Source organism: Microtetraspora malaysiensis, assembly GCF_050947145.1.
Taxonomy (GTDB): domain Bacteria; phylum Actinomycetota; class Actinomycetes; order Streptosporangiales; family Streptosporangiaceae; genus Microtetraspora_A; species Microtetraspora_A malaysiensis.
This window is the reverse complement of sequence record NZ_CP191998.1, coordinates 2,875,105-2,930,711: the sequence shown is the minus strand read 5'-3', so window position 1 is coordinate 2,930,711 and position 55,607 is coordinate 2,875,105. Positions and strand designations below refer to the sequence as shown.

Sequence of the window (55,607 nt, the reverse complement as noted above, 5' to 3'; positions counted from 1 at the left end):
CGGCCGCAGCGCCTATCTCAACTGCAAGAAGTGAGACTGACGAAAGGGCGCCGGGAGTCCGCTCCCGGCGCCCTTTCGGCTTCGCGTACAGCGCCCCGAACCACTCGCGGTCGGGGCCGGCCGGGCAGTCGGCGGCGCTCTCACGCCCTTCCCGGGGTGGCTCGTGCGGCCACCTCGTCCTGGAGCAGCCGCAGGAACGTCACCGCGGCGGGGAGCGGCGCCGCGGACGGCAGCGCCGCGTACACCGACCGGCGCGGCGCGAACTCCCCGAGCGGGCGGAGCACCAGGTCGGTGCGGGCACGGACGCCGTCCGCCGCCATGGCCGGGACGAGGGTGACGCCGAGACCGGCGGCCACGTACCCGAACTTGCCGGTCCACTCGGCCACGCGGAAGCCGGCCCGCGGCGTGAAGCCGGCCCGTGCGCACGCGGTCAGGAGCATCGTCGTGTGCCCGCGCGGCGGCGCCTCGATCCAGTTCTCGTCCCGCAGGTCGCGTAGGTCGACCACCGCGCGCCCGGCCAGCGGATGGCCGCTCGCCAGCGCGACCAGGAACTCGTCCTCCAGGAGCGGGGTGAGCGTGCTCTCGGGTCCGGCGGCGAGCCCCGAGAGGTAGTCGCTGACCACGGCGACGTCGATGTCGCCGTCGGCGAGACGCTCCATGAGCCGGCCGCTCGGCCCCTCGACGATCTGGGTCTCCACGTCGGGACCGCGCCGCAGGAACGCACGCAGCGCGCCGGGGACGAGCGCGGCGTTGGCGGTGGCGAAGACGCCGACGCGCAGCCTCCCGGCCACGCCCCGGTGGATGGCCGACAGCTCCTCAGCCGCCGAGCGCAGCCGGTCGAGCACGTCCACGGCGTGGCGGTGCAGGGCGTGCCCGGCTGGCGTGAGCCGTACGCCCCTGGGCAGCCGCTCGAACAGCGGGCCGCCCGCCCGCGCCTCCAGCGACGCGATCCCCCGCGACACGGCCGACTGCGTGTAGTTCAGCTCGGCGGCGGCCGCCGTGAAGGAGCCGGTGCGGGCCACGGCGTCGAGCAGCCTGAGCGCGTCGGTGCCGAACATGATCCCTCCATCGATCCATGAGTCAGAGGCATGGATATCATGCGATTTAGTCGCTGGTGGAATGGGTCGGGTGCGACCTAAAGTCCCCAGACATGATCGCTTTTCTCGGACTGGGGCGCATGGGCTCCCTCATGGCCCGGCGGCTCGTGGACGCCGGGCACCAGGTGACCGTATGGAACCGCACGCGTAAGGAGATCTCGGGGGCGGCGGTGGCGGCGACCCCCGCGGAAGCCGTCGCGGGCGCCGAGCTCGTCATCACGATGCTGGCCGACCCGGACGCGGTGGACGCCGTTGCGCGCGCCGCGCTGCCCGGCCTGCGCCCGGACGCCGTGGTCGTGGAGATGTCGACGATCGGCCCGGACGCCGTCGCGCGGCTCCGGGAGACGCTGCCCCCGGGAGCGGGACTGGTGGACGCGCCGGTGCTCGGCAGCGTGGAGCCCGCGAAGGCCGGGAAACTGGCCGTCCTGGCCGGTGGCTCGCCCGAGGACCTGGCGCGCTGCCGCGATGTGCTCGCCGTCTTCGGGACGGTGCGCGAGGTGGGCGGCCCGGGATCGGGCGCCGCGCTGAAGCTGGCCGTCATGAGCGCGCTCGTCTCCGCCCAGGTGATGCTGGCCGAGAACCTCGCGTACGCGGAGCGGATGGGCATCGCCCCCGCGACCTTCCTCGACGTCCTCGCGGGCACCCCGCTCGGCGCGCTCGCCGACCGGCTCGCGGCCGCCGCGACGGAGCGGGGCCCCATCGAGACCCGGTACGCGCTCGGCTTGGCGGCGAAGGACCTGCGACTCGCGACCGGCGGCGCGGGGGCGGCTCAGACGGTGACGGCGGCCGCGCGGGACCTGCTCGCGGCGGCCGAGGCGGCGGGCCTGGGGGCCCAGGACCTCACCGCCGTCGTCCGCTGGGCCGCCGCCGCGGACGCCCCCGGCGACGCCGCGATCGGCGAGCGCGCCCGGGGCGGGAAAGCCGCCGTGCGGATCAACCCCTCGACGGTCGCGCCGACCAACGGTCGGTACTCCCACGCGGTGCGTTTCGGAGACCTGCTGTTCGTCTCCGGACAGGTCGCGGCGGACGAGCACGGCCACGTCCTCGGCGAGGACGACATGGCCCGGCAGACGGAACACATCTTCGAGAACCTGCGCCTGATCCTGGCGGACCAGGGAAGCTCGTTCGACGACGTGATCCATGTCAAGTCGTTCGTCACCGACATGGAGCGGCTGGCCGACTACGGGAACGTCCGCGCGCGCTACCTCACCGGGAAACCGCCGTCGAGCACCACCGTCGAGGTCTCCCGCCTCTTCCTGCCCGGTGCGCTGCTGGAGGTCGAGGTGATCGCGGCGATCCGCTGACCCGCCGCTCCGCGTACGGCCGTGCCGGTCAGCCCAGCCGTGCCGGTCAGCCCAGCGGACCCGTCACCGACTCCGCGGCGGCGACGACGGCTCCCTCGGCGACGAGCCGTACGACCGCTTCGATCTCCGGCGCGAGGAAGCGGTCCGCCCCGGGGCCCTCGACCGACTCCCTGATCAGCGCGGTCACCGCCCCCGTCGCGGGGGCCGGGGCATGCGGCGCGCGCAGGTCGATGGCGCGGGCGGCGGTGAGCAGTTCGACGGCGAGCACCCGGGTCAGGCCGTCGACCGCGCGGCGCAGCTTGCGCCCGGCCGACCAGCCCATCGAGACGTGGTCCTCCTGCATCGCCGAGCTCGGGATCGAGTCGACGCTGGCGGGGTTGGCCAGGCGCTTCAGCTCCGACACGATGGCGGCCTGCGTGTACTGGGCGATCATGTGTCCGGAGTCGACGCCCGGATCGTCCGCCAGGAAGGCGGGCAGCCCGTGGCTGCGGGCCACGTCGAGCATCCGGTCGGTACGCCGCTCGGCGATCGACGCGACATCGGCCACCGCGATCGCCAGGAAGTCCAGCACGTACGCCACGGGAGCGCCGTGGAAGTTGCCGTTGGACTCGACCCGGCCGTCGGCCAGCACCACCGGGTTGTCGATCGCGCTGGCCAGCTCGCGCCCGGCGACCGTGGTGGCGTGCGCGACGGTGTCCCGGGCGGCGCCGGCGACCTGGGGCGCGCAGCGCAGCGAGTAGGCGTCCTGCACCCGGGTGCAGGAGCCGTCCCGGTGCGAGGCCATGATCCCCGACCCGTCCAGCAGAGCGCGCATGTTGGCCGCCGCGGCCGCCTGGCCCGGGTGGGGGCGCAGCGCCTGGAGCGCGGCGTCGAAGACCCGGTCGGTGCCGAGCAGCGCCTCGACGCTCATCGCCGCGCTGATGTCGGCCGTTCTGAGCAGCCGCTCCAGGTCGCGGATGGCGAGCACGAGCATGCCGAGCATCCCGTCGGTGCCGTTGATGAGCGCGAGGCCCTCCTTGGCCGCCAGCTCGACCGGCTCGATGCCGTACTCCTTGAGCGCCTCGTCGGCGGGGCGGACCCGGCCCTCGCGGTCGCGGACGACGCCCTCCCCCATGATGGTCAGCGCGACGTGGGAGAGCGGCGCGAGGTCGCCGGAGCAGCCGAGGCTGCCGTACTCGTGGACCACGGGCGTGATCCCGGCGTTGAGGAGGCTCTCCAGGACCCGCGCGGTCGTGGGCCGCACGCCGGTGTGACCGGTGGCGAGGGTGTGCAGGCGCAGGAACATCATGGCCCGGGTGACCTCGGTCTCCACCTCGGGTCCCGAGCCGGCGGCGTGCGAGCGGACCAGGCTCCGCTGGAGCTGGGCGCGCAGCGACGGGTCGATGTGCCGGGTGGCGAGGGCGCCGAACCCGGTGGAGACACCGTAGGCGGGGGTCTCGCTCTCCGCCAGCTCCTCGATCCGGCCTCGTGACGCGGCCATCTCCGCAATCGTGTCGTCCGTGAGCCGTACGGGCGCGCCGTACCTGGCCACGTTGATCACGTCATCGAAGGCCGGCGGCTCCGGCCTGATCTCCACGACCTCTTTGTCGCGCATGGTCCCACTCTTCCCGCACGTCGTAACTAGCGTCTGCAATGTTAGCTGCTTACATCCCCCGGGTCTCCCGCTTGATTTGGGGAGTCGGCGCGGATTCGCTAGAGTTCTCTGCGTGAGGCCGCCTCCAAGGAGGCGGGAAATCACGCGGAAGTGGCTCAGTGGTAGAGCATCACCTTGCCAAGGTGAGGGTCGCGGGTTCGAATCCCGTCTTCCGCTCGGAGCTTTACGTGGTGGAGTGGCCGAGAGGCGAGGCAGCGGCCTGCAAAGCCGCGTACACGGGTTCAAATCCCGTCTCCACCTCTGGCCCCAAGCCAAGGACGATTAGCTCAGCGGGAGAGCGCTTCCCTGACACGGAAGAGGTCACTGGTTCAATCCCAGTATCGTCCACTCGTGAGAACCCCAGGCCCCACGGCCTGGGGTTCTCTGTTTCCGGACCCGCTGTCCCGTCGGAATCTGGATTGCGGTGTTCGCCGCCCATGGACCATCATGGCGCCATGATCTATGGGAAGGGCGGCCACCGCCCCAGCCGATGAACCCCGGCATCTGGAAGCTGGGTGACGATCCCGTCGACGATCGCCCCACCTTCCTCGCTCACGCGCTCGCGATGTCCCTGCGCCACGGACCCGGCCCGTGGCCCGACGAAGCCCGTACGCTCCCCGACGTTCCGCCTCCCGCGGCCGAGGGCGACCTTTTCGTCCCCGGCGTCGTCATGGACGGGCTCAGGAGCCACCACTTCGACATCGCGCCTGACGCGCTCGCCGTCACTGAGATCGCCGACCTGCTCGACAGGCTCGCCCTCGGCGTACCCACGCGGGACGACCTCCTGCGGTTGCATGAGCGGGCGAGCGAGGTGCCGACGCTCGACGTCGCCGACGACCTCGTCGAACAGATCCGGCTCCGGCGGCCGTCCCGGAAACGGATCCGCGACCTGGGACGCCACCTGGCGGAGCACGGCACCCGCCGTAACGCCGTGAAGATCGGCCTGGTGCTGATCGGAGCCTGCGGCGACGAACGCGACCGCGACCTGCTGCTCCTGCTCGGCAGCCTGGAGGAGCTCACCCTGTACGCGGCGGTCGCCCTGGCCAACACTCAGCCCGACCGGCAGCGCGCCATGTACGAGCTGGCCCGGCGCGTCCGCGGCTGGGGCCGCATCCACGCGGTGGAGCGGCTCAGGGGATGCGATGATCCGGAGATCAAGGCCTGGCTGCTGCGGGACGGCTTCCGCAACGAGGTCATGAACGAGTACCTGGCCCACGTCGCCGCCACGTCCGGCGACCTCTACTCGGCACTCCTCGAACCGGACGTCGACGACGCCCTGCTCGACGGCGCCGCGGACATCCTGACCGCCCTGGCACAGGGCGGCCCGGCCGAGGACATGAGCGACTACGAGGACGCCCTCCCGGTCGTGGGCCGCTTCGCCGAGCTTCTCGCCGGCCGCCGTCCCACCCTCCAGAGGTTGCGCGGCCTGCTGAACGTGCGGGACTTCGTCCTGCGCGAGTCCGCCAACGGCGGCCCCTGGCCGGCCGACGACATCGCGCGGCTGCGCCGGAGCTACGAGGAACGCCTCACCGAGCCCCGGTGGAGCGACCTGGTGCTGGCACACCTGTCGGATCCGCGCGACGCCGACTTTCACGAGGCGACGTGGGCAGCCGGCTCGCTCCGGTTGCCGGTCATCCCGCGGCTCGTCGCCCGCCTGGAGATCGACCCGCTGGACGGGTTCGCCTGGTGGACGGCCATCCGCCAGGCCACGCCCGTCGAAGCCGAGCTGCTCTGCGACCTCGCCGCACGGCTCCTCCCGCTACCCGATCTCGCCAACGGCCCCGGCGATATCTATGACATCGGCGAGGAGTACGCCCCCGACCGGGCGCTGGAGTCCGTCGTCGGCGGGCTGGACGCGTTTCCGGGGGTCGGGCTGCCGCTGATCCGCGTGGCGCTGGGCAACCGGATCAACCGGCTCCGCCGGGCGGCGGTGAACGCGCTGGCCGCCTGGCCGGCGGACGCCGTACCGGATGAGGCCCGAGACTGGGTCCGGCGGGCGGCGGCGATCGAACCGGTCGAGGGGGCACGAGCCGAGATGCTCGCCTTCCTGGTGTCCGGGTGACGGGGAGCGGGTGGCGGCCGGGAGCCGCCACCCGCCTCCGCGCGTCCTGAGTCAGGAGCGGGCGACGGTGAGCATGTGGCCGGCCACGCCGAGCAGGGTGGGTTCGCCCTCAGAGCGCCGGGCCACGTCGAGGAGCATGCCGCGGCGCTCCGGGTCGTCCAGCCACTCGTTGATGTCGGCGTACAGGCTGAACACGCCTTCGAGGGCGTATCGCCGGGCCTCCGGGAGGCCCGCGTCGGCGAACTCGCCGAGGATCTCGTCCGGGTCGTGGAAGTAGGCGGTGGTGAAGCCGATCCGCTCGTTCCCCCGGAGCAGCCCGTGGCGAGCGGAGTCGTCCACCACGGGCCGGACGCTCTCCTCGGCGTAACGGCCCGACCTGATCATGTCGTGCACGGCGGCCCACCTGCTGATCGTGGCCGCCGCGACCACGCCGCCGGGCCGGACGACCCGGCGGGCCTCGGCCAGGGCGCGTACCCGGTCGGCCCGGTCGGACAGGTGGTACAGCGGGCCGAGCAGCAGGACCGCGCCGGCCGAGCCGCCGGCGTCCTCCAGGGCCCGCGCGTCCCCCACCCGGGCGACGACGCCGGGCAGCCGGGCCGCCTGATCCACGTGCGCGGGCACCGGGTCGACCACCTCGACCTGGTAGCCGTCGGCGGCGAGCCACTCCGCGTGCACGCCGCTGGCCCCGCCCACGTCCAGGACGCGGGCCGGGGCGGGCGGCAGCACACGGCGCAGCACGTCCCGCGTGCGCCAGAGCTCCAGCCGCCCCCGGCCGGAGCGCAGCCGCTCGTTCTCTCTTCCCCGCAGGTAGTAGTCCATGATCTCGGGCGCGAACTCCGGCGACTCGGTCATGCCGTGAGGATGCCGCCCGCCCGGACCGGGATCAACCCGGTTTTCCCGGTACGGAGCGACTCGCCGCACCCGTGAAAACGCTGAGGTAGCGTCCGGACATGTCCCTCGATCCACATCCCACCCTGTACGGCACGGCGGTGACCTTACGCCCCGCCACGGAGGCCGACATCCCGGCGCTCGCCGCCATCCGGGCCACTCCCGAGGTGTACCGATGGTGGCGGGGCGAGGAGGACCTGGCGGCGGAGGTGGCCCGCGACCTGAGCGCTCCCGACACCGCCGTCCTCGCGATCGTGTACGACGGCCGCGTGGTCGGCCAGATCCAGTGGGGGGCGGAGGAGGAGCCCGACTACCGCCACGCGAGCATCGACGTCTTCCTCGATCCGGCGGTGCACGGCCGGGGCATCGGCGCCGACGCGATACGCACGCTGGCCCGGCATCTGATCGCCGACCGGGGCCACCATCGGCTGACGATCGACCCGGCCGCGGACAACTCGGCCGCCATCCGGTGTTACGAGAAGGTGGGCTTCCGCCCGGTCGGCGTCATGCGGCGGTACGAGCGCGGCCCGGACGGCACCTGGCACGACGGCCTCCTCATGGACCTGCTGGCCGAGGAGCTGACCGGCTGACGGGTCCGCCCGGAGCGCCGGCAGGCGGATCTCCGCCTGCCGGGACGGTGGTTCAACCGGCGCTGTTGAGCCCGGTCGGTTCGGCCACGTCGCGCGCGGGAGTGCCCTCGTCCCTGCCGGTCGTCCGCTCGGCGAGGGCCTCGAGTTCGGCGACCGCTCGGTCGGTGGCCGTCTCGGCGGCGATCTCGGCCGCCAGTCGCTGCGCTTCGCGGCGGTAGGACGGGTCGTGCAGGACGCGGTCGACCGCGCGGGCGATCGTGCGGGGTGAGCTGCTCTTGCTCACCGTGATCCCGGCGCCCGCGAATTCGACGTGCCGTGCCACCTCGCGCTGGTCTCGCCCGAGCGGCACGCAGACCAGGGGGACCCCAGCGGCCAGGGACTTGACGGCCGTCCCGTGGCCGGCGTGCGTGATGGTCACCGCGGCGTGGCGCAGCGCCAGGCTGTGCGGCGCCGCCGCGGTGACGAGGACATTGCCGGGCGCCCGGATCGTCGCCGGGTCCACGGCCGGGCCGGTGGTCAGCAGCCCGCGCACCGGCAGCGTGCCGAGGGCTTCGGCGATGCGCTCGAGCACCACGCGCTGGTTCATGAACGTCGAGCTGAGGCTGACCAGCGCCAGCGGTGCGTCACCCGTTGGCAGCTCCAGCTCCCCGACCCAGGCGGGGTCGTCGAGCCGTGGGCCGACGTGGCGCACGTAGTCGGGGAAGCGCCGGCTGGGGTAGTCGAGCGCACGGGGAGACAGCACGAGACACCGATCGACGCGGCAGAACGCGTCGACGACCGAGTCCAGCGGCGCCAGGTCGTTGGCGACGCGGGCGGCGTTGAGCGCCGGCAGCCCCTTCGCCCACGGCTTCATGATCAGCCCCATCAGGATCCGGTCGCGGAGGTGCCCCAGCATGCCAGTGGCGGGCGCGAATCCCGGACCGAACGGCGGTGCTCCCGGGGTGGGCATCGGATAGATGGTCGTCGCGAGCGAGGCCACGGGGATCCCGGCGGCTTCGCCGGCGGTGAGCGTGCCGAGGAGCGAGGAGTCGGCGACCAGCACGTCGGCCGGATGAGCACGCAACTCGGCCAGGGTGTCCCGGGCGTAGTCGGCCGCGGGTCCGCACACGATGCGGTCCCGCAGCCGCGCGAACGCACCCAACGGCGTACGGGCCTCGAAGTCCTTGAGGACCTCCTTGGCCGGGTCGGCGGTGTCGCCCTGGGGCGCCGTCGTCCAGGCGACCGGCTCCGCGCCGGCGGCGGCGACCTCGTCGTGCAGCGACCTGTCGGCCAGCACTCGGACGCTGTGGCCGCGTTCGCGCAGCGCGCGGGCGACCGAAAGCGTGGGCGGCACGGCTCCGCCGCCGGACCAGGTGGCGAACAGGAAGTTCCTACTCATAGTTCCTCTTTCGCGGATCGATCGAGGTCAGCAAGTCGCACATGGCACGTTCGGCGTCCTCGCGCGACAGCCCGAGGTCGCGCCGCCACAATTTCCAGAGGTAGACGTCCGTGGCGGCGTAGTGCAGGGTCAGCGCGTGCTCGCGTGCGGGGCCCCGGGCCGGGAGGCGGTCGGCGAAGACCCGCTCCAGCCACGCCCGATGCTGGCCGCGCGCGTGGGCGGCCGCGCGGGCGATCGCCGGGACGCGATCGACCTGCGCGATCCAGAGCACGTTGGCGTCGCCGTGGCCTTCGTAGTCCTCGAAGAGCACGGCCACGATCGCCGGTACATCACCGGTCGGCGCCTGACGGGCGACCTCCGTTTGGGATGCCACCTGGTCGGCGATGGCATCGGCGAGCCCGTCCTTGCTGTCGAAGTGGTTGACGATGGTCTGCACCGACACGCCCGCCTCGTCGGCGATGTGCTGCAGCGTGACGTCGTCGTACCACCGCCGCGTCCACAGCGCGACCGCGGCTTCGAGGATGCGCGCGCGCGTGGCCTCCACGGCCGCTGCACGGGCACCCATACGGTACGGGCGCCTGCCCTCACTTTCCATGGAGTCATATCTACATTCAATTGATCGGTCAGTCAATCGAAATCTCTGGCGCAGGCCGAAGCGATCGAAGGCATGCGGCAGCGGTAGGCGAGCTCGTCGCGTTGTGATCAAGAGAGGGGTGACGAGCCCGCTGACCGCGCCTTCACCGCAGGTACGCCAACGGCCCGGGAGGCGAGGCCATCCCGGGCCGTTGGTGGAGACGTCAGGCGTCAGGCGTCGAGCAGCTTGCGCACCCGGCCGGCGCCGACCGCGAGAAGCAGGGTCGGCAGCCGCGGGCCGGTGTCGCGCCCGACCAGCAGCCGGTACAGCAGGGCGAAGAACTCGCGCTGCGCGACCTTCAGCTCCGGTGTCGGCTTGGCGTCGGCCGGCAGGCCCGCCTGGAGCTTCGGCACGCTGTAGACGAGGGTGGTCAGCGCCTCGAGCGACCAGTGCTCGTCGAGCCCGTCCAGCAGCAGCCGCAGCGACCCCCGCTCGGCGTCGCCGAGGGACGCCAGCAGCTCAGCGTCGGGCTCGTCGCGCACGCGGGTGCGCTGCTCGACCGGCACCTGGGTGGTGACCCAGTGAGTGGCCCGATCGAGGCGGGGCCGGGTCTCGTCCAGGGACTCGATCGGGTTGGCCGGGTCGAGGTCCCGCAGGATGCGCAGGGTCTGCTCGGGGTCGCCCGCCGTGATGTCCACCACCGAGGCGAGCGTCCGGTACGACACCGGCCGCGGCGTCGTCGGCAGCGGGCCGGCGGCGGTGCCGATCGCCCGGGCGTGCGCCGCGAGATCGGCGGGCAGCGCCGTGCCGTCCGCGACCTTGCGCGCCAGTGCGTCCCACTCGTCGTAGAGGCGCTGGATCTCCTGGTCGAACGCGATCTTGAAGGACTGGTTGGGCCTGCGCCGCGCGTACAGCCAGCGCAGCAGCGGCGCCTCCATGATCTCCAGGGCGTCGGCGGGAGTGGGCACGCCCCCCTTGGAGCTGCTCATCTTGGCCATGCCGCTGATGCCGACGAAGGCGTACATGGGGCCGATCGGCTGGTCGCCGCCGAACACGTCCCTGACGATCTGCCCGCCGACGACGAACGAGGAGCCCGGCGAGGAGTGGTCGACCCCCGACGGCTCGAAGACGACCCCCTCGTACTGCCAGCGCATCGGCCAGTCGACCTTCCACACCAGCTTGCCCCGGTTGTGCTCGGACAGCCGCACGACCTCGGAGAAGCCGCAGACGCAGGTGTAGGCGAGCTCGGTCGTCTCCGGGTCGTAGGAGGTGACCGTGGTCAGGTCACGCTCACAGGCCGAGCAGTAGGGCTTGTACGGGAAGTAGCCGGCGGCGGCGCTGCCGTCGTCCTCGGTCGCCGCGCCCGACCCCTCGGCGGCGGCGGCCTCCGCCTCGTCCACCGGCGTCTGCCGCGGCGCCTGGGAGGCACCCTTGTCCTTCGTCCGGTACTGGGCGAGGATCGCGTCGATCCACTCCCGTTCGCGCATCGCGAACAGGATCTGCTCACGGTAGGCGCCCGAGGTGTACCGCTCGGTCTGGCTGATGCCGTGGAACTCGATGCCCATCTCGGCGAGCGCCGCGATCATCGGCGCCTTGAAGTGCTCGGCCCAGCTCGCGTACGGGCTGCCGTGGGGCGCGGGCACGGAGGTCAGCGGCTTGCCGATGTGCTCGGCCCACGCCGGGTCGATGCCGGCCGGGACCTTGCGGAACCGGTCGTAGTCGTCCCAGGAGATGATGTGCACGCATTCGTATCCGCGGCGGCGGATCTCGTCGGCGACGAGATGCGGCGTCATGACCTCACGCAGGTTGCCCAGGTGGATGGGCCCGGACGGACTGAGGCCAGATGCGCAGACGATGGTTTTTCCGGGCGCGCGACGCTCCGCCTCGGCGATGACCTCGTCCGCGAAACGGGAGACCCAGTCGGTCTCGGAGCTTACAGCCACGATCGACGCACCCTTTCTGTGTAATCCCGGTCATCCATTCTCGCGGATGCCCGGGGCTCCCCGGTCCGTCCGAGACCTCCACACCCGGATTCGCCGTGGGAAATCCGGCCCCCGGCGCCGCCGGGGGCCGGGGGCCACGAGGCTGTCCGCGCTGGTCAACCCGCCGGTCGCGTTCCCGGGCCGAGTCCGTGGGATAAGACTGGGAGCATGCGCACAGCAGATATCGGGGTGACGGGGCTGGCCACGATGGGCCGCAACCTCGCGCGGAACTTCGCCCGCCACGGTCACGTGGTCGCCGTCCACAACAGGACCGAGAGCCGCACCAAGCAGCTCATGGAGGAGCACGGCGACGAGGGCGCCTTCGTCCCGTCCTCCACAGTGGAGGAGTTCGTCTCCTCGCTCCGGCGGCCGCGCAAGGCGATCATCATGGTCAAGGCGGGCCCGTCCACGGACGCCGTGATCGAGGAACTCGCCGCGTGCATGGAGCCGGGCGACATGATCATTGACGGCGGCAACGCGCACTTCCAGGACACCCGCCGCAGGGAGGCCGCCCTCCGGGAGCGCGGCCTGCACTTCGTCGGCACGGGCATCTCCGGGGGTGAGGAGGGCGCGTTGAACGGGCCCAGCATCATGCCGGGCGGCGCCTCTGAGGCGTACGAGACGCTCGGGCCACTGCTGGAGGACATCGCCGCCAAGGTGGACGGCACCCCGTGCTGCGTCCACGTCGGGCCGGACGGCGCCGGGCATTTCGTGAAGATGGTCCACAACGGCATCGAGTACGCCGACATGCAGCTCATCGCCGAGTCCTACGACCTGCTGCGGCAGGCGCTCGGGCTGTCGCCGAGCGAGCTGGCGGACGTCTTCCGCGAGTGGAACCGGGGCGAGCTGGAGTCCTACCTCATCGAGATCACCGCCGAGGTGCTCGGACACACCGACCTCGCCACCGGCCGGCCGTTCGTGGACGTGGTGCTCGACCAGGCGGAGCAGAAGGGCACCGGCCGCTGGACCGTGCAGAGCGCTCTCGAACTCGGCGTCCCGGTCACCGGCATCGCCGAGGCGGTGTTCGCCCGCGCGTTGTCCGGCCATCCCGGCCAGCGCGCCGCCGCGCGCTCCCTCACCGGGCCGAACGGCGCCGCGCCCGGGGCGGAGCTCGTCGACGACGTGCGGCGCGCGCTCTACGCCTCCAAGATCGTCGCGTACGCGCAGGGGTTCGACCAGATCACCGCCGCGGGCGAGGAGTACGGCTGGAACGTGGACCGGGGAGCCATGGCCACGATCTGGCGGGGCGGCTGCATCATCCGGGCCAAGTTCCTCGACCGCATCCGCGCGGCCTACGAGGCCGATCCCGCCCTGCCGACGCTGCTCGCGGCCCCGGCGTTCACCGCCGCGCTGGCCGACGCGCAGGACTCCTGGCGCCGGGTCGTCGCCACGGCGGCGACGATCGGCGTTCCGACGCCCGGCTTCTCGTCCGCGCTCGCGTACTACGACGGGCTGCGCCGCGACCGGTTGCCGGCCGCGCTCGTCCAGGGCCTGCGTGACTTCTTCGGCGCGCACACCTACCGCCGGGTGGACCGGGAGGGCGCGTTCCACACCGACTGGTCCGGCGACCGGCGGGAACGGCCCGCCTGACCGGGGCTCGCGCGCGACCTCCGGAAAACGTGGTACGGCCCGCACCCCGGGCGCGGGGTGCGGGCCGTACCACGTGAACCGCGGGCCTCCGGTCTATTCGAAGACCGGGACGGCCTCGGCCTTGTCCTCCGCCTTTCCGGGTGCGGAGGCACCGCTGCGGAGGGGGACCTCCTTCACGAAGATCGCGATTACCGGGACGAGCACGGCGAACAGGACGGACCACGCGAAGACACCGCTGATGGAGTCGGCGAGCGCGCCCAGGATGCCGTCCTTCATCTGCGGAGGAAGCTGGGCGAGCTGGGCGGGGTTCATCCGGCCGCCGCTGGACGCCACCTTGCCGGCCATCTCCGGCCCGAGCTTGGCGGTGAGCTCGTCGGTCAGCTTGTTGTTGAAGATGGCGCCGAACAGCGAGATGCCGAACGAGCCGCCGATCGAGCGGAAGAACGTGGAGGCGCTGCTCGCGACGCCCAGGTCCTTCTGCTCGACGCTGTTCTGCGCGATGAGCATGGTGGTCTGCATCAGGAAGCCCATGCCCAGGCCGAGGACCGCGATGTACACACCTGTCGTCAGCGTGCTGGTCTTCGCGTCCTGCAGGGAGAGCAGCAAGGTGCCGATGGCCATGACCACGCCGCCGACGACCGGGTAGATCTTGTACTTGCCGGTCTTGGTGATCGCGCGGCCGACGAACAGCGACACGACCATCGACGCGGCCATCATCGGCAGCAGGAGCAGGCCGGAGTTGGTGGCGCTCGCGCCCTGCACGGTCTGCTGGAACAGCGGCAGGAAGCTGATCGCGCCGAACATCGCGAATCCGAGCAGGAAGCCGAGCGCCGAGATCAGGCTGAAGTTGCGGTTGGCGAACACATGCAGCGGCAGGATCGGCTCCGCCGCGCGCTTCTCGATCGGCAGGAAGATCGCCAGCGAGACGACGGCGAGGGCGGCCAGGCCGAGGATCTGCCAGGAGCCCCACGGGTAGCCGTGCTCCTGCCCGCCCCAGGACGTGACCAGCACGATGGCGGTGATGCCGACGGTGAGGACGGCCGCGCCCAGCCAGTCGATGCGGTGCTCGGTGCGGTGCTTGGGCAGGTGCAGCTTGAGGATCAGCCAGGCCAGCGCGATGCCGCCGATGGGCAGGTTCACGTAGAAGGCCCAGCGCCAGTCTCCGTGGTCGGTGATGAAGCCGCCCACCAGCGGTCCCGCGATCATGGCCAGCGACATGATCGCGGCCATGATGCCCTGGTACTGCCCGCGCTCGCGGGGCGGCACGAGGTCGCCGACGATCGCCATCGCGTTCACCAGGAGGCCGCCGGCGCCGAGGCCCTGGATCGCACGGAAGGCGATGAGCTCGATCATGCCGTTTTCGGTCCCGCCGAAGAGCGACGAACCCGCCATGCCGCAGAGCGCGGATCCCACCAGGAAGATGACGATCGAGGCCAGGAAGATACCCTTACGTCCGTAAAGGTCACCCAGCTTGCCCCAGATCGGCGTCGAGACCGTGGTCCCGAGCACATAGGCGGTGGTCACCCACGTGAAGTACTCCAGGCCGTTCAGCTCGCCGATGATGCGCGGCATGGCCGTACCGACGATCATGTTGTCGAGCATCGCCAGCATGATCGCGAGCATGAGGCCCGGCAGCACCATCATGACCTCTTTGGACCTGCCTGGTGGTGCGGCGGATTCCGTCATTTGCGTCCCCCTTGAAGCGCTACTTACTTGCCGACCGGCAAGTGGCAGAGGGTTACGGTAGGCTCCCTGCTTACCGGCCGTCAAGTTAAATAAAGGGGTTAAGCAAGGCAATGGGTGCTCAGACCGACACGCGGAGCCGGATCCAAGATGTCGCGCTTCGGCTCTTCACAGAGAAGGGCTACGAGGCGACCTCTCTGCGCGAGATCGCCGAAGCTCTCAACGTCACCAAAGCCGCCCTTTACTACCACTTCAAAACCAAAGACGACATCATCGCGAGCCTCACCGAGGACCGGATCAAATCCCTGGACGCGCTGGTCGCCTGGGCCCAGGAGCAGCCGCGCACGGTGGAGACCCGCCGGGAGCTGGCCCGCCGCTACTCAGAGGACATGACGCGCGGGCGCGACCACGAGGTCATGCGCTTCCTGGAACGCAACCAGACCGCGCTGCAGCAGCACAGCAAGGTCATGATGATGCGTGAGCGGATGACGGCCCTCATCTCCGTCCTCTGCGACGCCGACGACCCGATCACCGTCAAGCTCCGACGCTCCATGGCGATCTTCACCATGCACGCGGTCTGGTTCGTACTGCGCGACGAGAAGGTGGGCGACGAGGAGCGGACCGAGGCCGCGCTCCAGCTCGCGCTGGAACTGATCGACTCCGCGGAAGAGTGCCCCACGCCAGCGGAAAACTGATCAAATTCTGCCCGGCGCCCACGCGAAGGCACCGGCCGGACAGTGTGGATCGTGGCACGCTTCGGAAGGATCCGGCCGTCGCGGACGGCCCCGTGTCCTCCAGGGCATAGAGCAGATCGGCAACCGACCACAGCAGGAGGGTGACATGTTGTTCGGCGCGGAACACGTGAAGAGGTATGTCGAAACCGACGGCACCGAGGGCCACGACTGGCAGGGAACGACGGTCGCGATCCTCACGACCACCGGCCGCCGGTCCGGGCTCAGTCGCAGCACCCCGCTCATCTACCAGAAGTACGGCGACGCCTACCTGGTGGTGGCGTCCAAGGGCGGCGCCGACGAGCCACCGCTCTGGTTCCGGAACCTCCAGGCCGACCCACATGTGGAGTTCCAGGTCAAGGGTGACCGGTTCGCGGCCGTGGCCCGCGCGGCCACCCCGGAAGAGAAGCCGGACATGTGGCGCACCATGGCCGCCACCTGGCCGGCGTACGACGACTACCAGCGCAAGACCGAACGCGAGATCCCGGTGGTCGTCATCGAACGCGCGTGACCGAGGCTCGGGCCGGGCGGCCTCCCGCCGCCCGGCCCGGCTCGCCGCGCGGCAGTTGCGGCCGGGCGCGGAATGCCCGCCGGTGGCGGCCGTGCCCACCCAGGGATATGTTTCGGCTGGAGTATCCGGCGTACGGGAGGGTTCGTTGAGCGACGGCCGCACCGCCGAGATCATGATCGCCGAGGCCCGGAAGGCGTTCTGGGTCATGGTCGGCTTTCTCGGCCTCATCTGGATCGTCCAGATCGTCAACTGGGCCGCCGGCTACGGGCTCAGCTACAGCTATGGGATCAGGTCGTGGCAACTGGACGGCCTGCCCGGCATCGTCTCCGCTCCGTTCCTGCACTGGAGCTGGGAGCACATCGAGGGCAACTCGGGCCCTCTTTTCATCTTCGGGTTCCTCGCCGCGTACCGGGGAGTGAAGAAGTTCTTCGGGGTGACCGCCCTGATCGCCGTCACGAGCGGACTCGGCGCGTGGTTCACCGCCGCCCCCTCGACCGTCGGAGCGGGCGCGAGCGGCCTGGTGTTCGGATACTTCGGATACATCCTGGTACGCGGGGCGTTCGACCGGCACCTGATCGACATCGTGATCGGCGTGGTGATGGGCCTCTGCTTCGCGTACCAGTTCACGGGGCTCCTGCCCGCCGAGGGGATCGGCTGGCAGGCGCACCTGTTCGGGTTCGTGGGCGGCATCGCGGGCGGCTACCTGTTCCGTGACCGCCGGGCCGTCGCGTCCTCCGGCCCGCCCGCCGCGTCCCGCGGCCGGGACAGCGCCTCGCCCGGGTCCACGGGCGACTCACGGTCGGCGCTGCTGAAGGAGATCGAGGACCTCGGTCTCTGACGCCCGGGAGGAAGACCGTCCACCCGCCCGCCCGGCGGCGCGGGCCGGGACCGCCTTTACCGGGAGCCGGTCCATCCGACATCCCGGGGTACGGGCCCCGGGATGCCGTCGAACCGTGGTCGCACGGTCGGCCGAATGCCCGGCTGAGGATCTCGGCCGGGCGGTGAGCCTACGCCGCGGAGGGAAGCCTCTGGAGGATCTCCCGCAGCATCTCACCGTGGGACTTGAGGATCACCTCGACGCCGTCGAGGCGTTGCTCGACCCTGGTCAGGCGGTTCTCCACGTTCGTGAGGCGGCTCTCCACTTTGGTGAGGCGCTCGTCGAACCGGTCCATCCGCTCCTCGAACCGGTCCATGCGCTGTTCGAACCGGTCCATGCGCTGTTCGAGCTTGCCGACGCGCTCACCGAGAGCGTCGAACCGCTCGTTCATCTCGGTGCGCAGCACCTTGATCTCCACCTGTACGAGGGCGACGCACTGCGCGGTGGCCTCGTAGCGCCGCTGCGCCAGTCCTGCGAAGTGACTCACGGTCTTCACCTGCCCTTCGAGCGCGGTCACCCGCCTGTCCAAGCTCTCTATGGTCACGGTCAACGTACCGATTCCTCTCGTGATCTGCGATCGGACAGTCGCAGACAGTAATCGAGCCTGTACCGGGTGGCCGCGAGCCGAATATCGTTCAGGTTGGAGTTCCTTCCACCAGGGGAGATAACCTTCGTCCACGACGAAGGCTCCTGTAGGCCCGTCCGCGCCGAGCAGCGCCAGATGTACGGCTGCCGCGGTTCCCGGGGTGCGCGGGCGCCGACGGTCGAAGCAGCCCCGAAGCTTCGGCAGGATAAAGAGCATGAACCTCATCGGGCGCCTTCCGGCCGACAGCGAACCCGACTCCCTCTACGAGGCGTTCACCGCCTGGAACACCGAGCGGGGGCTGACGCTGTACCCGGCGCAGGAGGAGGCGCTGATCGAGGTCGTCTCCGGCAACAACGTCATCCTGGCCACCCCCACGGGGTCCGGTAAGAGTCTGGTCGCCGCGGGCGCCCACTTCGCGGCGCTCGGCCGGGACGAGGTCAGTTTCTACACCGCGCCCATCAAGGCGCTGGTGTCGGAGAAGTTCTTCGACCTGTGCGCGATCTTCGGCACCGAGAACGTCGGCATGATGACCGGCGACGCCTCGGTCAACTCCGACGCCCCGATCATCTGCTGCACCGCGGAGATCCTCGCCCAGATGGCCCTCAGGGACGGCCCGCGCGCCGACGTGGGCACGGTGATCATGGACGAGTTCCACTTCTACGCCGAGCCCGACCGCGGCTGGGCCTGGCAGGTGCCGCTGCTGGAGCTGCCCCAGGCGCAGTTCGTGCTGATGTCGGCCACGCTGGGGGACGTCGAGAGGTTCGAGAAGGACCTCACCCGTCGCACGGGACGCCCCACCGCCGTGGTGAAGAGCGCCGAACGGCCGGTGCCGCTGCTCTACTCCTACCGGGTGACGCCGCTGCACGAGACCCTGGAGGAGCTGCTGTCCACGCAGCAGGCCCCGGTCTACGTCGTCCACTTCACGCAGGCGGCCGCCATGGAGCGGGCGCAGTCGCTGATGAGCATCAACATGTGCTCGAAGGCCGAGAAAGAGGCCATCGCCTCCCTCATCGGCGGTTTCCGGTTCACCACGCGCTTCGGCCGGGCCCTGTCCCGGCTCGTCCGGCACGGCATCGGCGTCCACCACGCCGGAATGCTCCCGAAGTACCGCCGCCTGGTGGAGCGCCTCGCCCAGGCGGGCCTGCTCAAGGTCATCTGCGGCACCGACACGCTGGGCGTGGGGGTCAACGTCCCGATCCGCACGGTGCTGTTCACCGCGCTGTCGAAGTACGACGGCAACCGGGTGCGGCGGCTGCGCGCCCGCGAGTTCCACCAGATCGCCGGGCGGGCCGGCCGCGCCGGTTTCGACACCGTCGGGTACGTGGTGTGCCAGGCGCCCGACCACGTCATCGAGAACGAGCGGGCGCTCGCCAAGATCGGCGACGATCCGAAGCGGCGGCGCGGCTACGCCCGCAAGAAGCCGCCGGAGGGCTTCGTCGGCTGGAGCGAGGAGACCTTCGAGAAGCTGCAGACGGCCGAGCCCGAGCCGCTGACCTCGCGGTTCAAGGTCAGCAACGCGATGCTGCTCTCGGTGATCAACCGGCCGGGCGACTGCTTCCAGGCGATGAAACAGCTGCTCACCGACAACCACGAGGACCGCAAGGCGCAGCGGCGGCACATCAGCCACGCGATCGCGATCTACCGGTCGCTGCTCGCCGGCGGCATCGTGGAGGCGCTCAAGGAGCCCGACGAGCACGGCCGCAGGGCCCGCCTCACCGTGGATCTGCAGGAGGACTTCGCGCTCAACCAGGCGCTGTCCACGTTCGCGCTCGCGTCGTTCGAGCTGCTCTCCTCCGAGTCCCCGACGTACGCGCTGGACATCGTCTCGATCGTCGAGTCGACGCTGGACGATCCGCGCCAGATCCTGCACGCGCAGCTCAACAAGGCACGCGGCGAGGCGGTCGCCGAGATGAAGGCCGACGGCGTCGAGTACGAGGAGCGCATGGAGCGCCTCGCCGAGATCACCTACCCGATGCCGCTCGCCGACCTGCTCTTCGGCGCGTACGAGACGTACCGGCACGGCCACCCCTGGGTCGGCGACCACACGGTGAGCCCCAAGTCGATCGTGCGCGACATGTACGAGCGGGCGATGACCTTCACCGAGTACATCCAGTTCTACGAGCTGGCCCGCTCGGAGGGCACGGTCCTGCGATATCTCGCGGACGCGTACCGCACGCTGTCGAAGACCGTGCCCGAGCACCTCAAGACCGACGACCTGATCGACCTGATCGAGTGGCTCGGCGAGCTGGTCCGGCAGGTGGACTCCAGCCTGATCGACGAGTGGGAAAAGCTGGCCAACCCCTCGGAGGCGCTGGAGTCCGAGGCCGAGCTGGAGACCAGGATCCGGCCGGTCACCGCCAACGCCCGCGCGTTCCGGGTGCTGGTCCGCAACGCGATGTTCCGCATGGTCGAGCTGGCCGCGCTGGACCGCGAGGAGGAGCTGGTCGAGTTGGCGCCCGATGTGGACTGGGGCGCGGCGCTCGACGCGTACTACGAGGAGCACGACGAGATCGGCACCGGCCCGTCCGCGCGCGGCCCCGCGCTGCTCCAGATCGAGGAGGAGAAGGAGCTGTGGCGGGTCCGCCAGGTCATCGAGGACCCGGCCGGGCACCTCGACTGGGGCATCGCCGCGCAGGTCGATCTCGCCGCCTCCGACGAGGAGGGCCACGCCGTGCTCCACGTCACCGGCATGACCCGCATGTGACCGTTCCCGGCCGGCCGCGAGCGCGCGGACGGGTCTGAGGCGTCGCGTTCCGGCGGGTCAGCCGCCGGAGGTGGCGTCCTCGGCGTCCGCCCCCGGAACGGTCATGTCGTCGGGGTCGTCCAGCCAGCCGTGCGGCAGCATCACCTTGGTCCGCTCGCCGCTCTTGCCGCGTGGGCCGTCGGCCTCGGCCGGCCAGGGCTGCGCCCCGTCCAGCTCCGCGGCGCGCTCGCGCAGCTCGGCCAGGCTCGACACGGTGGTCAGCCCGCGGCGCGTCTCGGCGCCGATCACGAAACCCTTGAGATACCACCCCACGTGCTTGCGGAAGTCGGCCAGCCCGTGCGGCTCGCTGCCGATGACCTCGCACAGCAGCTCGGCGTGGCGCACCATCGTGGCCGCGACCTCGCCGAGGGAGGGGCGGGTGCGCTCCGCGGACCCCTGGAAGGCGAGGTCGAGGTCGCGGAACAGCCAGGGTCGGCCCAGGCAGCCGCGGCCGACCACGACGCCGTCGCAGCCGGTCTCGGCCACCATGCGCAGCGCGTCGTCGGCCGTCCAGATGTCACCGTTGCCCAGCACGGGGATCTCCGGCACGGCGTCCTTCAGCCGTTTGACGGCATCCCAGTCGGCGGTGCCGCCGTAGTGCTGCTTGGCCGTGCGCGCGTGGAGGGCCACCGCCGCGACGCCCTCCTCGGCGGCGATCCGGCCCGCCTCCAGGTAGGTCAGGTGGTCGTCGTCGATGCCCTTGCGCATCTTGATCGTCACCGGCAGCGGGCCGGCGTTCTCCACCGCCTCCCTGAGGATCGCCCGCAGCAGGTTCCGCTTGTACGGCAGCGCCGACCCGCCGCCCCGCCGGGTCACCTTGGGGACGGGACAGCCGAAGTTCAGGTCGATGTGGTCGGCCAGGTCCTCTTCGGCGACCATCCGGGCGGCCTTGCCGACGATGGCCGGGTCGACGCCGTAGAGCTGGATGCTGCGCGGGCGCTCGTCCGCGCCGAAGCGGATCATCTGGAACGTCAGCGGCACCCGTTCGACCAGCGCCCGCGATGTGATCATCTCGGAGACGAACAGGCCCCCGCCTTGCTCCCGGCAGAGCGAGCGGAAGCCGATGTTGGTGATCCCCGCCATCGGCGCGAGCACCACCGGGGGCCACACCTCGAACGTCCCGATTTTCATGCGTTCATTCTCGCCGCCGGCGAGGTGTGAGACGTACAAGATCATGTGCTTCGCTGCGGAGAGTGAACGCGGACGCACGCGCCGGTGAACGGCGCGAGTCGTATAAGTACGCATCGAAGCCGGAAACCCGGTACAGTTGCGGCAACGCCGTCAGGCGGTCGCGGAAGTGGCTCAGTGGTAGAGCATCACCTTGCCAAGGTGAGGGTCGCGGGTTCGAATCCCGTCTTCCGCTCTGAGAGGTCTCCGACATGGGCCTCCCTCGGTGGAGTGGCCGAGAGGCGAGGCAGCGGCCTGCAAAGCCGTCCACACGGGTTCAAATCCCGTCTCCACCTCTGCATTCGGATCCAATCGCGGTTTCGCTGTTCTTCGGATACGCCGCGCCCGATCCTGTCATGACTCTTCGACCGGCCGTACCACGAGGCCCCCTTCGCTCGCTCCCGATCCGACGACGCCACAGTTCGGCTCGGATCAAGAACGCGCGGGTGGCGGTAGGGTGAGCGTCTACCGCGCCGGTCCCGAAACCGTGCGCCTGCACGCCTCAGGAGGTCCGCATGGCCGCCGCCGAACCGGAGCGCGACGACGCCCCCGAAGACGAGATGAAGCAGAAGTTCCGCGAGGCGCTGGAGCGCAAGAAGCGCGCGCAGGCCGAGCGGAACGCCACGGGCGCCGGCAAGGACCCGTCGAAGGTGCACGCCGCGCACGGCCCCGCGGGCGGCAAGCGCACCTTCCGCCGCAAGAGCGGCGGCTGACCACACCGAACCGCCCTCCGAAAAGGGCCGTCGCCCCGCGGGTTTTCCCGCGAGGCGACGGCGCGGCCGGCCCGGGGCGCCGGGCCGTTCTCAGCGGCAGGCCGTCCTAGCGGCCGGTGCCGGTCCGGTCAGCGGCGGCCACGCTCCTCGTGGCTCCAGTGCTCGCCGCCGCGGTGCTCGTAGCGCTCCCGCTGCTCGTAGCGTCCCGGGTGACGCCCGTGCTCGTAGCGCTCCCGCTGCTCGTAGCGTCCCGGGTGACGCCCGTGCTCGTAGCGCTCCCGCTGCTCGTAACGTCCCGGGTGACGCCCGTGCTCGTAGTAGCGCTCCCGGTGCTCGTAACGACCGCGCTCGTGGCCTCGGCGGTGCTCGCAGGTGACGCGGCGCGTCTTTCCGTGGCTCCTGCAGTACTTGCAGCCGTTGCTCCACCAGCAGTCGGCGGCCTTCTTCGTCGTGGTCGAGGTCGAGCCGCTGCCCTCCCCCTGGGACGCGGTGGTCGCGTTCGCGGGAAGCGCTGAGAAGGTGACGGGGAGGACGAGGGCGGAAGCCACCAGCGCGCCGGTGGCGAGTGCGTTTTTGAGCATGAGAATCACTCCGTTGGTGTCCTTGTGCTGGTGATCGCGCCCCCTCATGGCGAGGGCCGGATCTCCGTACCCGCCGGGGCTCGCCGGCGATGCGGCCTGCCAGGGCGCTTGGTGACTGACGGAGCGTCGAATCGGTCTCCCGGGATGACGCCGAAACGGCGTGTCGACCTACCCCAACGGTAGGGACGCCTGCGGCTGGTGGTCACCCGTAAGTGGCAAAGGGCTCGGACGGGGAAGATTACCGTCTGTTCGGATAGACCGCGGGTTTGTTCAGCGGCAGAGCCGAATAACTGCGTGCCCCGCCCTGGGCCGTATCCCTACGCTTTGCGGCATGCGGGATATCGCTCGGCTGCCCAAGGCCCATCTGCACGTCCACCTGGAGAGCACCGTACGGTGGCGGACCGCCCAGGAGATCGCCGACGCGAACGGCCTGACGGTCCCGGACCTTCCGGGGTCGTTCGACGGCTTCCGCAGCTTCGCCGACTACAACTCGCGCGTGCGGGAGAGCCTGTGCCGGCCCGAGGACTTCCGCCGGATCGCGCTGGAGTTCTGCGAGGACGAGGCCGCCCAGGGCACGCGCTACGCCGAGGTCACCTTCACCGCGGCCTCGCACGGGGACCGGCTCGGCAGCCCCGAGATGCCGCTTGAGGCCGTGCTCGACGGGCTGGCCGAGGGTCGCGCCGCGTACGGCGTCGAGTGCCGGGTGATCCTGGACCACTCCCGCCGCCGATCGGTCGACCGGGCCTGGCGCACGCTCAAGCTCGCCACGCGGTACGCCCCGGAGGGCGTCGTCGGCATCGGCCTGGCGGGCGAGGAGTCCTATCCCCTCGCGCCGTTCGCCGAGGTGTTCGACGCGGCGCGGGACGAGGGCGTCCGCCTCGTGCATCACGCGGGCGAGGAGGGCGGCCCCGAGAGCGTCCGCGAGGCTCTCTCGCTCGGCCACGCGGAGCGCATCGGGCACGGCATCACCGTCCTCGACGACGACAGGCTGGTGGCCGAGCTGCGCGAGCGGGCGATCCCGCTGGAGGTGTGCCCGACGTCGAACGTCGCCCTCGGGCTCGCGCCGTCGCTCGACGACCACCCGCTGCACCGACTGCGCGCGGCCGGGCTGACGGTCACGCTGAACACCGACATCCCGTCCATCGTCGGGACGTCGCTGGTCGAGGAGTACGCCCGGGTCCGCGACGCCTTCGGGTACGACGACGACGCGCTGGCCGAGCTGGCCCGCGCGGGGATCGACGCGTCGTTCGCGCCCGACGCCACGAAGGAGCGGCTGTGTCGCGGCGTCGACGCGTGGCTGGCGTCGTGACCTCCGCATCGCTCCGGTGAACAGGTCTGCTGTGTGCTCAGACCGTCGCGTTTCGAACGGCGCGCGCCCCCGTGACGGGCTCTCTGCGCAGGAAACAGACCGGAAACAAGAGACGTCGCCCCGTGAGCGCTCACGGGGCGACGCCGGATCAGCGGGCGGAGCCCGCTATGCGCGGCAGCGCTTTACCCCTGCTGCTGCTGTTGCTGCTGTTGCTGCTGCTGCTGTTGCTGCTGCTGTTGTTGCTGCTGTTGCTGCTGCTGTCTGTGGTGCCTGTGGTGCCCGTGATGTCTGTGCCGGTGACAGTGGCCGTGCGGGCAGGGCTTGAGCTGCCCGGTTTCGCCGATCGAGGTGACGACCGTGGCCGGCGTTGCGGCGGCCGCGGGCTGCGCGGGCATCGCTGCGGGGACGACGAGCGCCGAAGCGATCATCGCGCCTGCCGCGATTACTTGCTTGAGCATCTAAATCACTCCGTGTGGTGAGGTTGCACGCCCGCTCGCCGGCGGGACGCGTTCGCAGGTGTCGCCTGGCCCGCCGAGCGGATCGACTGGGCCGGTGGCACTCGCGGATCGACGGAGCGTCGAATCGGTCTCCCGGGAAGACGCCGAAACGGCGCCTCAGGTCGTTCCCGACAAATCACGCCTGTCGCGACCCGGCCGGGTGGCGCTCGCCGCCCCCTCCGGCGAAGCTCCTCGCACGCGACGGGCTCTCCGGGGGCCGGGGTCGTCGGCCGGAGGCTCGCTCCGGCCACCTCCCCCGTCTCGGCGGCGGGTCCATCCGGATCCGCGGTCGACAACCGGCGGTATTCATCGGGTAACTCCCTCGTTTCACGCTAAAGGCGGAATATCCTGCTGGTTACCCATTACCGGCAAAAGCCATCATTAGCGCGGATTACCGGTGTCTTGGCCGCGCCGCCCGCCGGAAGGCCCGGCCGCGCGGGCGCTGTCGCGCATGGACGCACCGAAACACGGTTTTGCCCAATATGAAAGCGGCACTTCCGGAAATTCCGTGAAATCGCGGGGTTCCCGGCCGCCCGCCGTCGTCCACGGCGTTACCCGGCCACGTCCCGCCGCGTCCGGCTTTCCGCGTCCGCACAGGGGCCGCGGGGGGCGGTTCTTCTCATTGCCGCCACCTGAGCGCACACTGGAAAGCGACATGTTGGGCGATTCGGGTGGGAGTTTCTCGTGCACGATCAGATGCCCACGGCAATGCCGCTGCTGTCGCGCGGCAAGCATCGCAACCCCAACAAGGGCGCGTGCTTCATGGAGCTGGCGTCCTTCCTGGCCGGGGAGCGCTGGAGCGATCATCCGGCCTGTACGCATCCGCTGCTGGCCGGTCTCGCGCGCCTGGTCAACGACCACACGTCGGACCCGGCCCGGCCGCTGCTGGCCCCGATGATCCCGTCCGTGATCGGGCTCACCGGCGACGACCCGCGCATCGACGCCTGCATCGCGCTCCGGTGCGCGATCTCGGCGCTGCCGGTGGTCTCGCACGAGCGCCAGCTCGCGCTGGCGGTGTCCGTGCTCTCCGCCGAGCACGTGCTGGCCACCCTCGACGGGCGGCCGCAGGGCAGCGTCAGCGAGGAGAGCGCGCGGACGCTGGCGAAGGTGCCGGACGCGGCCCGCTGGGCGTACCGGTTCCGGCGCGGCGTACGGGTCTCCGCCAAGGGGTTCCGCAGGTACGCGGCGCCGAACACGGTGCAGCTCGCGGTCCGGGGGATCTCGGAGGCGTGCGTCGCCGATCCGGACGCGCTGCTCAGGGCGCTGCTGACGGACGCGATCACCGACTGCGCCGAGCTGATCCGCCGCCAGATGCCGGTCGATCCGGAGCGGTGGGAGGACGCCTGCCGGCTCACCCGGCGCTGAGCGACGGCGACGCGGCGCCGTGATCAGCACACTCCGGGGGCGGCTCCCTATTCGGTGAGCCAGACGTATCCGGCGAACCGGCCGGTGCGCTGATCGCGGCGATAGGAGTAGAGGTCGGGCGTCTCGATCGTGCAGCGGTCGTCGTGCCTGACGTCGGTCACTCCTGCGCGGGCGAGCTGCGCCGCGATGCCCGCCCGGATGTCGAGGGCGGGGGTACCCCACCGCGTCGTGGACCAGGTCTCCGGCACGCGCCCGGCGACCCGTTCCCGCAGATCGTCGGGCACCTCGTAGCAGAGGCCGCAGGCGGCGGGGCCGATCGCCGCGACCATCCGCTCCGGCGCGGCGCCGCGCGCCGCCATGGCCTCGACGAGCGCGCCGACCACCCCAGCCTCGGTTCCGGGGCGGCCCGAGTGCGCGCCTCCGACGACGCCCGCCGCCGGGTCGGCGACCAGGACGGGCGCGCAGTCGGCGACCAGGACCGCGATCCCGAGGCCCGGCCGGTCGGTGAACACCGCGTCCAGGCCGGGCGGGTCCTCGCCGAAGGGCGCGGTGACGTAGGCGACGTCCGCGCCGTGGACCTGCCGCATGAAGACGACCTCGGCCAGGCCGAGGCGCGTCGCCGTCGCGGCCCGGTTCGCGGCGACGGCGGCGGGGTCGTCGCCCACCGCGCCGCCGAGGTTGCACGCGCCGTACGGCTCGGCGCTGACGCCGTCGTGCCGGTCGGTGAAGGTCATTCGGACCTGGTCAATCGCGATCATGGTGCTTCCTTGGGAGTGGAGGGCCGCCGTGTCCGGGGGTGGGCGGGCGCGGGCCGCCCGGAGATGACGCGCCGGCCGTTCACGTGCCGGCCCGCGCGAGCGTCGTGTAGAGGCGGTGGGTCCGCTCGGCGATGCTGCGCCAGGAGAAGTGCTCCACCGCCCTGCTCCGGCCCGCCGCACCCATGGCGGCGGCGCGGTCCGGGTCGGCGAGCAGGAGGCCGACCCGCTCGGCGATCGCGGCCGCGAACGCGCCGGGGTCGTACGGCTCACCGTCCGGGCCCTGCTCGACGGGGACGAGCAGCCCGGTGACGCCGTCGGCCACGACCTCGGGGATCCCGCCGGTCGCGGTGGCGACGACGGCCGTCTCGCAGGCCATCGCCTCAAGATTGACGATGCCCATGGGCTCGTAGACCGAGGGGCAGACGAAGACGGCGGCGTGCGTGAGGATCTGGATCACCTCGGGGCGCGGCAGCATCTCGGAGATCCAGACGACGCCCTTCCTGGTCCTGCCCAGCTCGGCGACCAGGGACGCGACCTCCTCGGCGATCTCGGCGGTGTCCGGCGCCCCGGCGCAGAGCACGATCTGCGCGCCCGGGTCGAACGACCGGGCCGCGCGCAGGAGGTGGACCAGCCCCTTCTGGCGGGTGATCCGCCCGACGAAGACGACGTACGGCCGGGCGGGGTCGATGCCGTGCCGGGCCAGCGCCTCGGTGTTCCGCGAGGGCGCGTACTCGGCGGTGTCGATGCCGTTGTGGATGACCCGCACCCGGTCGGGCGATATTTCGGGATACGCGGTGAGCACGTCGCGGCGCATGCCCTCGGACACCGCGATGACGGCGTCGGCCGAGGCCAGGGCGCTCCGCTCGGCCCAGGACGACAGCGCGTACCCGCCGCCGAGCTGCTCGGCCTTCCACGGCCGGAGCGGCTCCAGGCTGTGCGTGGTCACGACGTGCGGCATGCCGTAGAGCGTCTTGGCGACCTGCCCGGCAAAGTTGGCGTACCAGGTGTGGCTGTGCACCACGTCCGCGCCCGCACACCCGGCGGCCATCTCCAGATCGACGCCGAGAACCTGGAGCGCCGGGTTGGCGGTCTCCAGCCCGCCCGGCACCCGGTACGCCGCCACGCCCACCTCGTCGCGGGGGGCGCCGAAGCACCGGACCCGGACGTCGGCGAGCCGGCGCAGCTCGCGCGCCAGGTATTCGACGTGGACTCCCGCGCCGCCGTACACCTCGGGCGGGTACTCGCGGCTGAGCAGATCGACACGCATGGCAGGAGCTTACGGTCGCACCGGCCACATCAAGCCCTGACGTACGGCCGAGTGCATCGGATTCTGCGGTGGTTTGAAGTTTCTCGTCGGGAATCGCAGTGTTTTATACGAGCTTTGGCGGGTTAGGGTCCTGGCTATGAAGGTCCTCGCGATCGTGCTCGCCGGCGGTGAGGGCAAGCGGCTGATGCCGCTGACGGCGGACCGCGCCAAGCCCGCTGTGCCGTTCGGGGGGATATACCGGCTGATCGACTTCGTCCTGTCGAACCTCGCCAACGCCCATTATCTGCAGATCGTGGTGCTGACGCAGTACAAGAACCACAGCCTCGACCGGCACATCTCGCGCACCTGGCGGCTGTCGGCGATGCTCGGCAACTACGTCACGCCCGTGCCGGCCCAGCAGCGGCTCGGTCCCCGCTGGTTCGCCGGCTCGGCCGACGCGCTGTTCCAGAACCTCAACCTGATCTACGACGAACTGCCGGACCACTGCATCGTCTTCGGCGCGGACCACATCTACCGGATGGACCCCCGGCAGATGGTGGAGCAGCACATCGACTCGGGAGCGGACGTGACGGTCGCCGCGATCCGCCAGCCGCTGGCGCTCGCCGACCAGTTCGGCGTCATCGAGACCGACCCGACGAGGCGGCGCATGACGGCCTTCCGCGAGAAGCCGAAGGACGCCGTGGGCCTGCCCGACGCGCCGGACCAGATCTACGCGTCCATGGGCAACTACGTGTTCAAGACGCAGGCGCTCATCGAGGCGCTGCGCGAGGACGCGCTCGACCCCGCCGGCCACCACGACCTGGGCGGCGACATCATCCCGATGTTCGTGAAGTCGGGCCGCGCGGAAGTGTACGACTTCGCCGACAACGTCGTCCCCGGCTCGACCGAGCGGGACCGGGGCTACTGGCGGGACGTGGGGACGCTGGACGCCTACTACGAGGCGCACATGGATCTCATCTCGGCGCATCCGGTGTTCAACCTGTACAACAGCCGATGGCCCATCTACACCGGGCACGACCCGCTGCCGCCCGCGAAGTTCGTGCACAACCAGGGCGACCGGATCGGCCACGCCCTCGACTCGCTGGTGTCCCCCGGCGTCATCGTGTCCGGCGGCACGGCGGTCCGCTCGATCCTCTCCCCCGGCGTCGTGCTCCACTCGCACTCGCTGGTCGAGGACTCGGTGCTGATGGGCTCGGTCAAGATCGGCCGGGGCGCCGTCGTGCGACGGGCGATCATCGACAAGAACGTGGTCGTCCCGGACGGCGCCCGGATCGGCTTCGACCTCGACTACGACCGGCAGCGGTTCGCAGTGACCCGCGGCGGGATCGTGGTCATCGGCAAGAACGAGATCATCGACCGTTGATCCGCCACATCGGCTCGACGACGCTCCACTGCGCCTCCCAGGCGCGGGTGGCCCGCCGCTGGTTCAGCGTACGGGTGGCCAGGACGAGCAGGGTCAGCAGGGCGGCGGCGCCGGTGGGCAGGCCGAGCCCCACCGTCATGGCGGCGACCACGGTGGTCTCCCGGTCCTGGGGCCGCCGGGTGGGCATGCCGCTGCCATCGGTCCAGATCTGCACGACCTCGCCGGCGCGCCTGCCCGGCGGCGCCTCGACGACCCCCGTGCGGTGGGCGCCGTCCGCGACGGTCCATTCCGCCCGGGCGCGCCCGACCGCGACCCCGGAGGGAGACAGCCCGCGCGCCGGGACGTCCTGAAGCAGCGTCGCCCAGGTCAGGTGGCGCGACTGCGCCTGGGCGGCCTCGGTGCGCAGTCCGTCGCCGTACGCCCGGACGCCGAAGAGGACCCCGAGCACGACGGCGACCACCACGCCCATGACGGCGATCAGTCTCACGATCGCCTCGATCCGGTCACACCGGCGGCGCAGTGGATTCCGGTCGAACCCCAGCCATCGAGCGAGCCGGGCGAATGGATTCTGCGACATCTCACACCTCACAGGGTCATTACCGCTGCGAGTCCCGTTTATGCCTATTTAACAAAACTCGATGCGACACGTGCAGGTCCAATTTTCCCATGTTGACCTGCTGTAATCCCGATCTGCCCGTATAGGGGACGGTCGGACATCGCTTCTTGGCGCTATTACCAGGTTTCCGAGACGACCACCGAAGGTCCCCGGAGATGGCCGCCATCGTCGACCGGCTCGCCCCGAACCACCCACGGCGCACACGCACAAGCAGTAACAGCCGCCCCCGTTGGCGGGCCACCGATCGGAAATCGCTTACCTGCCGGGTAATCGCCCTCCGCACGAAGGGCGTGTCAAGATCGGCAAACGCACCGAGCACGACTCAACCGGGAGGACATCATGCCCGCCTACGTCATCGCCCACCTGCGGGAGGCGGCCCCGCACCCGGAGATCGCCGAGTACATCGAGCGGCTCCCCACCACCTTCGAGCCGTACGGCGGCCGCTATCTCGTCCACGCCACCCAGCACGAGGTGAAGGAGGGCGACTGGCCGGGACATGTCGTGATGATCGGGTTCCCGGGGATCGCCGAGGCGCGGGCGTGGTGGGATTCGCCCGCGTACCGGGAGATCGCGCCGCTGCGCTCGCGGCACATCGAGGGCGACATCATCATGGTCGACGGCGTGCCCGAGAACTACGTCCCGACGGCGGCCGTCACCGCCATGCGGGAGGCGGCGGCCCCGCCCGCGTAGGTCAGCGCCTGGAATGACCGCGGCATATCGGCCAGATCGCCGGGACGATCCGGGCCATCCAGCGATACAGTCCGACGAGTGGGAAGATCACGGCCTTTCTGGCGGCTCAATCCGGCAGAGCGGAAACTGTGGGACGCCTATCCCTCGGGAGCCTGGGTCGACCTGCGCGAGAGCGACCGCGACGACCCCTCCGCCGGGGCGAGCTGGGGGCGTGAGCGCGCGGTGCGCGCCCAGGTGATCGCCGCGCTGCTGCTGGGGGCGCGCGAGGGCCGTCCGGGTGAGGTGCCCGGGGTCCGGCTCGCCGGGGCGCGGATCGTCGGTGACCTCAACCTGTCCGACGCCGTCTTCACCCCCAAGCTGCACCTGCTGAACTGCTACATCCCCGGCGCGGTCTCGCTCAACGACGCGCGCACCGGCGGCGTCCGCTTCCGCGGTTGCGACATCCGCAGGTTCAAGGCCGGCCGGGCGGTGATCGACGGGCTGTTCGACCTGGACGGCTCCACCGTGCACGCCGGAGTGCGCCTGGACAACACCCACGTCACCGGCCAGTTCCGGCTGTCCCGGGCCACGGTCGGCACCCCCGAGGACGTCTCGCGCGGCTCGGAGAGCCACCTCGAGGACACGCGGCTCCCGTACAGCCGGGAGGAGGTGGCGGCGCGCGGGCGGACGCGCGGCGACACGGCGCTGTGGGCGGGCGGCCTGGTCGTGGACGGCGGCGCCTTCCTGCGCGGCGTCCGCAGCACGGGGACGCTGCGCCTGATCGGCGCCCGCTTCAACAGCGGGATCTACCTCCAGCGCTCCGTCATCACCTCGGCCGGGCCGTACGCGGTGCACGCCGACCACCTGCAGGCGACGACGGCCGAGTTCAGCGACGGTTTCACCGCCGAGGGCACGGTGCGGCTGCGCGGGGCGCGGATCTCCGGGGTGCTGTCCTTCCACCGCTCCGTGCTCAGGGCCCCGGAGCGGGCGCTGCACGTGAGCCACATGCAGGTGGACGAGCTGATCCTCACCCCGGCCTCGATCGAGGGGGAGGTCAACCTCGGCTACTCGCGCATCGGCGTGCTGCTCGACCGGCCCGACTCCTATCCGGGGGCGGTCAGCCTCAACGAGGCGACATACGAGTCGCTGCGCGGGCCCGCGCAGCTGTCGGACCGGCTGGCCTGGCTGCGGCAGGACCCCGACGGGTACCGGCCGCAGCCGTACGAGCAGCTCGCCGCGTACTTCCGGCGGATCGGGCACGAGTCGGACGCGCGCCGGGTGCTCCTGGCCAAGCAGCGCGGCCGGCGGCGGACGCTCCGGTTCCCCGGCGTCCTGTGGGGCTGGCTGCTCGACGTCATGGTGGGGTACGGCTACCGCCCGTGGCTGGCCGGGGTGTGGGTGGGCCTGCTGCTGGCGCTGGGCACGGCAGTGTTCTCGGCCCACCACCCCTCGCAGATCGGCCTGGACGAGCGGCGCAGCTTCAACCCCCTGCTCTACACGCTCGACCTGCTGGTGCCCGTCAGCCTGTTCGACCAGCGCGGCGCCTGGGAGCCGGTCGGCTGGACGCAGTGGCTGGCCGGGGGGCTAATCGCGGCGGGCTGGGTCCTCGCCACGGCGCTGATCGCCGGGGCCACGCGCGTGCTGCGGCCGTCCGGGCCGTCGTGAGACGGCCCGGACGGGTCGGCGGGACGGCTCAGAACGCCTCGTCCAGGCTGACGTCGCCCTCGACCGCCACCTGGTAGGCCGAGACCCTCCGCTCGAAGAAGTTGGCCAGCTCCTGGACGTCCTGGAGCTCCATGAAGGCGAACGGGTTGGCGGTGCCGTACCGGAGGGGCAGGCCGAGCCGGGCGAGCCGCCGGTCGGCGACGTACTCCAGGTACTGGCGCATGCTGTCGGCGCTCATGCCGCGCAGGCCGTCCCCGCACAGGTCGCGGGCGAAGGCCAGCTCGGCGGCGACCGCCTCCTCCATCATCCGGGTGACCTGGGCGCCGAGCTCGTCGTCGAACAGGTCGGGCTCCTCGTCCCGGACCGTGTCCACGACGCTGAAGGCGAACTCCATGTGCATGGACTCGTCGCGGAACACCCAGTTCGTCCCGGAAGCCAGGCCGCCGAGCAGGCCACGGGAGCGCAGCCAGTAGACGTACGCGAAGGCGCCGTAGAAGAACAGGCCCTCGATGCAGGCGGCGAAGCAGATCAGGTTCAGCAGGAAGCGGCGCCGGTCGTCCCGGGTCTCCAGGCGGGTCAGGTCGTTGACGGAGTCGATCCACCGGAAGCAGAACTCGGCCTTGTCGCGGATCGACGGGATGTGCTCGACCGCGGCGAACGCCTTGGCCCGCTCGTCCGGGTCGGGCAGGTAGGTGTCGAGCAGCGTCAGGTAGAACTGCACGTGCACGGCCTCCTCGAACAGCTGCCTGCTGAGGTAGAGCCGCGCCTCCGGCGCGTTGATGTGCTGGTAGAGGTTGAGCACCAGGTTGTTGGCCACGATCGAGTCGCCGGTCGCGAAGAACGCGACGAGCCGGTTGATCAGGTGCCGCTCCTGCGCGTCGAGCCGGGCCAGGTCGGCCAGGTCCGAGTGGAGGTCCACCTCCTCGACCGTCCACGTGTTCCTGATCGCCGCGCGGTACCGCTCGTAGAAGTCGGGGTACCGCATCGGCCGGAGGGTCAGGTCCATCCCGGGGTCGAGCAACATCGTCGTCACGCTTTCTTCGGTGGGGGCGGTCACTGGCAGGCTTCGCAGATCTCGGGGTTCTCCAGCGAGCACGCCACCGCCGCCTCGGCCGGGACGGTCTCGGCGTTCGCGAGCACACCGGCGGACGCGGCGGGCACGGTCGCGGGCACGGTGGTCTGGCTGATCCGGGTCGCCGGGCGGGAGCGCAGGTAGTAGGTGGTCTTCAGCCCGGACCGCCAGGCGTAGGCGTACATCGACGAGAGCTTGCCGATGGTGGGCGTCGCCATGAAGAGGTTGAGCGACTGCGCCTGGTCGATGTACGGCTGGCGGGCCGCGGCGAGGTCGATGAGCGCCTTCTGCGGCAGCTCCCAGGCCGTCCGGTAGAGGACGCGCAGCTCGTCGGGGATGCCGGGGACGGCCTGGATGGACCCGTCGGCCTGCTTGATGGCGTCGCGCATCTCCCGGGTCCACAGCCCGAGCGCCTGGAGGTCGGCCACGAGGTAGCGGTTGACCTGGAGGAACTCCCCCGACAGGGTCTCCCGCTTGAACACGTTGGACACCTGGGGCTCGATGCACTCGTAGCACCCGGCGATCGACGCGATCGTGGCCGTCGGAGCGATGGCGATCATCAGCGAGTTGCGCAGCCCGGTCTCGGCGATCTTCGCGCGCAGGGCGGCCCACTCGGCGCCGTTCTCCGCGCGGGCCGCATGGCGGTCCGGATAGTGGTCCGGGTGCAGCACGCCCCGGGCGGCGCGGGTCTCGTCGTAGGAGGGGTGTCGCCCGCGTTCCACCGCGAGGTCGGCGGACGTCCCGTACGCGGCGAGCGCGATCTCCTCGGCGATCCGGGCGGAGAGGGCGAGCGCCTCCGGCGAGTCGAACGGCAGCCGCAGCGCGAAGAACACGTCCGCGAGGCCCATCACGCCGAGCCCGACCGGCCGCCACCTGCGGTTGGCCGCCTCGGCCTCCGGCGTCGGGTAGAAGCCCAGGTCGATGGTCAGGTCCAGGAACCGTACGGCGGTGCGGACCGTGGCGCGCAGCCGGGGCCAGTCCACCGCGCGGGCGCCCGCCGGCCCGGTGGTGAGGTGCGCGGCGAGGTTGACCGACCCGAGGTTGCACACGGCGGTCTCGGCGTCGTTGGTCACCTCCAGGATCTCCGTGCAGAGGTTGGACAGGTGGATGACGTTGTGCGGCAGCGCCGTCTGGTTGGAGGTCCGGTTGGCCGCGTCCTTGAAGGTCATCCAGCCGTTGCCGGTCTGGGCGAGGGTGCGCATCATGCGGCCGTACAGCGTGCGCGCCGGGATCTGCCGGACGTACCGCCCCGCGCTCTCGGCGGCCCGGTAGGCGGCGTCGAACTCCTCGCCCCACAGGTCGGTCAGCTCGGGGACCTCCTTGGGGTCGAACAGCGACCACACGCCGTCCGCCTCGACCCGGCGCATGAACTCGTCCGGCACCCAGTTGGCCAGGTTGAGGTTGTGGGTGCGGCGGGCGTCCTCGCCGGTGTTGTCCCGCAGCTCCAGGAACTCCTCGATGTCGGCGTGCCAGGTCTCCAGGTAGACGCAGGCCGCGCCCTTGCGCCGCCCGCCCTGGTTGACCGCGGCCACGGAGGCGTCGAGCGTGCGCAGCCACGGCACGATGCCGTTGGAGTGTCCGTTGGTGCCCCTGATCAGCGAGCCCCGGGCCCGGATCCGGGTCCACGCGACGCCGATGCCGCCGGCGTACTTGGACAGCCGGGCCACCTGGCCGTACCGCTCGTAGATGCTCTCCAGCTCGTCGCGGGGCGAGTCGAGCAGGAAGCACGACGAGAGCTGCGGGCGGCGGGCGCCCGAGTTGAACAGCGTGGGCGAGCTGGGCAGGTAGGCCAGCGTGGACATCAGCCGGTACAGCTCGGCCGCCTCGGCCACGCCGGACCGGTAGGCCAGGCCGCAGGCGACGCGCAGGAGGAAGTGCTGCGGGCGCTCCAGGACCCGCCGGGTGACCGGGTGCCGCAGCAGGTAGCGGTCGTACACGGTGCGCAGGCCGAAGTATTCGAACCGCTCGTCCGCCGCGTGGTCCACGAGCGCGTCCAGTTCCCCGGCGTGCCGGGCGACGAACGCGGCCAGCTCGTCGTGGACCAGGCCCGCCTCGTGGGTCGCGGCCACGGAGCGGGAGAAGCCGGAGTCGCCGGTCACGCCCTGTCCGGCCGCCTCGTCGGCGATCAGCGCCGCCAGCAGGCGGGCCGCGGCCTTCGAGTTCTCCGGGTCGGTGACGACGCGCGCCGCGGCCTCCTCGATGGCCGCCCATCGGTCCTCGATCCCCGCATCCGCGATCGTGGCCAGTGTCACGTGATCTCCCCTCCCGAGTCGGAACCCCGTCAGGGGCCTCGGCGGGCGGGCATACGCGTCGGAGCGGGCGGGCTCGCGCCAGGGTCGCGCCGGACATGATCAGATCTGGCGCGTCGCTCGTCGGCGGGCCCTCCCTCGAGGCCCGGCACAACACGCGCGGACGTCGGATCCGCGCGCACGTCGCCGGCAGGTCTTCGGACTCGCGGGCGTGGCGCGGCCGGGCCGATGGGTACGGCTCTCGCGCGCCGGTTCTACTGGCCGTCGCTTCCCGGGCCGGCGGGCGGCCCAGTGCTCGTGTGACGGCGGTCGTTCCCGCTCACCGCTGCGGGGCAGTCCCGGACTCACACCGGGTTCCCTCTTGCCTCACCCCAGGCACGGGGTGAACCAGCGACGTGGAGGATCCTACATCTAGTGCCGGTTCTCGCAACCACCACAAGAAATTGTGTCGATACGGGGGACCGGTCCCGGATGGCTCGCGTTCCGCCCGATCGCGCGGGCCGCGGCGATCAGAGGAACCCGAGCTCCCGGAGGACCGTCTTGGCGCGGCGCTGCTCGGTGCCCAGCCACTGGCGGAAGTCGGCGCCGTCGAGGTACATCGGCGTCCAGCCGTTCGCGCGGCAGGCCTCCGCCCAGCCGGGCTGGTCGGCGACGGCACGACACAGGTCGAGCAGCCGCTCCCGCTCCCGCTCGGGGAGACGACCGGCCCCGAGCAGCCCGCTCCAGTTGGCGTAGTGCGTCCGCACACCGGACTCCTTCAAGGTCGGCGCGTCCACGCCGTCCAGGCGTTCCATCGACGAGACGACGAGCGGCCGCACCTGCCCGGACCTGATGGGGGCGGCCAGCTCCGTACGGCCGCCGACCCCGGCGACGACGCTGCCCTCGGCCACCGCGGCGAGCATGTGGGAGAGGTCCGGGAACGCCGCGTAGTTGAGCCTGCGGGCGTCGACGCCCAGCCCCTGGGCGGTCAGCCCGTAGAGCACGTGGTCGAGGCCGCCGGTGTCCCGGCCGGCCAGCCGCAGCCGCCCGGGGTCGCGGATCAGGGCCGCGGCCAGGTCGTCGAAGGTGCGGAAGCGGGAGTGCGGCGCGGTGACCAGCACCATCCACTCCCCGGCGAACCTGGCCAGCGGCGACGTCCGCTCGACCAGGGTGCCGGTCCCGTTCACCGCGGCGAAGTCGACGAGGGCGGAGCCGACGACCATGAGCTCGCCCGAGGCGGGCCTGGTCACGTATCCGGCCAGCGCCCGCGCCCCGGTCTCGCCGCTGCGGGTGCGGATCTCGATCGGCCCGGCGAGCCGCTGCCGCTCGATGAGGCCTTTCAGCTCCCGGGCGAACGGTCCCCCCTGTGTCGCGACCTGGGCGGGGACGAACAACGAGATGGGGCCGCCGGTCCACGGCCGGCGGCTTCCGCAACCGGCGACCAGAGGGAGCAGACCCATCCCCAGAGCAAGAAACGCGCGGCGCCTCACGTCGGTACCCCTCCCCCGAGAGTCCCTGGCACGGCCAGCGTACGACCTGTCACGATTAGTAATGAAATGTCGGAATCCCCGGGAGGATCGACGCGGGAGGGCGGGGGCGCCCGGGGCCCGGAGAATCGCAACCAGGAAATTGGAAAAACCCGCACAGGAAACCCCGAGACACCGCAACACGCGACATTCTCCGAGCAATCAAAACTTCCGCGCAGTTCAACGATTATTGACCAAACCATCGGCGACCAGGCACCACGCTAGACGATCACGATATTTATCGTGACACATAACTTTTTATCTAGGTTGTCGGGGTATGTATGGCCACACTGGGGGCCGTTCGTCCGGTTTAGAGGGTGCGCATGGCGATTTATGAATATCTGTGCCCGGAGTGCGGGCCGTTCGACGTGTCCCTGCCGATGGGGACCGCGCCGCAGGCCCGGAACTGCGCCGCCTGCGGCGGAAAGGCCCGCCGCCGCTACTCGGGACCGAACCTGAGCCGGGTGCATCCGGCGCTGGCCGCCGGACTGGCCGTGGAGGAGCGCAGCAGGGAGGCACCCGAGGTCGTCCGCCGGCCGGACGCGAGGTCCGGCGGCGCGCGCGAGGGCGCCCCCCGCGCGGCCTCCAAGCGGCCGGCCCGGCCGCCGCACCCGGGGCTTCCCCGGCCCTGACCAGCCGCGATCCCGTGCGGTTCCCCGGACGGCACGGCCGGCCCCCGGGACCCGATCCCGCCCCGAGCGAGCCGAACGGAGGCGGCGCCCACCGCGCCCTCGCCGTTTCTCACCGGCGCCAGGAGGTGCGTCCCGATGGGAGATGTCGGACTTCTCTACGTCGGCGCGGTGCTTTTCATGAACGGCCTGATGCTGCTGGGCCTGGTCGAGGCCCGGGCGGCCGCCATTTTCAACCTCTTCGTCGGAGGGCTCCAGGTGGTCACGCCCACCTACCTGATCATCGCTGCGGGCGGAGGGACGAAGGAGATTCTGTCCGCATCGGGGCTGTACCTTTTCGCGTTTACCTACCTTTATGTGGGAATCGGGCTTCTCGGGGGATTCGACACCACCGGCGTCGGGTACTTCTCGCTTTTCGTGGCCATCATGGCGCTGGGCTATTCGTACGCGAACTTCCGGATCCTGGGCGACCCGCCGTTCGGCGTGATCTGGCTCTACTGGTCGTTCCTGTGGTTCCTCTTCTTCCTGCTGCTCGGCCTGAAACGCGACCACCTCGCCGGCGCACACCCATCCGCGTGGCCGGGACCGTCCCGGCGCGATCCACAGAGAGGACCCGGCAATGCCGAAAGTCGTGTTCAGCATCGACCAGTCGAAGCCCATGAGCGAGCAGGACGTGCCGGGGCACAACCGCTGGCACCCGGACGTCCCCCCGGTCGCCACGGTGCGCCCCGGGGACGAGTTCCGCGTCGAGTGCCGGGACTGGACCGACTGCCAGGTGGGCAACAACGACTCGGCCAACGACGTACGCGACATCGACCTGACCAAGGTCCACATGCTGAGCGGGCCCTTCGCGGTCGAGGGAGCCGAGCCCGGCGACCTCCTGATCGTCGACATCATGGACCTCGGCCCGATCCACTACCCGGAGCGGCTCGGCGCCGTCCCCGGCCAGGGCTGGGGATACACCGGCGTCTTCGCCCGGGCGAACGGCGGCGGCTTCCTGACCGACTACTTCCCCGACGCGTACAAGGCGATCTGGGACTTCCACGGCATCCACGCGACGTCCCGCCACATCCCCGGCGTACGGCACACCGGGATCACCCACCCCGGGCTGTTCGCCACGGCGCCCTCCGCCGAGCTGCTCACGCGATGGAACCGCAGGGAGCAGGCGCTCATCGACACGGACCCCCGGCGGGTGCCGCCGCTGGCCAACCCCCCGGACCCGAGCAACGCCGTCACCGGCACCGCGACCGGCGAGGTCGCCGCGCGGATCGCCCGCGAGGGGGCCCGGACGGTCCCGCCGCGCGAGCACGGCGGCAACCAGGACATCAAGAACCTCACCCGGGGATCGCGGATCTTCTTCCCCGTTTTCGTCAAGGGGCCAACCTCTCCGTCGGCGACCTGCACTTCAGCCAGGGGGACGGCGAGATCACCTTCTGCGGCGCGATCGAGATGGGCGGCTTCATCGACCTCCACGTCGACCTGATCAAGGGCGGCATGGCCAAGTACGGGGTCACCACCAACCCGATCTTCATGCCGGGCAACGTCGAGCCGCGGTACTGCGAGTTCCTGACGTTCGTCGGCATCTCGGTGGACCACGACACCGACACGAACCACTACCTCGACGCGACGGTCGCCTATCGCAGGGCGTGCCTGAACGCGGTCGAGTACCTGAAGACGTGGGGATACACCGGCGAGCAGGCGTACCTGCTGCTCGGGTCGGCCGCGATCGAGGGGCGGATCAGCGGGATCGTGGACATCCCCAACGCGTGCTGCACGCTCTACCTGCCGACCGAGATCTTCGACTTCGACCTGCGGCCGACCGCCGAGGGCCCGGTCAAGAAGGACCGCGGGCAGTGCGCCGTGACCTCCTGACCCCGCCCGGCCGCACCGTACGGCTCCCGCCCCGGGATCGGGGCGGGAGCCGTGTTCACGCGGGCGGCGCGGGGACGCCTACTCGACGGTGACGCTCTTGGCCAGGTTGCGCGGCCGGTCCACGTCGCGGCCGAGCGCCACGGCGGCGTGGTAGGCGAAGAGCTGGAGCGGGATCGTCAGCAGGATGGGGTCCAGCTCCGTCTCGTTCTTGGGCACCACGACGCAGTCGTCGGCCGCATCCGCCGCCCGGTGGCCGATCATCAGGATGCGCCCGCTGCGCGCCCGGATCTCGCCCAGGGTGGTCAGGTTCTTGTCCAGCAGCTCGTCGTCGGGGACGATCGCCACGGTCGGCATGTCCGGGTTGATCAGCGCGAGCGGCCCGTGCTTCAGCTCGCTGGCCGGGTACGCCTCGGCGTGGACGTAGGAGATCTCCTTGAGCTTCTGCGCGCCCTCGCGGGCCACCGGGTATCCCCGGACCCGGCCGACGAACATCATGCTCGGCGAATGGGCGTACTTCTCGGCGAGGGTCTTGATCTGCTCGTCCAGCTTGAGGATCTGCTCGATCTGCTCGGGCAGGCGGCGCAGCCCCTCGCAGATCCGCCGGCCGTCCGCCGGGGACAGGTCGCGCACCCGCGCCAGGTGCAGCGCGAGCAGCGCGAACGACACCGCGGTCGAGGTGAACGCCTTCGTCGAGGCCACCGACACCTCGGGCCCCGCGTGCAGGTAGAGCCCGCCGTCGCACTCGCGGGCGATCGCGCTGCCGACCGTGTTGACGATGCCCAGCACCCGGCCGCCCTTGCGCTTGAGCTCCTGGACGGCGGCGAGCGTGTCGTACGTCTCCCCGGACTGGCTGATCGCGACGTAGAGCGTGTCCGGTTCGACGACCGGGTTCCGGTACCGGAACTCCGAGGCGGGCTCGGCGTCGGCGGGGATGCGGGCGAGCTCCTCGATCAGCTGCGCGCCGATCTGCCCCGAGTAGTACGCCGACCCGCAACCGATGATCTTCACCCGCCGGAACGACCGGGTCTCCCTGGCGTCCATGTTGAGCCCGCCCAGGTGGGCGATGTGGAAGCGGTCGTCGATCCGGCCGCGCAGCGTGCGGGCGACCGTGTCGGGCTGCTCGGAGATCTCCTTCAGGAGGTAGTGCTCGTAGCCGCCGTTGTCGTAGTGGCCGGTGTCCCAGTCGACCGTGAAGGGCTCCTTGGCGGTCTCCCTGGCGTCGCTGGTGAAGGTGTGGAAGCCGTCGGCCCGCAGCACGGCCAGCTCGCCGTCCTCCAGGTGGACGACCTGCCGGGTGTAGCGCACCAGCGCGGCGACGTCGGAGGCGGCGAACATCTCCTTCTCGCCGATGCCGAGGACGATGGGGCTGCCGTTGCGGGCCACCACGATCTCGCCGGGCCGCTGCGCGTCGATCACGGCGATGCCGTACGTGCCGACGATGCTCTTCAGCGCGCGGCGGACGGCGTCATCGAGGGAATCGGTCTCTTTGACGGCCCGCGCGATGAGGTGGCACAGGACCTCGGTGTCGGTCTCGCTCTCGAAGGTGACGCCCTCGGCCTCGAGCCGCTGGCGGAGCGCGTCGGCGTTCTCGATGATGCCGTTGTGCACGACCGCGACGCGCTGCTCAGGGTCGAGGTGCGGGTGTGCGTTCACGTCGCTCGGCACGCCGTGCGTGGCCCACCGCGTGTGCCCGATGCCGCACGCGCCCTTGAACCGGGCCGGCACGGCCTCCGCCAGGTCGGACACTCGGCCCTTGACCTTGCGCATCTTCAACGACTTGCCGTTGACCACGGCGAGGCCCGCGGAGTCGTACCCGCGGTACTCCAGCCGCTGGAGACCTTCGAGCAGGATGGGGGCCGCGTCCTTCGGCCCTACATAAGCGACGATTCCGCACATATCCGCTCCTATCCGTAGACGATCCGGCGGAGCTGACGTAGAGACAGCTCCGGTGCCGCGACGCGCCTTCCCGAAAGCTCGGCCGAGATCCTCGGGAAGATCTTGTCGTTGGAGAATCCCTTCGACTGGAGCTCACCGTGGCGGCGTCGCACGTACTCGTCCACGGGCTCGCCGAAGTAGGTGAGCACGTCGGCCACGACTCGCGCCGCCTCCCCGGGACCGAGCGCGGTCGTGCGGGTCAGGTGAGCGATGAGGTCCTCATGGGGATGCCGCTGCGTCGACACAGAGCAGGACCTTACGGATGGGAGATGGACAACTCCAAGTTTCATGCCCGAAATCGGGCAGGAATCAGTATCTCAGAGCGCTCCGCGATCGCCATGGCCGGGTTCTCGCTCGGCTCTCCCTTTCTTCCCCGACACGCGGAGCCGTACCCGAACCGGCCCGGCCGTCCGCCGACCTTGCACGGGCAGTGGCCGGAAGGCGATAGAGTCTTCCGCGTGGCCGGGACTTCTCCCGGAAACACGCGGAAGTGGCTCAGTGGTAGAGCATCACCTTGCCAAGGTGAGGGTCGCGGGTTCGAATCCCGTCTTCCGCTCGGTTTACCGGCGGCACCTCGGTGCGGCCTGTGATCCTGGTGGAGTGGCCGAGAGGCGAGGCAGCGGCCTGCAAAGCCGCGTACACGGGTTCAAATCCCGTCTCCACCTCTAGCGGACGGTACGGGCACTCCGTCTGATCCGCTAAAGTAAAGAAGGCGTCGGCGAGGGAAACCTCAACCGATAGCGCGGAAGTGGCTCAGTGGTAGAGCATCACCTTGCCAAGGTGAGGGTCGCGGGTTCGAATCCCGTCTTCCGCTCGCAGTTCCTGCACGGACGATTAGCTCAGCGGGAGAGCGCTTCCCTGACACGGAAGAGGTCACTGGTTCAATCCCAGTATCGTCCACCATCGTCGAAGACCCCGTACCGCTCAGCGGTCCGGGGTCTTCGCGTTTCTCCCCCACTTCCGTCGTCCCAAACGGATGCGTCCCGGGCCTCAGCGCCAGACGGACGCCGAGGGCGGGGTGAGGCGGGTCAGTAGGACTGGAGCTCGACAAGGTTGCCGTCGGGGTCGCGCAGATGAGCGGTGCGGCAGCCGGGACCCCATTCGGGCCGGAAGGTCGGGGGCACGATCACGGTGCCGCCGTGCCGGACGGCGACCAGCGCCGCCTTCTCGATGTCCTCGACGGTGAGGACCAGCGCCACCATGTCGGGACGCGCGGCATCGACGGGAAGGCGCGGCGCGCCGGTCACGGCGTCCATGAGCGAGCGCTCGAACAGCGACAGCAGGCCCTGGTCTCCGAGGTCCCAGTGGGCGTAGGGCCCGTCCGGCGTCCCCTTGGTCAGGTGCGCGCCGAGAACGCCGGTGAGCAGGCCGTCGTAGAAGCGGAGGCATTCGGCGAAACGGGTGACCAGCAGGCGGGGATAGAGAGCGTCCACGAGAATTCCTTGGTAAGAACTAATAGTTGACAGTGCCCTATAGTTAGCCCTGTGAGCGACGTTCCGCAACTCCCCCCGTCCTTGCTGGACATCACCGTCTTCCTGCTGTCGAAGGTCGGCGTCGCGGGCCGCCGCCGCATGGGCGACGGGCTCAAGGCGTACGGCATCGGGCTGTGGGACCTGGCGGTGCTCGCCGCACTGCGCGATTTCGGGCCCGCCTCGCAGGGCGATCTCGGGGTCCGGCTGGGGATCGACCCGAGCGACCTGGTGGCGGTGATGGACACGCTGGCTCCGCGCGGCCTGGTCGAGCGCACCCGCGACCCCAGGGACCGGCGGCGCTACTCGGTCACCATCACTTCTGCGGGCGTCGCCCTGCTCGACGAGGCGCTGGTCGCGGCGGCCGGGGTGCGCGACGACGTGCTGGCGGCGCTGGACGAGCGGGAGCGGGCGCTGCTGCACGACCTGCTCCGCAAGGCGTTCGCCGGCATCGAGCCGCGCGCCCGCACGACCTGACCATGGCTATGATGCGGGAGATCGCTGATTGGGAGGTGACCTGGTGGCCGGACGCTCGCAGGCGAAGGGACAGCCGCGCCTGTACGTGTGGATGATCGTGCTGGCCGCCGTGGTTCTTGTCGCGGACCAGCTCTCGAAGATCTGGGCGGTTTCCGCCCTCTCCGGAGGAGAACGCGTCACGGTGCTCCCGCGACTGCTTGAGTTCCGCCTGGTGTACAACCCCGGCGCGGCGTTTTCCTTCGCGACGGAGGCGACGCCGGTGTTCGCCGTGGCCGCGGCCGTCGCGGTAGCCGGCATCCTGTACGCGGGGCGACGGCTGCGCTCGGCCGCCTGGACCTACGCGCTAGGCGGGATGCTGGGCGGTGCGACGTCCCATCTGCTCGATCGCCTCGCGCGCTCTCCCGGGTTCGGCCGAGGCCATGTCGTCGATTTCATCGACTATGGCGGCCTCTTCGTCGGCAATGTCGCCGACATCGCGCTCACAGCGAGCTGTGCTCTGCTCGCACTGCTCACTCTGCGTGGAATCCCCCTCGGGGCCGAACCCGTCAGCCAGCGTCTCTGAGAGTTCCTAACAAAACGGTCTTGAGCGCAACGTGTGGAAGTGGATCAAATCGAACGATCGTCCGCGCCCAGCGTGATCGCCGCGGCAATGGTGATGGCGGCTGAGGTGATCGCCGCTGTCGCAGGCCAGCCGAACCACTCGACGGCCGTGGCGCCGAATGCCGTCCCGAGGCTTCCGCCGACAAAGTAGACGAGCATGTAGGCGCTGTTGAACCGCGCGGGTGCTGCGGGGTCGATCGCGAGGATGGTGCTTTGATTCGCGACTTGTGCAGCGAACAGTCCTGCGTCGAACAGCGCTAGACAGGCAAAGGCCGCGGCAGCACTCGGGAGGGCGAACCCGACGATTGCCGCCGCGGCTCCGGCGATCACCAGACCTACGAGGATCACGCGGCGCGCGCCCACGCGATCGGTACACATGCCCGAAACCCGGGTGGCGAGAATGCCGAGGAGTCCAGCAAGTGCGTACATACCGATACGCTCTGCCGAGTACGAGTAAGGGGGCTCCGAGAGTGCTACCGCCAGCCCAGCCCACAGCGCACAGAACGCAAAGAACCACAGGGCGCCACGGGTAGCGGCCACCCGCAACGCCGTGTACCGGACGAACAGGCCCGGAATCGACCTCAGCGTGGCGAGATAACCACGCTCGGCTCCTCCCCGGGTGCCCGGGACCACCAGCAGCAAGCCCACCGCGACGGCCGCACAGGCCGCGGCGAACACCATGAGCATGCCACGCCAGCCGATCACCTCGGCAAGCCAGCCGCCGACGATCCGGCCGACGAGGATCCCCGCCGATATTCCGGCCGTTACGATCCCCAGCGTCGCCGCTCGCCGATGCGGGGACGCGAGTCGGCCGACCACCGAACTGAGGCCCGCGCCAACTGCCGAGCAGGCCCCGATCACGCCGATCGCCGCCCCCAACGCCCATACATTGCCGACGACAGCGCTCAAGAGCAGGGCAGCCGCCAGGCCGCCGACCTGCGCCGACAGCACTCGCCCCGGAGGAAATCGGTCGACCAGAGGGACAAGCAGACCGAGCCCAACCATGTACCCCATCGGCCCGCACGCAAGCGCTACCCCGACCTCAGTGAGCGAGGCTTCCAACGAGTTCGCCACATCGGCGATCGCCGGCTGCAACGGGTAGATCGTCGCTGTCCCGAGCGCAGCCGCAAGCGACATGAACCAGACGACAGGACTGGGCAATTGGCGGTGCTGATCGACACCGGCGAAATCAGTTTTCACGCGCCAACCGTAGGAAGCATCGGTGCAACGATGCTGGCAGGAAACAGACATTGATGTCGGCAAGGACCCGTCCGCGCGCGGCCCTTCGCCGATCAAGGCCGCCCGCCTTTGGGACGATACGAACGACGACTCTGTCTCTCTTCTGGCGAGGGAAAATGGACTCCTTGGCGTACGTCGAATCACCCGAGCCCCATCCCGAGATCCCGCTCGCCGGCGGGGACGTCACCGAAGGGGTCGTGCGCGTCCGTCGCGGGTTTCGTCATGCCGGAAGGGGTTCGGCCCGGCTACGGGTTCTCGGACCAGCCCGGCATGCCGCCCGCGCCGCCCTACCCGGCCGAGGTGGTGGGGCACATGGACTACACGCCGGACAACATCGTTTTCCGGGACGGCAGGGCGGCCGCGCTGATCGATTTCGACGTCGCCAAGCCGGTGGCCAGGGTCGATGAGGTGTACAACGCGATGCTGTACTGGGCGCCGCTGTGCGACCCGGCCGACGCCGACCCGCTGCTGCGGGAGGTGGACATGCCGCGTCGCTGCCGGATCCTCGCCGACGCCTACGGGATGTCGGATGCCGACCGCTCCCGCCTCGTCGAGGTGGCCGTGATCCGGACGCGGCGGTCGTGGTTCTCGATGAAGCAGGCCGCCGAGGAGCAGGGCGGCGGCTGGGCCAGAATGTGGGACGCGGGCATCGGTGACCAGATCGAACGGCGTGCGGCATGGCTGGAACGCAATGCCGCGGCCATCGACGCGGCGCTGAACGCTCCCTAACCTGGACAGGTTCTCGGCCGGTCAGCGGCTGGTGGCGATCACCAGACGGCTTTGCCGTCGTCGGGGCGCAGGCTGTGGTGGCGGGTGGCGGACGCCGAGCATCTCGGCGACCAGGACGAGGCCGCTGCCGACTTGACCCTCACATTGATGTGAACCTATACCGTCGTGCGACATGACGACTGAAGCAACCCGGAAGAAGGCCTGGATCTTCCACGGCTACGCCGCTTCCCCCGAAGATCACTGGTTCCCCTGGCTGGCGAAAGAACTTGACGCTGCGGGCATCCCCACCACGATCCCCGCGCTTCCGGCCTCAGAAGACCCGGACCCCGTCCGGTGGGTTGACGCCGTACGAGCGACTTTGGGGCAGCCCGACGAGGATTCGATCATCGTCGCGCACAGTTTGGGCTGCCTGACCGTGCTGCGGCATTTGAGCACGCTTTCGGGCCCCTGGCGGCTCGGTGCCCTCGTGCTGGTCTCGGGATTCGTCGACCGCTTGCCCGCACTCTCGAACCTGGATTCTTATATCGAGAGTGGCTGCGATGTACGGGGGCTCGGGGAGCACGTCGGTCGACTGACGGTCATCCGGTCAGACGAAGACCCGTTTGTTCCGGCCGGCCACACCGACCGCCTCGCGCGTCTGCTCGGCACCTCCGCGCAGGTCGTTCCGGGAGCCGGTCACTTCCTCGCTTCCGAGGGCATCACTTCGCTGCGCGAGGTTCTCGACGCTGTCACACCGTAATCGGTGGTCGAGAAGTGCGGCCCGCCCGGCAACCGCCGGGCGGGCTCCGCTTCCCTGCCGGTAGCCCGATTCGGCTCGCTACTATGCCGATCATGGACAAACTGGATCCCCGCCGCACCGCATTGCTCCTTATCGACCTGATGACGCGCATCGTCGAGCAGCCCACGGCACCACATTCCGGACCTGCCGTGGTCACCCGCTCCCTTGCTCTCGCCGACGCGATGCGAAAGGCGGGCGGTCTCGTCGTTTCCGTGCGGGTCGAGCGGCCGGGCGTCGCGGAGCAGCCACCGGGCAGCGAGCTGGTGGAAGGGGTGTCCGGCGACCTGGAGATCGTGAAGCGCACCTGGGGCGCGTTCCACAACACCGGGCTGGAGGAGGCGTTGCGTGAGCGCGCCGTCGACACCCTGATCATCACCGGGATCGCCACGAACTTCGGCGTCGAACAGACCGCCCGTTTCGCCGACGAGTTCGGCTTCACGGTGATCGTCCCCGAGGACGCGGTCACCGCACTCGACGCGCACGCCCACGAGTTCGCCTTCGACTACGTCTTCCCGCGTATCGCTACCGTCCGCACGACCGCCGAGGTCGTGGCAGCGCTGGACTGAGACAAGGACGAACCCGAGGTTGATTTCAACGGGCACCCGCCGGGCACGTGCGCCCTGGCGGGGGCCGAGTTTGGGCTTCCGGCCGCCGGCGTGGCAGCGGACAGCGCGCGTGGCGGGGCGGGGCGGAGTCATATTTGTCCGGAAATTTCGGGTCGTCCGATATGCCGAATCCGGGAAGCATTCTGGGCATGCGGGTAATTCAAATTTCCCCTGAATCAGGGCACCCAGAATCGCGAGGTCACCCTCTCATCGGACGGCGGGGGTGACTGCGTCCCCGCTCGGCAATGCGGCCGAGCCGAACGGGTCACCGGGGTGACCTGCGGAGAGCTCCGCCGGCGGGAGCCCTCCGAGGCCGGAGGCGAAGGGGAAACGCCCAGTTTCCATCACGAAGCGCACCATACATATGGCGGCATTCATAGGGGATATCTCATCTGGCACGCGGACTGACCGGACGTTACGATCACCCGTGAAAATCCTCCGGACCGGCGAACGAAAAGGTGGTCACGTGACCGAACGGAACGCCTCCCTGCCGGAATTCACCGCGAAGACCGCCAATCTCGCTCGTATGTACGACTATTTCCTCGGCGGAAAGGACAACTTCGCGGTGGACCGCGAGGCGGCCGAGGCGATCATGGAGCTCATCCCTGAGGCGCCGGCGCTCGCGCGGGCCAACCGCGCCTTCCTGCGCCGGGCCGTCGGCTTCCTGACGGCCGAGGGGATCGACCAGTTCATCGATCTCGGTAGCGGCCTGCCCACCGGCGGCAACGTCCACGAGGTGGCCGGGGAGACCAGGCCGGCCGCCCGGGTCGCCTACGTCGACAACGATCCCGTGGTCGCCGCGCACGCGCGCGCCCTGCTGGAGGGCCGGGGCTCCACCGTGTTCGTCCACGCCGACCTGCGGCAGCCGGAGACGATCCTCTCCTCCCCCGAGCTGACCCGGGTGATCGACCTGGACCGGCCGGTCGCGGTGCTGCTGGTGTCGATCCTGCACTTCCTCCAGAACGCGGACGACCCGTTCGGCGTGGTCCGCGCGCTCCGCGAGCGGATGGCGCCGGGCAGCTACCTGGTCCTCACCCACGGCAGCGGCGGGCAGCGGCCCGAGACGGAGGAGAGCGTGCGCGAGATCTACCGGGGGTCGTCGGTGGCCGGCGCCGTCGACCGCAGCCCGGCCGAGATCATGGCGTTCTTCGACGACTTCGAACTGGTGGAGCCGGGGCTGGTCGAGTGCTCCCGCTGGAGGCCCGAGCCGCAGGATCGGGCGGACGGCCCCGGGCTGCCCGGCTACCTGCTCGCCGGGATGGGCCGCAAACCGGGGGTCATGGCCGGCTGATCCGGCGACCGGAATGGAATTATGTGCGTTTCCGGGAAATATGTACCGCTCCCGGCACGCAAGATCTGTAAAGTGCCTACCAAACTGATGTCCGCGTGAAACGGGTCGTGACGCGGAACGCGTCGCTGCTGAGGTGGGCATGGAGGGTCGTACGGCGGGGCGGGCCGTACCGGGCGCACCGGCGCCCCTGGTCGGGCGGCGGGACGCGCTCACCGCGATGCGCGACGCCCTCGGCGCGAGCGAACGGCACGGCTTCCGCTTCCTTGCCCTGGCGGGCGACCCCGGCGCGGGCAAGACCCGCCTGCTCGGCGAACTCGCGGCGATGGCCGCGGGCCTCGGCCGCGTCACCATGTGGGGCAGGGCCGCCGAGTTCGAGCAGATGATGCCGTTCAGCCCGCTCGTCGACGCGCTCGACGACCACCTGGAGACCCGGCGCCAGGAGGTCGCGGACGCGCTCGGGCCGGCGACGGCCCGGCTGCTGTCGAGCGTGTTCCCCGCGCTCACCCCCCGCCACCCGGTGGACCCGGTGACCGACCACATCGCGGACCACGAAGGCGACCTCGTCCTCGGAGATCACGGCGGGCCGTCCCCCGAGCGCGGCCTCGCCCGCTACCGGCGCTACCGGGCGATGCGGCGCCTGCTGGACACGCTGTCCGGGCCGGGTGGGCTCGTCCTGATCCTCGACGACGTCCACTGGGCGGACGAGAGTTCGCTGGAGTTCCTCGACCACCTCACCCGGCACCCGCCCGACGCGCCGGTGCTGCTCGCGGTCGCCTTCCGCCCCGCCCAGGCCCCGCCCCGGCTGGCCGCGCTGCCGCTCGCCGCGGCGGCGCGGGCGCACGAGGTCGCCGTCGGCCCGCTCACCCCTGAGGAGGCCGAGGAGTTCCTCGGCTCCCGCGTCGGCAAGGGGCGCCGCCGGGCGCTGTACGAGGCGAGCGGCGGCAACCCCTTCTATCTGGAGGCACTGGCCCGGATGGAGGAGGACGGCCTGAGCGCGCCGGGCGGGCTGCCGCCCACGGTGCTCGCCGCGCTCCAGGTCGAGTTGGCCGAGCTGTCGCCCGGCGCCCTGCTGGTGGCACAGGGCGCGGCCGTGGCGGCCGACGAGTTCGACCCCGCCATCGCCGCCATCGCGGCCGAGGTCCTGACGGCGGCCGCGCTCGATGCCCTGGACGAGCTGGCGCGGCGCGACATCGTGCGCGCGTACGGGGGGCGGTTCCGCTTCCGGCATCCTCTCGTCCGGCGTGCCGTCTACGAGTCGGCGGCGGCCGGGTGGCGGGTGGCCGCGCACACGCGGATCGCCGCCCGGCTCGCCGCGCTCGGCGCGCCCGCCGTCGCCCAGGCCGGCCATCTCGAACGCTCCGGCTCCTTCGGGGACCCGCGCGCCATCCAGGTGCTGGTGGACGCGGCCCGCACGGTCGCCGCGCACGCGCCCGCCACCTCCGCGCACTGGCTGCAGGCCGCGGTACGGCTGATGCCCGACGACCCGGACGGCCGCGGCTCGCGGATGGAGATGCTGCTGGAGCTCAGCCGGGCCCAGGGCGTGAGCGGGAGGCTGGCGGAGGGCCGGGACACCGCGCGCGAGCTGCTGCGGACGCTGCCGCTGGACGACTACACGCGGCGGGGCAGGGCGGCGCGGCTGTGCGCGCTGATGGAGCGCCAGCTCGACCGGCCGCACGAGGCCCGCGCGCTCCTGCTGGACGAGCTGGGCCGGATGCCGCACCCGCGGGCCGCCGCCGCCGTGCCGCTGCGGATGCGGCTGGTGGCCGAGAGCCTCATGCGGGTCGACTTCGACGCGGCCCAGGCCGTGCTTGACCTGATGCCGGACGCCGCGGAGGGCTGGGAGCCGGGTCTCGCCGTCGCGGTGGCGGCGCTGCGGCCCATGCCCGCGTACGCGGCGGGGCGGACGGCCGACGCGGTGCGGTACGCCGATGCGGCGGGCCGGCTGATGGCGGCGGCGCCGGACGACCACCTGGCCGAGTGGCTGGACGCCGTCTCGTGGCTGTGCTGGGCCGAGATGAACATGGGCCGGCACGACGAGGCGCTACGAGACTTCGACCGGGCGGCGGCGGTGGCGGCGGCGACCGGGCAGAGCTACATCCTGACGAACCTGCTGGCCGGGAAGGCGCGGACCCTGATCATGACGGGGCGGCTGGCCGAGGCGCTGGCGGCGGCGGAGGAGTCGGAGGAGGAGGCCCGGCTGCTCGACTCCGGGCAGCAGCTCGTCTTCGCGTTGACGCAGCGCTGCCTGGCCGCGTCGTGGAGCGGCGACGACGAGGCGGCGATCCTGGCCGGCGAGGAGGCGGTACGGCGCGGCGTGGGCGGCGGCGAGGTCTGGGGCGCGATGGCCCGGCACGCGCGCGGCCAGGCCCTGATCAACTCGGGCCGTCTGGAGGAGGGCGCGCGGGCCGTGCTGGAGGCGTGCGACGGGTTCTCCGCGCCTCGCCTGGACCGGGGCACGCTGATGATGAGCTGCGAGACGCTGGCCCAGGCCGCCGCCGACCTCGGCCGCCCCGAGCGCGCGGCCGTCTGGGCCGAGCGCGCCGCGGCGATGGACGATCCCGGCCTGCCCGCCTTCGCGGGGCTCGTCCTCCTCGCCCGCGCGCACGCGCTGCGGTCGCGCAAACCCGCCCGCGCCGCCGAGACGGCCGGAGAGGCGGCCGCCCTGCTGGCCGGGGCGGGACGGCGGCTGGACGTGGGGCGGGCGCGGCTCGCGGCCGGGCTGGCGCATCTGGACGCCGGGGAGCGGGCGCGGGCGCGGGCGGAGCTGAAGGACGCGGCGGCCGACTTCGACGCCTGCGGCGCGCGCACGCTCAAGGCGCGGACCGACCGCGAGCTGCGCCGCCTGGGCGTGCGGACGGCGTCCGCGCCCGTGGGGAGGTCGGACACGCCGTTCGGGCTGTCCCCGAGGGAGCTGGAGGTGGCCCTGCTCGTCGCCGAGGGGCTCACCAACCAGCAGGTGGCGCAGCGGCTGTTCCTCAGCGTGCGGACCGTCGAGACGCACCTTTCCCGGATCTTCGCCAAGCTCGACGTCTCGTCCCGGGTGGGCGTGGCGACCGCTCTCAGCCGCGCGACCTGAACGTCTGCCGGCCGATACAGAGCTCGATACGGAGCTCGATACGGACATCGATACGGGAGATACGGACGCGACAAGTACGGGTTTTCCACGATGTGGCGCTACGGGTGGGCTTGGGAGCATAAATGCCGTCAAGGAGGGGAACGAGATGGACCGCACCATTCCGCGATTCACGCTGGACGGGGTGTCCGGCGCGCAGGTGTCGGTTCACCCGTTCACGACTGAGGATGATCTCGGGCTCACGCTGACCCGGTTCCTCGACCCGTCGCCGGGCTCCTCCGAGGGTGACGTCGTGCTGCTGGTCCACGGGCTCACGTCGTCCTCCGACATGTTCATCATGCCGGAGCACCGGAACCTGGTCCGGTTCTTGCATGGCAACGGGTTCGGGGACGTCTGGGCGCTCGACTTCCGTATGAGCAACCGGTTTCCGTACAACGTCGAGACGCGCGGGCACACGCTGGACGACATCGCGCACTTCGACCACCCGGCCGCGCTACGTGAGCTCCGCCGCTACGTTGGGGCGCGGCGGATCCACGTGATCGCGCACTGCCTGGGGTCGGTGTCGTTCCACATGAGCCTTTTCGGGGGCGCGCTTGACACCGATGGCACGGGCGGTGTGGCCAGCCTGGTGGCGAACAGCGTGGGGCCGATCCTCCGGGTCCACCCGTGGGCGCGGCTCAAGCTCCGGTTCGGCCCGCCCATCCTGGAGCACGTCATCGGCCTGACCTGCCTGGATCCGCGGTTCGCGGACGCGCCGCGGCTGTCGCGGCGCCGCCTCCTGGCCGGGGCCGTGTCGCTGGCGCATCCGGAGTGCCGGGAGCCGGCCTGCCACATGCAGAGCTTCATGTGGGGCAGCGGCCGGCCCGCGATGTACCGGCACGGCAACCTGCGGCCGGAGACGCACGTCCACGAGCGGCTGGCCGACCTGAACAGCTCCGCCGGGCTGTACTACTACCGGCACGTGTCCGCGATAGTGGCGGCGGGCCGCGCCGTGCGGCTGGACCCGTCCGACCCCCGCCACGCCGGGCTGCCCGGGGACTACCTCGCGCACCACCTGGCGAACCCGGACCGGGCGGCCACGCCGGTCCTCTACGTGACGGGCGACCACAACGACGTGTTCACCGACTCCAACATCGTCGCCCACCGCGTCCTGGAGCGGGCGCTGCCCGGACGGCACGAGCTGGAGATCATCCCCGGTTACGGGCACATCGACACCATGATCGGGAAGAACGCGCACATCGACGTGTTCCCCAAGATCATCGACTTTCTGAAGCGGCACTGACGTGGCATCCGGCACGGCGCATGGCGCCGAGCATGTGGACGCCGTCGTCGTCGGCTCCGGGTTCGGCGGGGCGGTGGCGGCCTACCGGCTCGCCGAGGCCGGGCTGTCGGTGGTCGTGCTCGAACGCGGACGCGCGTACGCGCCGGGGTCGTTCCCGCGCAGCCCGGCCCAGATGGGCCGCGCGTTCTGGGACCCCGCCGAGAACCTGTACGGCATGTTCGACGTGTGGAGCTTCCGCGACTGCGACTCGCTGGTGGCGAGCGGCCTCGGCGGCGGCTCGCTGATCTACGCCAACGTGATGCTGCGCAAGGACGAGGACACCTTCGTCCACGAGGAGGCGCTGCCGGGCGGCGGGTACGAGTGCTGGCCGGTGACCCGGGCCGACCTCGACCCGCACTACGACGCGGTGGAGCGGATGATCGGCGTCACGCCGTACCCGTTCGACCGGCCGGCGTATTCGAGCACGCTGAAGACGGGCGCGATGCGGGACGCGGCGGCCGAGCTGGGCCTCGACTGGCGGCTGCCGCCGCTGGCGATCAGCTTCGCCCCCTCCCCCGGCGCCGAGCCGGGCCTCGGCCTGCCCGTCGTCGACCCCGAGTACGGCAGCATGCACGGCGTGCTGCGCCGCACCTGCCGGCTGTGCGGCGAGTGCGACATCGGCTGCAACGACGGGGCCAAGAACAGCCTCGACCACACCTACCTCGCCGCCGCCCGGCATCACGGCGCCGACCTGCGCACGCTGCACGAGGTCAAGGGGTTCCGGCCGCGGCTCGACTGCGGGCACGGCCACGGGTACGCCGTGGACTACGTGCGGCACGACCCCGCCGGCCCGGAGCGCAGGACGCGCGGCACGATCACGTGCGACCGTCTCGTCCTGGCCGCCGGCACGCTCGGCACGTCGTACCTGCTGCTGAAGAACCGGGCGAACTTCCCGGGGCTCAGCGGGACGCTCGGCACCCGGTTCTCCGGCAACGGCGACATCCTGTCCTTCCTGTTGCGGGCGCGGGACCGCAGCCGCACGCTGCCGGTCAGCGCCAGCCACGGCCCGGTCATCACCAGCGCCGTCCGGTTGCCGGACGGCGAGGGCGGCCGGGGCGCCTACATCGAGGAGGGCGGCTACCCGGGGTTCGTCGACTGGCTGGTCGAGGGCGCCGACGTGCGCGGGGAGCTCGGCCGGGTCGCCCGGTTCGCCCTGGACCGGCTGCGGGCGCTGGCCGGGCACGACACGAACATGTCGGCCGAGATCGCCGCGCTGCTCGGGCCGGGCGACCTGTCCGGCAGCTCGCTTCCGCTGCTCGGCATGGGCCGGGACGTCCCCGACGGCCTGCTCCGCCTCCGGAACGACCGGCTCGACGTCGTGTGGACGGCCGAGACGAGCGCGGAGTACGTCGAGCGGGTGCGGGCGACGATGCGGCGGATCGGCCACGTGCTCGGGGCGGAGTACGCCGACAGCCCGGCCTGGCACCGGGACCGGACCATCACGGTCCACCCGCTCGGCGGGGCGCCGATGGGCCGCCACCCGGGCGAGGGGGTGTGCGACGCGTACGGGGAGGTGTTCGGCTTCCCCGGCCTGTACGTCGCGGACGGCGCGGCGATGCCGGGCCCGGTGGGGGCGAATCCGTCGCTGACCATCGCGGCCCTGGCGGACCGCATGTGTACGCGCCTGCTGGAGGCCGGGCCACCGGTCCTTCCCGCGGGTGTGGTGGGGGGAGACGCGGCGTGCGACCGCACGGAGGGCCCGGCCGTTCTGGGTGGCCCGGGTGCTTCCGGCGGTCGCACGTCGCTGTCGTTCGTGGAGGAGATGCGCGGGTTCCTCGCGCCGGGGCTGACCGACCCGCGGAAGCTGGACGGCATGCCGGAGGGGGGCCGGTTCGCCTTCCGGTTGACGATCACGGCCGACGACGCGGGCCGCTTCCTGGCCGAGGCGGAGCATCCCGCGCGGGCCGAGGGCTGGATCGACGCCGCCATGTGCGGGGGGCGGCGTCCGATCGAGCGGGGCTGGTTCAACCTCTTCGCGCCGGGCGACCGCGCGGACGCCAGGGAGATGCGCTACCGGTTGCAGTTCACCGACGACGCGGGCCGCCCCCGCACACTGGTGGGCTGGAAGGACGTGCGGCCGGGGCCGCCGACCCGGGTGTGGCCGGACACCACGACGCTGCTCGTCCGGCTTCTCGACGGCCGGGTGGCCGAGGGCGCGGACGACACCGCGCCGGTGCTCGCGGCGGGCACGCTGCACGTGCTGCCGTCCGACCTGGCCCGGATGCTGACGACGTTCCGTACGGCGGGGCCGGACGGCGCGGCGACGCTGGCGCGGTTCGGCCGGTTCTTCCTCGGGGAGTTGTGGGAGGTCTACCGGCCGCGCCACGGGTCGTAGTCGACCTCGAGCGGCTCCTGGGGCGGGCGCTCCGCCTCGGGGACGTGCTGGAGGTTGACCCGGATCCGGGTCCAGGTCGAGCTGCGGCCGCGCATGGAGTCGACCAGCACGTCGGCCGGGCGCAGCAGCCGGGCGACGTCCGGGTGGCGTGCCTTCCACCGCTCGAACCCGGCTTTGGCCTCGTCCTCGGTCTCGGCCCGGGCGATCTCGATCAGCGGCTTGACGGATT

47 protein-coding genes, 9 tRNA genes, 2 pseudogenes and 1 riboswitch (2 of these 59 only partly in view) are annotated in these 55,607 nt (G+C 71.1%); of the genes and pseudogenes, 37 read left to right on the top strand and 21 right to left on the bottom strand.

The window, feature by feature from the left end:
- A protein-coding gene (locus ACQP1V_RS14005; protein WP_433422823.1) for a spore-associated protein A crosses the window boundary here: on the top strand, window positions 1-34 show its 3' portion. It extends 422 nt beyond the left edge of the window; 34 of the gene's 456 nt are visible here — the last part of the coding sequence; its start codon lies off the left edge, out of view; it ends in the stop codon at window positions 32-34.
- 106 nt (window positions 35-140) lie between these two features.
- Here the strand turns inward: ACQP1V_RS14005 and ACQP1V_RS14000 are convergent, their stop codons facing one another.
- On the bottom strand, window positions 141-1,058 hold the full coding sequence (locus ACQP1V_RS14000) for a LysR family transcriptional regulator (protein ID WP_433422820.1): 918 nt from the start codon (window positions 1,056-1,058) through the stop codon (window positions 141-143).
- Between the two features lie 92 nt (window positions 1,059-1,150).
- Between ACQP1V_RS14000 and ACQP1V_RS13995 the strand changes: the two genes are divergently transcribed.
- Entirely contained in the window at window positions 1,151-2,401 is a 1,251-nt protein-coding gene (locus ACQP1V_RS13995; RefSeq protein WP_433422817.1) for an NAD(P)-binding domain-containing protein, read from the top strand.
- A gap of 46 nt (window positions 2,402-2,447) precedes the next feature.
- Here ACQP1V_RS13995 and hutH read toward each other — a convergent pair whose 3' ends face one another.
- The gene (gene hutH / locus ACQP1V_RS13990; RefSeq protein WP_433422814.1) at window positions 2,448-3,995 is read right to left on the bottom strand and encodes a histidine ammonia-lyase; all 1,548 of its coding nucleotides are present in this window, start codon (window positions 3,993-3,995) and stop codon (window positions 2,448-2,450) included.
- A 144-nt stretch (window positions 3,996-4,139) separates the two neighbouring features.
- On the opposite strand from hutH, the gene ACQP1V_RS13985 reads away from it, so the two are divergent.
- From ACQP1V_RS13985 to ACQP1V_RS13970, 4 genes are all read left to right on the top strand, one after another.
- Window positions 4,140-4,211: transfer RNA gene (locus ACQP1V_RS13985), tRNA-Gly, on the top strand.
- Between the two features lie 13 nt (window positions 4,212-4,224).
- A tRNA-Cys gene (locus ACQP1V_RS13980) sits at window positions 4,225-4,295 on the top strand.
- A gap of 15 nt (window positions 4,296-4,310) precedes the next feature.
- A tRNA-Val gene (locus ACQP1V_RS13975) sits at window positions 4,311-4,382 on the top strand.
- 142 nt (window positions 4,383-4,524) lie between these two features.
- Window positions 4,525-6,096, top strand: coding sequence for a hypothetical protein (locus tag ACQP1V_RS13970; protein WP_433422811.1), 1,572 nt, complete (start codon window positions 4,525-4,527; stop codon window positions 6,094-6,096).
- Window positions 6,097-6,147: 51 nt separating this feature from the next.
- Here the strand turns inward: ACQP1V_RS13970 and ACQP1V_RS13965 are convergent, their stop codons facing one another.
- Window positions 6,148-6,948, bottom strand: a complete 801-nt coding sequence (locus tag ACQP1V_RS13965) for a class I SAM-dependent methyltransferase (RefSeq protein ID WP_433422808.1) — start codon at window positions 6,946-6,948, stop codon at window positions 6,148-6,150.
- Between the two features lie 98 nt (window positions 6,949-7,046).
- Between ACQP1V_RS13965 and ACQP1V_RS13960 the strand changes: the two genes are divergently transcribed.
- Window positions 7,047-7,574, top strand: a complete 528-nt coding sequence (locus ACQP1V_RS13960; RefSeq protein WP_433422805.1) for a GNAT family N-acetyltransferase — start codon at window positions 7,047-7,049, stop codon at window positions 7,572-7,574.
- A gap of 52 nt (window positions 7,575-7,626) precedes the next feature.
- Here the strand turns inward: ACQP1V_RS13960 and ACQP1V_RS13955 are convergent, their stop codons facing one another.
- The 3 genes from ACQP1V_RS13955 to lysS all read right to left on the bottom strand — a co-directional run bounded on the left by ACQP1V_RS13955 (window position 7,627) and on the right by lysS (window position 11,469).
- A complete protein-coding gene (locus ACQP1V_RS13955) occupies window positions 7,627-8,952 on the bottom strand; it encodes a glycosyltransferase (RefSeq protein ID WP_433422802.1) in 1,326 nt (441 codons plus the stop codon).
- Window positions 8,945-9,517, bottom strand: coding sequence for a TetR/AcrR family transcriptional regulator (locus tag ACQP1V_RS13950; protein ID WP_433422799.1), 573 nt, complete (start codon window positions 9,515-9,517; stop codon window positions 8,945-8,947). The genes ACQP1V_RS13955 and ACQP1V_RS13950 overlap by 8 nt, the downstream gene beginning before the upstream one ends.
- Before the next feature lie 239 nt (window positions 9,518-9,756).
- The gene (gene lysS, locus ACQP1V_RS13945) at window positions 9,757-11,469 is read right to left on the bottom strand and encodes a lysine--tRNA ligase (protein ID WP_433422796.1); all 1,713 of its coding nucleotides are present in this window, start codon (window positions 11,467-11,469) and stop codon (window positions 9,757-9,759) included.
- A gap of 207 nt (window positions 11,470-11,676) precedes the next feature.
- Between lysS and gndA the strand changes: the two genes are divergently transcribed.
- A complete protein-coding gene (gndA, locus tag ACQP1V_RS13940) occupies window positions 11,677-13,098 on the top strand; it encodes an NADP-dependent phosphogluconate dehydrogenase (protein WP_433422793.1) in 1,422 nt (473 codons plus the stop codon).
- Window positions 13,099-13,191: 93 nt separating this feature from the next.
- Here the strand turns inward: gndA and ACQP1V_RS13935 are convergent, their stop codons facing one another.
- Entirely contained in the window at window positions 13,192-14,784 is a 1,593-nt protein-coding gene (locus ACQP1V_RS13935) for an MDR family MFS transporter (protein ID WP_433422791.1), read from the bottom strand.
- Window positions 14,785-14,894: 110 nt separating this feature from the next.
- On the opposite strand from ACQP1V_RS13935, the gene ACQP1V_RS13930 reads away from it, so the two are divergent.
- From ACQP1V_RS13930 to ACQP1V_RS13920, 3 genes are all read left to right on the top strand, one after another.
- A complete protein-coding gene (locus tag ACQP1V_RS13930) occupies window positions 14,895-15,476 on the top strand; it encodes a TetR/AcrR family transcriptional regulator (RefSeq protein WP_387413351.1) in 582 nt (193 codons plus the stop codon).
- Window positions 15,477-15,621: 145 nt separating this feature from the next.
- Window positions 15,622-16,023, top strand: coding sequence for a nitroreductase family deazaflavin-dependent oxidoreductase (locus ACQP1V_RS13925; RefSeq protein WP_433422787.1), 402 nt, complete (start codon window positions 15,622-15,624; stop codon window positions 16,021-16,023).
- Between the two features lie 145 nt (window positions 16,024-16,168).
- The gene (locus ACQP1V_RS13920; protein ID WP_218001819.1) at window positions 16,169-16,861 is read left to right on the top strand and encodes a rhomboid family intramembrane serine protease; all 693 of its coding nucleotides are present in this window, start codon (window positions 16,169-16,171) and stop codon (window positions 16,859-16,861) included.
- A gap of 169 nt (window positions 16,862-17,030) precedes the next feature.
- Here the strand turns inward: ACQP1V_RS13920 and ACQP1V_RS13915 are convergent, their stop codons facing one another.
- Window positions 17,031-17,450: a hypothetical protein gene (locus ACQP1V_RS13915; protein WP_433422784.1), complete on the bottom strand. Its 420-nt coding sequence runs from the start codon at window positions 17,448-17,450 to the stop codon at window positions 17,031-17,033.
- A 250-nt stretch (window positions 17,451-17,700) separates the two neighbouring features.
- On the opposite strand from ACQP1V_RS13915, the gene ACQP1V_RS13910 reads away from it, so the two are divergent.
- Window positions 17,701-20,190, top strand: a complete 2,490-nt coding sequence (locus ACQP1V_RS13910; protein WP_433422781.1) for a DEAD/DEAH box helicase — start codon at window positions 17,701-17,703, stop codon at window positions 20,188-20,190.
- 57 nt (window positions 20,191-20,247) lie between these two features.
- On the opposite strand, the gene dusB is transcribed toward ACQP1V_RS13910, so the two are convergent.
- On the bottom strand, window positions 20,248-21,360 hold the full coding sequence (dusB, locus tag ACQP1V_RS13905) for a tRNA dihydrouridine synthase DusB (protein WP_433422778.1): 1,113 nt from the start codon (window positions 21,358-21,360) through the stop codon (window positions 20,248-20,250).
- 160 nt (window positions 21,361-21,520) lie between these two features.
- Between dusB and ACQP1V_RS13900 the strand changes: the two genes are divergently transcribed.
- From ACQP1V_RS13900 to ACQP1V_RS13890, 3 genes are all read left to right on the top strand, one after another.
- Window positions 21,521-21,592, top strand: a tRNA-Gly gene (locus tag ACQP1V_RS13900).
- Between the two features lie 29 nt (window positions 21,593-21,621).
- Window positions 21,622-21,692: transfer RNA gene (locus tag ACQP1V_RS13895), tRNA-Cys, on the top strand.
- Between the two features lie 219 nt (window positions 21,693-21,911).
- On the top strand, window positions 21,912-22,109 hold the full coding sequence (locus tag ACQP1V_RS13890) for a DUF5302 domain-containing protein (RefSeq protein ID WP_067134246.1): 198 nt from the start codon (window positions 21,912-21,914) through the stop codon (window positions 22,107-22,109).
- A 128-nt stretch (window positions 22,110-22,237) separates the two neighbouring features.
- Here ACQP1V_RS13890 and ACQP1V_RS13885 read toward each other — a convergent pair whose 3' ends face one another.
- The gene (locus tag ACQP1V_RS13885) at window positions 22,238-22,690 is read right to left on the bottom strand and encodes a hypothetical protein (RefSeq protein ID WP_433422775.1); all 453 of its coding nucleotides are present in this window, start codon (window positions 22,688-22,690) and stop codon (window positions 22,238-22,240) included.
- A gap of 331 nt (window positions 22,691-23,021) precedes the next feature.
- Between ACQP1V_RS13885 and add the strand changes: the two genes are divergently transcribed.
- The 3 genes from add (at window position 23,022) to ACQP1V_RS13870 (ending at window position 25,861) form a co-directional block, all read left to right on the top strand.
- Window positions 23,022-23,999, top strand: a complete 978-nt coding sequence (gene add, locus ACQP1V_RS13880) for an adenosine deaminase (protein ID WP_433422774.1) — start codon at window positions 23,022-23,024, stop codon at window positions 23,997-23,999.
- A 167-nt stretch (window positions 24,000-24,166) separates the two neighbouring features.
- On the top strand, window positions 24,167-24,478 hold the full coding sequence (locus ACQP1V_RS13875) for a hypothetical protein (RefSeq protein WP_433422771.1): 312 nt from the start codon (window positions 24,167-24,169) through the stop codon (window positions 24,476-24,478).
- Between the two features lie 702 nt (window positions 24,479-25,180).
- Window positions 25,181-25,861 carry a hypothetical protein gene (locus ACQP1V_RS13870; protein WP_433422768.1) on the top strand — a complete coding sequence of 227 codons (681 nt, stop codon included), beginning with the start codon at window positions 25,181-25,183 and terminating at the stop codon, window positions 25,859-25,861.
- Between the two features lie 47 nt (window positions 25,862-25,908).
- Here the strand turns inward: ACQP1V_RS13870 and pgeF are convergent, their stop codons facing one another.
- Both pgeF and glgA read right to left on the bottom strand, forming a co-directional pair.
- Window positions 25,909-26,619: a peptidoglycan editing factor PgeF gene (pgeF, locus tag ACQP1V_RS13865; protein WP_433422766.1), complete on the bottom strand. Its 711-nt coding sequence runs from the start codon at window positions 26,617-26,619 to the stop codon at window positions 25,909-25,911.
- Window positions 26,620-26,698: 79 nt separating this feature from the next.
- A complete protein-coding gene (glgA, locus tag ACQP1V_RS13860) occupies window positions 26,699-27,886 on the bottom strand; it encodes a glycogen synthase (RefSeq protein ID WP_433422764.1) in 1,188 nt (395 codons plus the stop codon).
- A gap of 73 nt (window positions 27,887-27,959) precedes the next feature.
- On the opposite strand from glgA, the gene glgC reads away from it, so the two are divergent.
- Window positions 27,960-29,249 carry a glucose-1-phosphate adenylyltransferase gene (glgC, locus tag ACQP1V_RS13855; RefSeq protein ID WP_433422761.1) on the top strand — a complete coding sequence of 430 codons (1,290 nt, stop codon included), beginning with the start codon at window positions 27,960-27,962 and terminating at the stop codon, window positions 29,247-29,249.
- Here glgC and ACQP1V_RS13850 read toward each other — a convergent pair.
- A complete protein-coding gene (locus ACQP1V_RS13850; RefSeq protein ID WP_387413329.1) occupies window positions 29,236-29,826 on the bottom strand; it encodes an Rv1733c family protein in 591 nt (196 codons plus the stop codon). The two genes, glgC and ACQP1V_RS13850, sit on opposite strands and share 14 nt — an antisense overlap.
- A 378-nt stretch (window positions 29,827-30,204) precedes the next feature.
- Between ACQP1V_RS13850 and ACQP1V_RS13845 the strand changes: the two genes are divergently transcribed.
- Entirely contained in the window at window positions 30,205-30,555 is a 351-nt protein-coding gene (locus ACQP1V_RS13845) for a DUF1330 domain-containing protein (protein WP_387413327.1), read from the top strand.
- Window positions 30,556-30,633: 78 nt separating this feature from the next.
- A complete protein-coding gene (locus ACQP1V_RS13840; protein ID WP_433422757.1) occupies window positions 30,634-32,199 on the top strand; it encodes a hypothetical protein in 1,566 nt (521 codons plus the stop codon).
- 28 nt (window positions 32,200-32,227) lie between these two features.
- On the opposite strand, the gene ACQP1V_RS13835 is transcribed toward ACQP1V_RS13840, so the two are convergent.
- The 3 genes from ACQP1V_RS13835 to ACQP1V_RS13825 all read right to left on the bottom strand — a co-directional run bounded on the left by ACQP1V_RS13835 (window position 32,228) and on the right by ACQP1V_RS13825 (window position 36,959).
- Window positions 32,228-33,223 carry a ribonucleotide-diphosphate reductase subunit beta gene (locus ACQP1V_RS13835; protein WP_387413535.1) on the bottom strand — a complete coding sequence of 332 codons (996 nt, stop codon included), beginning with the start codon at window positions 33,221-33,223 and terminating at the stop codon, window positions 32,228-32,230.
- A gap of 29 nt (window positions 33,224-33,252) precedes the next feature.
- On the bottom strand, window positions 33,253-35,523 hold the full coding sequence (locus ACQP1V_RS13830) for a ribonucleoside-diphosphate reductase subunit alpha (protein ID WP_433422754.1): 2,271 nt from the start codon (window positions 35,521-35,523) through the stop codon (window positions 33,253-33,255).
- A gap of 168 nt (window positions 35,524-35,691) precedes the next feature.
- A riboswitch (cobalamin riboswitch) is annotated at window positions 35,692-35,927 on the bottom strand.
- A 102-nt stretch (window positions 35,928-36,029) separates the two neighbouring features.
- Window positions 36,030-36,959 (bottom strand): Bug family tripartite tricarboxylate transporter substrate binding protein, encoded by a 930-nt coding sequence (locus tag ACQP1V_RS13825; RefSeq protein ID WP_387413321.1) that lies wholly within the window; start codon window positions 36,957-36,959, stop codon window positions 36,030-36,032.
- A 389-nt stretch (window positions 36,960-37,348) separates the two neighbouring features.
- On the opposite strand from ACQP1V_RS13825, the gene ACQP1V_RS13820 reads away from it, so the two are divergent.
- The 3 genes and pseudogenes from ACQP1V_RS13820 (at window position 37,349) to fmdA (ending at window position 39,526) form a co-directional block, all read left to right on the top strand.
- Window positions 37,349-37,657, top strand: coding sequence for an FmdB family zinc ribbon protein (locus ACQP1V_RS13820; RefSeq protein WP_433422750.1), 309 nt, complete (start codon window positions 37,349-37,351; stop codon window positions 37,655-37,657).
- 135 nt (window positions 37,658-37,792) lie between these two features.
- A pseudogene (locus ACQP1V_RS13815) lies at window positions 37,793-38,197 on the top strand (AmiS/UreI family transporter); the annotation flags it as partial.
- A 76-nt stretch (window positions 38,198-38,273) separates the two neighbouring features.
- Window positions 38,274-39,526, top strand: a pseudogene (gene fmdA / locus ACQP1V_RS13810) (formamidase).
- 78 nt (window positions 39,527-39,604) lie between these two features.
- Here the strand turns inward: fmdA and glmS are convergent.
- Both glmS and ACQP1V_RS13800 read right to left on the bottom strand, forming a co-directional pair.
- Window positions 39,605-41,422 carry a glutamine--fructose-6-phosphate transaminase (isomerizing) gene (gene glmS / locus ACQP1V_RS13805; RefSeq protein ID WP_387413313.1) on the bottom strand — a complete coding sequence of 606 codons (1,818 nt, stop codon included), beginning with the start codon at window positions 41,420-41,422 and terminating at the stop codon, window positions 39,605-39,607.
- Between the two features lie 8 nt (window positions 41,423-41,430).
- Window positions 41,431-41,706, bottom strand: coding sequence for a hypothetical protein (locus ACQP1V_RS13800; RefSeq protein ID WP_157570398.1), 276 nt, complete (start codon window positions 41,704-41,706; stop codon window positions 41,431-41,433).
- Window positions 41,707-41,945: 239 nt separating this feature from the next.
- On the opposite strand from ACQP1V_RS13800, the gene ACQP1V_RS13795 reads away from it, so the two are divergent.
- The 4 genes from ACQP1V_RS13795 (at window position 41,946) to ACQP1V_RS13780 (ending at window position 42,364) form a co-directional block, all read left to right on the top strand.
- Window positions 41,946-42,017 (top strand) — tRNA-Gly (locus ACQP1V_RS13795).
- Window positions 42,018-42,055: 38 nt separating this feature from the next.
- A tRNA-Cys gene (locus ACQP1V_RS13790) sits at window positions 42,056-42,126 on the top strand.
- A gap of 77 nt (window positions 42,127-42,203) precedes the next feature.
- Window positions 42,204-42,275, top strand: a tRNA-Gly gene (locus ACQP1V_RS13785).
- A gap of 14 nt (window positions 42,276-42,289) precedes the next feature.
- Window positions 42,290-42,364: transfer RNA gene (locus ACQP1V_RS13780), tRNA-Val, on the top strand.
- A 125-nt stretch (window positions 42,365-42,489) separates the two neighbouring features.
- Here ACQP1V_RS13780 and ACQP1V_RS13775 read toward each other — a convergent pair.
- Window positions 42,490-42,894, bottom strand: a complete 405-nt coding sequence (locus tag ACQP1V_RS13775; RefSeq protein ID WP_387413311.1) for a VOC family protein — start codon at window positions 42,892-42,894, stop codon at window positions 42,490-42,492.
- Window positions 42,895-42,945: 51 nt separating this feature from the next.
- On the opposite strand from ACQP1V_RS13775, the gene ACQP1V_RS13770 reads away from it, so the two are divergent.
- Window positions 42,946-43,407 carry a MarR family winged helix-turn-helix transcriptional regulator gene (locus tag ACQP1V_RS13770; protein WP_433422746.1) on the top strand — a complete coding sequence of 154 codons (462 nt, stop codon included), beginning with the start codon at window positions 42,946-42,948 and terminating at the stop codon, window positions 43,405-43,407.
- A 43-nt stretch (window positions 43,408-43,450) separates the two neighbouring features.
- Window positions 43,451-43,969, top strand: a complete 519-nt coding sequence (locus tag ACQP1V_RS13765; RefSeq protein ID WP_387413308.1) for a signal peptidase II — start codon at window positions 43,451-43,453, stop codon at window positions 43,967-43,969.
- 44 nt (window positions 43,970-44,013) lie between these two features.
- Here the strand turns inward: ACQP1V_RS13765 and ACQP1V_RS13760 are convergent, their stop codons facing one another.
- A complete protein-coding gene (locus tag ACQP1V_RS13760) occupies window positions 44,014-45,207 on the bottom strand; it encodes an MFS transporter (protein ID WP_433422742.1) in 1,194 nt (397 codons plus the stop codon).
- Between the two features lie 261 nt (window positions 45,208-45,468).
- Between ACQP1V_RS13760 and ACQP1V_RS13755 the strand changes: the two genes are divergently transcribed.
- The 7 genes from ACQP1V_RS13755 (at window position 45,469) to ACQP1V_RS13725 (ending at window position 55,378) form a co-directional block, all read left to right on the top strand.
- Window positions 45,469-45,975 (top strand): phosphotransferase, encoded by a 507-nt coding sequence (locus tag ACQP1V_RS13755; protein WP_433422741.1) that lies wholly within the window; start codon window positions 45,469-45,471, stop codon window positions 45,973-45,975.
- Between the two features lie 172 nt (window positions 45,976-46,147).
- Window positions 46,148-46,714 carry an RBBP9/YdeN family alpha/beta hydrolase gene (locus ACQP1V_RS13750; RefSeq protein ID WP_433422738.1) on the top strand — a complete coding sequence of 189 codons (567 nt, stop codon included), beginning with the start codon at window positions 46,148-46,150 and terminating at the stop codon, window positions 46,712-46,714.
- Between the two features lie 92 nt (window positions 46,715-46,806).
- A complete protein-coding gene (locus ACQP1V_RS13745; RefSeq protein ID WP_387413302.1) occupies window positions 46,807-47,319 on the top strand; it encodes an isochorismatase family protein in 513 nt (170 codons plus the stop codon).
- 505 nt (window positions 47,320-47,824) lie between these two features.
- Window positions 47,825-48,649: an SAM-dependent methyltransferase gene (locus ACQP1V_RS13740; RefSeq protein WP_433422734.1), complete on the top strand. Its 825-nt coding sequence runs from the start codon at window positions 47,825-47,827 to the stop codon at window positions 48,647-48,649.
- A 139-nt stretch (window positions 48,650-48,788) separates the two neighbouring features.
- Window positions 48,789-51,725 (top strand): helix-turn-helix transcriptional regulator, encoded by a 2,937-nt coding sequence (locus tag ACQP1V_RS13735; RefSeq protein ID WP_433422731.1) that lies wholly within the window; start codon window positions 48,789-48,791, stop codon window positions 51,723-51,725.
- 145 nt (window positions 51,726-51,870) lie between these two features.
- Window positions 51,871-53,004: an alpha/beta hydrolase gene (locus ACQP1V_RS13730; protein ID WP_433422728.1), complete on the top strand. Its 1,134-nt coding sequence runs from the start codon at window positions 51,871-51,873 to the stop codon at window positions 53,002-53,004.
- A 1-nt stretch (window position 53,005) separates the two neighbouring features.
- Complete coding sequence (locus ACQP1V_RS13725) at window positions 53,006-55,378, top strand: FAD-dependent oxidoreductase (RefSeq protein ID WP_433422725.1); 2,373 nt, start codon at window positions 53,006-53,008, stop codon at window positions 55,376-55,378.
- On the opposite strand, the gene ligD is transcribed toward ACQP1V_RS13725, so the two are convergent.
- Window positions 55,354-55,607: the 3' portion of a non-homologous end-joining DNA ligase gene (gene ligD, locus ACQP1V_RS13720; protein ID WP_433422723.1), read on the bottom strand. The gene runs 970 nt beyond the window's last position; only the last 254 of its 1,224 coding nucleotides appear in the window; the start codon falls outside the window, past its right edge — the gene reads right to left on this strand; its stop codon occupies window positions 55,354-55,356. The genes ACQP1V_RS13725 and ligD overlap by 25 nt on opposite strands.

What these genes read in the sequence shown, in the direction of transcription:
- ACQP1V_RS13935 (WP_433422791.1), bottom strand. Translation starts at nt 14,784, where the DNA reads ATGACGGAATCCGCCGCACCACCAGGCAGGTCCAAAGAGGTCATGATG.
- dusB (WP_433422778.1), bottom strand. Translation starts at nt 21,360, where the DNA reads ATGAAAATCGGGACGTTCGAGGTGTGGCCCCCGGTGGTGCTCGCGCCG.
- ACQP1V_RS13910 (WP_433422781.1), top strand. Translation starts at nt 17,701, where the DNA reads ATGAACCTCATCGGGCGCCTTCCGGCCGACAGCGAACCCGACTCCCTC.
- ACQP1V_RS13745 (WP_387413302.1), top strand. Translation starts at nt 46,807, where the DNA reads ATGGACAAACTGGATCCCCGCCGCACCGCATTGCTCCTTATCGACCTG.
- add (WP_433422774.1), top strand. Translation starts at nt 23,022, where the DNA reads ATGCGGGATATCGCTCGGCTGCCCAAGGCCCATCTGCACGTCCACCTG.
- ACQP1V_RS13850 (WP_387413329.1), bottom strand. Translation starts at nt 29,826, where the DNA reads ATGTCGCAGAATCCATTCGCCCGGCTCGCTCGATGGCTGGGGTTCGAC.
- ACQP1V_RS13955 (WP_433422802.1), bottom strand. Translation starts at nt 8,952, where the DNA reads ATGAGTAGGAACTTCCTGTTCGCCACCTGGTCCGGCGGCGGAGCCGTG.
- gndA (WP_433422793.1), top strand. Translation starts at nt 11,677, where the DNA reads ATGCGCACAGCAGATATCGGGGTGACGGGGCTGGCCACGATGGGCCGC.
- hutH (WP_433422814.1), bottom strand. Translation starts at nt 3,995, where the DNA reads ATGCGCGACAAAGAGGTCGTGGAGATCAGGCCGGAGCCGCCGGCCTTC.
- ACQP1V_RS13960 (WP_433422805.1), top strand. Translation starts at nt 7,047, where the DNA reads ATGTCCCTCGATCCACATCCCACCCTGTACGGCACGGCGGTGACCTTA.
- ACQP1V_RS13965 (WP_433422808.1), bottom strand. Translation starts at nt 6,948, where the DNA reads ATGACCGAGTCGCCGGAGTTCGCGCCCGAGATCATGGACTACTACCTG.
- ACQP1V_RS13750 (WP_433422738.1), top strand. Translation starts at nt 46,148, where the DNA reads ATGACGACTGAAGCAACCCGGAAGAAGGCCTGGATCTTCCACGGCTAC.
- ACQP1V_RS13890 (WP_067134246.1), top strand. Translation starts at nt 21,912, where the DNA reads ATGGCCGCCGCCGAACCGGAGCGCGACGACGCCCCCGAAGACGAGATG.
- ACQP1V_RS13730 (WP_433422728.1), top strand. Translation starts at nt 51,871, where the DNA reads ATGGACCGCACCATTCCGCGATTCACGCTGGACGGGGTGTCCGGCGCG.
- ACQP1V_RS13875 (WP_433422771.1), top strand. Translation starts at nt 24,167, where the DNA reads ATGCGCGGCAGCGCTTTACCCCTGCTGCTGCTGTTGCTGCTGTTGCTG.
- ACQP1V_RS13820 (WP_433422750.1), top strand. Translation starts at nt 37,349, where the DNA reads ATGGCGATTTATGAATATCTGTGCCCGGAGTGCGGGCCGTTCGACGTG.
- ACQP1V_RS13885 (WP_433422775.1), bottom strand. Translation starts at nt 22,690, where the DNA reads ATGCTCAAAAACGCACTCGCCACCGGCGCGCTGGTGGCTTCCGCCCTC.
- ACQP1V_RS13970 (WP_433422811.1), top strand. Translation starts at nt 4,525, where the DNA reads ATGAACCCCGGCATCTGGAAGCTGGGTGACGATCCCGTCGACGATCGC.
- ACQP1V_RS13825 (WP_387413321.1), bottom strand. Translation starts at nt 36,959, where the DNA reads ATGGGTCTGCTCCCTCTGGTCGCCGGTTGCGGAAGCCGCCGGCCGTGG.
- ACQP1V_RS14000 (WP_433422820.1), bottom strand. Translation starts at nt 1,058, where the DNA reads ATGTTCGGCACCGACGCGCTCAGGCTGCTCGACGCCGTGGCCCGCACC.
- ACQP1V_RS13735 (WP_433422731.1), top strand. Translation starts at nt 48,789, where the DNA reads ATGGAGGGTCGTACGGCGGGGCGGGCCGTACCGGGCGCACCGGCGCCC.
- ACQP1V_RS13930 (WP_387413351.1), top strand. Translation starts at nt 14,895, where the DNA reads ATGGGTGCTCAGACCGACACGCGGAGCCGGATCCAAGATGTCGCGCTT.
- ACQP1V_RS13835 (WP_387413535.1), bottom strand. Translation starts at nt 33,223, where the DNA reads ATGTTGCTCGACCCCGGGATGGACCTGACCCTCCGGCCGATGCGGTAC.
- ACQP1V_RS13995 (WP_433422817.1), top strand. Translation starts at nt 1,151, where the DNA reads ATGATCGCTTTTCTCGGACTGGGGCGCATGGGCTCCCTCATGGCCCGG.
- glmS (WP_387413313.1), bottom strand. Translation starts at nt 41,422, where the DNA reads ATGTGCGGAATCGTCGCTTATGTAGGGCCGAAGGACGCGGCCCCCATC.
- ACQP1V_RS13845 (WP_387413327.1), top strand. Translation starts at nt 30,205, where the DNA reads ATGCCCGCCTACGTCATCGCCCACCTGCGGGAGGCGGCCCCGCACCCG.
- ACQP1V_RS13755 (WP_433422741.1), top strand. Translation starts at nt 45,469, where the DNA reads ATGCCGGAAGGGGTTCGGCCCGGCTACGGGTTCTCGGACCAGCCCGGC.
- ACQP1V_RS13925 (WP_433422787.1), top strand. Translation starts at nt 15,622, where the DNA reads ATGTTGTTCGGCGCGGAACACGTGAAGAGGTATGTCGAAACCGACGGC.
- glgA (WP_433422764.1), bottom strand. Translation starts at nt 27,886, where the DNA reads ATGCGTGTCGATCTGCTCAGCCGCGAGTACCCGCCCGAGGTGTACGGC.
- pgeF (WP_433422766.1), bottom strand. Translation starts at nt 26,619, where the DNA reads ATGATCGCGATTGACCAGGTCCGAATGACCTTCACCGACCGGCACGAC.
- ACQP1V_RS13950 (WP_433422799.1), bottom strand. Translation starts at nt 9,517, where the DNA reads ATGGGTGCCCGTGCAGCGGCCGTGGAGGCCACGCGCGCGCGCATCCTC.